This is a genomic window from Rhodococcus sp. IEGM1339 (genome assembly GCF_050321925.1).
Lineage (GTDB): Bacteria > Actinomycetota > Actinomycetes > Mycobacteriales > Mycobacteriaceae > Rhodococcus > Rhodococcus pyridinivorans.
The window spans coordinates 1-57,671 of record NZ_JBNQFT010000010.1 but is presented as its reverse complement, the minus strand read 5'-3'; the positions used below and the strand labels follow the sequence as shown (position 1 = coordinate 57,671).

Below are 57,671 nucleotides of genomic sequence, written 5' to 3'. Positions count from 1 at the left end.
TCGCGGTGAAGCCGGGAGAGCGCGTCTCCATCTCGGCGAGGATGCGGTCGGTCTCGGCGCCGGCGATGTCCGCCCAGCGACGTCCGCCGCGCAGCGCGTACGGATGCCACTGGGACCACAGTGTGATCTGGTGCTTGCCGTCGGGTGCGATCGTCGGGTCGAGGGCGGAGAAGCTCATCGCGAGGACGGTGGGTCGCGGGGGCAGGTCTCCCGCCATCGCGGCACCATGCGCGGCGCGCAGGTGGGCGCGGTCGTCGACGAGCAGTTGCAGACCGGAGGTCGTCGATTCGGGCTCGTCGCAGCCGCGGTAGCGGGGCAGCGAGTCGGTGCCGAGGCGCAGGACCATGCCGATGCCCGGACCGACCCGCATGCTGCGACGCCAGCCCTCGAGCCGGTCGCGGTCGTATCCGCCGCGGTCGAGCAGATCCAGCGTGGTCAGCACGTGGCATCCGGCGACGACCCTGTGGGCTTGCACCGAGCGTCCCGATTCGGTGCGCACGGTCCACCGATCGCCGGTCCGGCGGATCTCGGTGGCGGCGTCGCCGCAGGTCACCGTGCCGCCATCGGACCGCAGCCGCGACAGCAGGGCCTGGGTGAGCGCACCGCTTCCGCCGATCGCGCGACCCGGGGGAAGGGTGTGCATGAGGGCGGCGAAGCCCACCATCGCCGCGGTGCCGGGTTCGGACATGGGCGGGCCGGACTGCGCGCCGAACCAGGCGAGGGCCGCCTTGAGGGGTTCGTCGTCGAAGTACTCGTCGAGCAGGCTGTCGCCGGTGGTGAGGAACCGGCGGGACAGGGCGCTGCCACCCTCACCCGCGTCGAGTCCCCAGAACGAGGACAGCAGGTGCCGGCCGGTCGGGGGACGGGTGAACGACGTCATCACCGCCGCGCTGCGCGGGCCCCAGTCCTGCACGAAGCGGCGGTACGCGTCGGCCTCGCGGCGTCCGCAGGCGGCCTCGACGGAGGCGCAGGTCCGGTCGAGATCGCGGTGGAAGACGATGCCGGGACGGTCGGAGTCCGCAGGGGGCGGCGCGTACGCCCACGGGTCGCAGTCGATGTAGCGCAGGCCGTGGGCGGCGAGATCGAGTTCCTCGACGATCCCGGAGTGGCGCACCATGATGTGCGCCGAGGAGCCGCGGTCGACGGCATATCCGGGGAAACGTTCGACGGTGGAGACGGCGCCGCCCGGCACGGTGTCGCGTTCGAGAACCTCCACCGACCATCCGTCGCGGGCGAGATAACACGCGGAGACCAGGGCGTTGTGGCCCGAGCCGACGACGACGACGTCGAGTGTGGCGTTCATGGGGTACCGCTTCCGTCCGGATCGCCGATCGTGTGATGGTGGTGCGGAACGAGGTCCGGCTCGAGGGGCAGGCTCCTGCCGAGGACCGCGAACGGGCGGGCGTCGCCGGTGAAGACGAACCGGCGGACGACGTCCTGGAATCCGAACCGACGGTACAGCCGCCACGCCCGGTTGTCCTCGCCCGGCACCTCGGGTGTCGACAGCAGTACGGCCGCTTCCGTGCGTCCCCGCAGCAGCGCCGACAGGAGCAGTTCACCGATGCGGCGTCCCTGCATGTCGGGTCGGACGTGCAGTTCGGTGAGCTCGAAGTAGTCGGAGAGAACGCGATCGATCTCCTCGGGGGACCGTCCGGAATGGCGCATGCCGGCGCGCACCTGCTGGTGCCACCACTGGCGGGTGTCGCCCCGGTAGCCGTACGCGATCCCGACGACGGTGTCCGGATCCTCGGGGAGGCTCGCGGCGAACGCCTGCCAACCCGCGCGGGCCGAATGCTCGGACCACATCGGCGCGCGGTGGTACTCCGTGCCTCGGGGATATCGCATCGCCGCGACGTAGACGGTCAGCAGCGAGGGCAGGTGCGCACGGAAGTCCGCGGGGGAGAGCTCGGTGAGGATCGGGGCGTCCTGGCAGGGATCGGTGGTCATGCGTGACTCGTTCGGGTGGCTCGCGGTGCGTCGGAGGTGCTCGGGTCTCGCTGATCGTTCGGGATGACGTGGCCGCTTTCTCTTGACGGGTTGTCGGTGGGTCCAGCTATATTGAATACGTCGAACGCATGTTCGACATCGGTGATCCGGGGATGTTCGAGGGAAGCGAACATCCCCGGATCACCCTGGGGTCTCCCGCTCGGCGTCCGTGTCGGGCCTCACTCGAGGACAGTGATCTCCGTTCCTCGGCGTTTCGGCGGGAATGCCACCGGATACCGCTCGTTGTAACGAGTGGTGAGACCACGCCGAGGAGGTGCGTGAACATGGCCAACGGTCAGGTCGCGAGTCGAGGCCCGCGCCGAACGTCTCCCACGCTCGGGCCGTCCGCATGCATCGACCATGCCACCTCGGCGCGCGCGGCGACGCTGCTGCGCAAGGCCGACGATCTGCTTTCCGGTGCCGCCGGTGCCGGCGATCCGGGCGAGCGGTTCCGCCTCGCCTACCTGGCGGCGCTGCGCGGTGCCGGTGCGGTGGTCGCGGCCGCGGAGCTGCGCTCCGGGATCCGGCCCCGCCGACCCGCGACGCGCAACGCATGGGCACTCATGGCGCGCGCCGACGAGTCCTTCGCCGTCTGGGCCGACTACTTCGCCGATCGCTCCGCCACCCGCACCGCGGTCGAGGCGGGGGTCGCGCAGGCGGTGGGAGCCGACGAATCCGGTGCCTTCTACGACGAGGTGGGCCACTTCCTGCACGATGTGGAGGGCTATCTCGACGCCGAAGCAGAGCCGGAGGTCGGTGTCGGTGGGTGACTTTCGCCCCTTCACGAGGGCCTTCGCCGACGACGGGATCGAACTCACGTGTGGAGTTTGTGGTCCACAGCGACATCTGCTCGTATTATTGACTCAGGCGGCCGTACGGACGGCCCCCCACCGGATTCGCCCCACGGATCCGGTGGCCACCGTTTAGTGCCGGGGGAGGTACCGTGCCACTCTCCGAGCACGAGCAGCGCATGCTCGATCAGATCGAGAGCGCGCTCTATGCTGAGGATCCCAAGTTCGCCTCGACCGTGCGTGGCAGCCGGTTGGGGATGGCGTCGAACCGGCGGCGGTTACAGGCCGGCGCATTGTTCGTGTTGGGCCTGACGCTGCTGATCGCCGGCGTTGCCCTGCCGCTCAAGCCGGGCGGCTTCCCGATCATCAGTCTGCTCGGGTTCCTCGTGATGTTCGCCGCCGGAGTCTTGTTGCTCCTCGGCGGTCGTCGGCCGTCGACTCCAGGGGCGACGGGCGGTAGTTCCGGTTCCGGAAAGTCCGGTCGAAGTTCCCGCGGCGGCAAGAAGTCCTCGGGTGGTGGCTTCACCAACCGCATGGAAGAGCGGTTCCGGAGGCGTTTCGAGCAGGACTGACCTCCTCGACCATCAGGTGTACCGACGACGGCGCGACCCACGGGTCGTGCCGTCGTCGTTCGTCTGCAGACCTTTCACCGACCCGGCGTCGTCCGCCTCTCCGCCCCTCCACCACCGCGCCCCACTCGCGCAATCTCCGTCTCCCCACCGCCTCCCACCTCGGCTCCGGCCGCAGTGTTTTCCCTGGTCGCCGATTGCTCGGCCCTCGCTCCGCCGGTGGGGCGGATCGTCGGGGCGCCGACAGCGGTGGATCCGTCGTCGTCCCGCGAGCGCGTGTCCCCATTTTCCGCCACCTGCTCTGAGCTGGGAATGTGACGACAACACGCGCGGCCGGGCGGCAGTAATCCGTTTCCGGTGGGGCAAAGTGGGGTAATGTGGGGCGCGGCGGGACAAGGTGTCCTGTCGCGCGAAGCATCCGTCCGGCAGCGGGGAGGCGCCGAGTGTTCCTCGGTACCTACACCCCGAAGTTGGACGACAAGGGCCGGCTGACACTGCCGGCGAAGTACCGAGACGAGCTGGCGGGAGGGTTGATGATCACGAAGGGGCAGGATCACAGCCTCACCGTGTTCCCTCGCGACGAGTTCGCCGCTCTGGCCGAACGCGCTGCGAGTGCCTCACGGAGCAACCCTCAGGCACGTGCGTTCCTGCGGAGTCTCGCGTCGGGAACGGAGGAGCAGCGACCCGACTCACAAGGCCGGATCACGCTGTCGTCAGCTCACCGCAAGTACGCCGGTCTCACCAAGGACTGCGTGGTGATCGGTTCGGTCAGGTACCTCGAGATTTGGGACGCGACGGCATGGGAGACCTACCTCGCCGAGCACGAAGAAGACTTCTCGGAAGCGAGAGACGAAGCACTACGCGACATCTTGTAACCACGGCTCGGGCTGCGCGGCGAGTGCCGCGAGGCCTCTGCCCGATGTGCCGGCCCTGACGCACTTCCCCAGCGCCAGGTACGGACCGGAGGGCCCTGACGCACTTCCCCGGCGTCAGGTCTCTTCGGACTCGGACAGAGACCTCGAGGCATTCGCCGTCTTCCGTATCCACCCCCGTGGCGGCGAGCACGGTATCGAGACGAGCGACAGGCAGGCACGAGGCATACCACCGTCCACCCGACGAGTACCCGACAGACCGTAAGCGGCCCGAGCAGGATTCCGGAGGACACATGGTGGACGGCGAGCACGAATCCGTCGATGGTACGGATGAGGCCACCGGTGCCGATGTGACATCTGCGGCGGAATTCGGCCACGTGCCCGTCATGCTCCAGCGCGCCGTCAACCTTCTCGGTCCGGCCATCGAGAGCGTCGGTCCCGACGGCGAGGGCGCGGTCTACGTCGACGCGACACTCGGTCTCGGGGGGCACTCCGAACACTTCCTGACGATCTACCCGAGGCTGCGGCTCGTCGGCCTCGACCGTGATACCGACGCACTGGCGATCGCCCGCGAGCGACTCGCACGGTTCTCCGACCGCACAGACTTCGTCCACACCCGCTACGACGGGATCGCCGACGCGCTCGAGAGCGTCGGCCTCGACCGGTACGGCTCGGTCCACGCCGCCCTGTTCGATCTCGGCGTGTCCTCGATGCAGCTCGACGAGGCGGAGCGCGGTTTCGCCTATTCCAAGGACGCCCCGCTCGACATGCGGATGGATGCCACCACCGGCATCACCGCGGCCGATGTCCTCAACACCTACAGTCACGGCGACCTCGCTCGCATCCTGAGCACCTACGGCGAGGAGCGCTTCGCCGGCAGGATCGCCTCCGAGATCGTGCGGACCCGGGCCAAGACTCCCTTCCGGACGAGCGGCGAACTCGTCGAACTGCTGTACCGCACGATCCCGGCGGCGACCCGCCGTACCGGTGGTCACCCGGCCAAGCGCACCTTCCAGGCGTTGCGGGTCGAGGTCAACGCGGAGCTCGACTCGTTGCGCACCGCGATCCCCGACGCTCTCGACGCTCTCGCGGTGGGCGGCCGGATCGTCTTCATGTCCTACCAGTCGCTCGAGGACAAGGTCGTCAAGCAGGAACTGACACCGCGTGCGAAGTCCCGCAGTCCCGAAGGGCTTCCGGTCGAACTGCCCGGGACGGGACCGGAACTGCGCATCCTCACCCGCGGTGCGGAGCGGGCAACGGACGACGAGATCGAGGCCAACCCACGTTCGGCGCCCGTCCGCCTGCGTGCTGCAGAACGAATCGCCAGGAGGTAACCGATGACCGTACAGGTGGCACCCCCGCAGCGCCGGAACCCGGGGCGATCGACCGCAGCGCAGCGTGCCTATCAGCGACGGTCGCAGCGCGCAGCGCAGCTCGGGGTCGAACAGGTGCAGACCCGCGGGCGCACGACGGGTGCCGGACGTGTCCGCACCCGGATCCCGTTCGTCGCCACCATCATCGGGCTCCTGGGCGTGGGCATGGCCGTGACGCTGTTGCTGACCACCCGGGCGACCGAGGACTCCTACGAGCTCAGCGCGGCGCGGTCCCTCAACGAGGAGCTCGCCCAGAAGCGGGCGGTGCTCCAGCGCGACGTCGCCACGGCCGAGTCGGCTCCCGCGCTCGCGGTCGCCGCGGCGGAACTGGGGATGATCCCCACCGGGCAGGTCGCGCGGATCGTCGTCGCTCCGGACGGTTCGGTGCAGGTGGTGGGCGATCCGGTTCCGGCCCAGGGTGCCCCGCCGGTCCCGCTGGATCCGCCCGCCCGAGAGGACGCCCGCGTCCAGACCCCGCTGGCCGGCAGCGCCGGGGCGGAGACCCCGCGGCCGCTCGGTGACGTGAGCGAGGAACCCCGGCCGCGCACCGACACCGAGGGCACGCGTCGGGCCGCGCCATCGGCCGACGGCCGCCCGGTGGGCGAGGAACCGGCACCGGCTCCCGTGCCGGTACCCGCGGCGGAAGCTCCCGCGGCCGCCACGCCGGATGTCGAGGGTGCCGCACCTGTACCGCCCGCGGCAGGACAATCGGTACCCGTGAGCGAACTGCCGCAATCCGAAGCGCCCCGTGAGGCGGCGCCCGAAGCACCAGTCCAGGCCGTGCGGACGGAACCCGAGGGCGGGCCTCGGTGAACAACCGCTCCACCCCTCGGCGTGCACCGCAGCGACGTTCCACCCCGGCGACGCGCGGCGGCCGCGCTCGAATGCCGGCGCCGCGCGAGCGCAAGCAGCGCGACCGGACGAGTTTCGCGTTCCGCAACAAGTGGGGCCGGATCGGCATGTTCGGCATTCTGGGCGTAGCCGTCGCCCAGTTGTTGTCCGTGCAGCTCGTCCAGGCCCCCACACTGTCCGCCGAAGCCGCCAGCCAGCGCACCACCCGACTCGTCGAACCCGCGACCCGCGGCACCATCGCCGATCGCAACGGGGAACCGCTCGCGTACACCATGGAAGCGAAGGCGCTGACCTTCCAACCCGTGCGGGTGCGCAAGGAACTCGAGGAGGAACGCGCGAAGGACCCGTCCCGGCCCGAGGTCTCCGAATATCTCGAGGGCGTCGCGTCGGCGGTCCACGAGGCGCTCGGCGCCGCGGCGCCGGAGAAGGACGTGCTCGAGATGCTCGAGAGCGACGAGACCTTCGTCTACCTCGCCCGCGGCGTCGATCCGGGGGTCGCGGCGGAGATCGTCGACGAGTACGACAAGGTCGGCACCGAGCGTCAGGACATCCGTCTGTATCCGGGCGGATCGCTCGCCGCCAATCTCGTCGGCGCGACCGGCTGGGACGGACACGGCCTGATCGGGCTCGAAGCGTCGATGGACGCCGTGCTGGCGGGTACCGACGGTTCGTCCACCTACGACCGTGGATCCGACGGCGCCGTCATCCCGGGCAGCTGGCGCGACCGTCAGCCCGCCGTCGACGGTTCCTCCGTCGAGCTCACGATCGACAACGACCTGCAGTACCACGTGCAGCAGGAGGTCCAGCGCGCGAAGGACCTGTCCGGGGCGAAGAACGCCTCCGCTGTGGTGCTCGACGCGCACACCGGCGAAGTGCTCGCCATGTCGAACGACAGCACCTTCGACCCGTCGATCGGTGTCGCGAACAACCCGCCCGACGCCGAACAGGGCAACCTCGCGGTCAGTTCGCCGTTCGAACCCGGGTCCGTGAACAAGATCATCACCGCGGCCGCGGCGATCGAGGACGGTCTGACCCGCCCCGACGAGGTCCTGCAGGTCCCCGGCACGATCACCATGGCCGGCGCGACCGTCAAGGACGCCTGGGATCACGGGGTCGTGCCGTATACCACGACGGGTGTGTTCGGGAAGTCGTCGAACGTCGGCACGCTCATGCTCGCCGAGCGGATCGGTGAGGACCGCTTCGCCGAGATGCTGCGACTGTTCGGTCTCGGCCAGCGCACCGATGTCGGCCTGCCCGGCGAATCCGCGGGTCTGCTGCCCAGCCGTGAGCAGTGGTCGGGTGGCACCTTCGCGAACCTGCCCATCGGCCAGGGTCTGTCGATGACCCTGCTGCAGATGACCGCGATCTACCAGACCATCGCGAACGACGGGGAACGTGTCCCGCCGCGGGTCGTGCGCGCGACCATCGCGCCGGACGGCACGCGCACCGAGACGCCCCGTCCCGATCCGGTGCGGGTGGTGAGCCCGCAGACCGCCGCGACGGTGCGCGACATGTTCCGTTCCGTCGTCCAGTCCGATACCGGCAACCAGCAGGGCACCGGTGCGGGCGCCGCCATCGAGGGCTATCAGATCTCGGGCAAGACGGGTACCGCCCAGCAGATCGACCAGAACTGCAAGTGTTACTCGAACTCCGACTACTGGATCACCTTCGCCGGCATCGCTCCGTCCGACGATCCGCGCTATGTCGTGGGCATCATGCTCGACGCCCCGACCCGCAGCTCCGACGGCAGCGGGGGCCAATCGGCCGCGCCGCTGTTCCGCAACATCGCGTCGTGGTTGCTGCAGCGCGACGGCGTGCCGCTGTCGGCCGAACCGGAGAGCAAGTTGATCCTCCAGGTCGACTGACGAGGTGACCGTGGCGCCTCGGTAGGCTGACAGGTCGGTAACGTGACACGACGGTCGTCGCCGAGAGCGGATCGGGAACGAACCCGGAAACATCCGTCGGAGTGCCTGCAGACGAGCTGCAGCGAAGCGAGAGGAAACTGGTGCCTGTGCCATCGAGTCCGGATCCGGCTCCTCCGGAGGAGGGGCGGAGACCCGAGCACCCACCGATGACGCAGATCTCGGTTCTCGCCGACGCCATCGGGGCGCGCGTCGAGATCGTCAATGCAGCCGCCGGAGAGGATGCGGCCCGCGCGGCCGCGATCACCGGCATCGACCTGCGCGCCCAGGGCATCCGCCCCGGCGACGTCTTCGCCGCGCTGCCCGGCGCGCGCGCCCACGGCGCCTCCTACGCGGGCACCGCGCTCGAACGCGGAGCGGTCGCCGTGCTGACCGACGAGGCCGGTCGCGACCTCGTCGCCGAGGCCACCTCCGATTCGGTCGCGGTCCTCGTCCATCCCGAACCGCGTGTCGCGCTGGGGGTGGCGTCGGCCACCGTCTACGGACACCCCTCCCGGAGCATGCAGGTCATCGGCATCACGGGCACGTCCGGTAAGACCACGACGTCCTATCTCGTCGAGGCAGGCCTCGTCGCGGCCGGACGCGTCGTCGGTCTCGTCGGGACCGTGGAGACCCGGATCGAAGGCATTCGCGTGCCGAGCACCCTCACGACACCCGAGGCGCCGCAGCTGCACGCCCTGTTCGCCGTCATGCGCGAACGCGGTGTCGACACGGTCGTGATGGAGGTTTCCAGCCATGCCCTCGCACTCGGTCGCGTGGACGCCACCGAGTTCGCCGTCGGCGGGTTCACCAACCTGTCCCAGGACCATCTCGACTTCCACAAGGACCTCGACGACTACTTCGGCGCGAAGGCCCGGCTGTTCGCCGAGGACTCGCCGGTCCGGGCCCGCCGCGCGGTGGTGTGCACCGACGACGTGTGGGGACGTCGCATGGCCGAGGTCGCGCGCGCGGGCCGCGACGACGCGACCGCAGTCCGCACGGTCACCACAGGTGGCGACGGTGACGCTGCCGGCGCCGCGGCCGATTGGACGGTCACCGACGAGGTCCCCGAAGAGACGGGAGTGCAGCAGTTCACCCTGACCGGTCCGGACGGGATCGCCCGCCGCGCCACCGTCGGCCTGCCGGGCCGCTACAACGTCACCAACGCCGCTCTCGCTGTAGCGCTTTGCGCCGAGGTGGGCGCCGACATCGACGCCGCGATCCGCGGTATCGCCGATGTCGCGGTGCCCGGCCGGGTCGAACGGGTCGAGCGCGGTCAGGACTTCCTCGCCGTCGTCGACTACGCCCACAAGCCCGCGGCGCTCGAAGCGGTCATCGGAACCCTGCGCGCCGCGACCGAGGGACGCATCGCCGTCGTCGTCGGTGCGGGCGGCGACCGCGACCGGACGAAGCGGCCGATCATGGGCGAGGTCGCGGCGCGGGCCGCCGATCTGGTGGTCGTGACCGACGACAACCCACGAACCGAGAGCCCCGCCGCCATCCGCGCTGCCGTCCTCGACGGTGCACACTCCGTCCCGGCGGCCGAACGCGGCGAGATCCTCGAGATCGGCGATCGCGCCGCGGCGATCGACGCCGCGGTCGCGTGGGCCCGCCCGGGCGACGTCGTCCTCGTCGCCGGCAAGGGCCACGAGACGGGGCAGGAGATCGACGGAGTGAAGCACCCCTTCGACGACCGCGAGGTCCTCGGCGCAGCTCTCGACAAGTACCGGACCGCAGGACCCGACGATGACCATCCGCCTGCTGCGGGCGGTTCGCATCACGGAGGCAAGGCATGATCCCGATGACACTGGCTCGGATCGCGGAGGTCGTCGGGGGCACCCTGCACGACGTCGACGATCCGTCCGCCGAGGTGACCGGTTCCGTCGAGTTCGACTCGCGACGGATCGATCCCGGTGGCCTGTTCCTGGCGTTGCCCGGTGCGCGCTCGGACGGCCACGATCACGCCGCGGCCGCCGTCGCCGCCGGTGCGGTGGCGGTCCTGGCCGCACGGCCGGTGGGTGTGCCCGCGATCGTCGTGCCGCCGATTCCGCCGACCGAGACCAACGCCCTCGCGCTCGAACACGACAGCGACGGATCCGGCGCGGCCGTGCTCGCCGGCCTCGCGAAGCTCGCCCGCACCGTGGTGGACACGCTCACCGGCGTCGGCCTCACCGTCGTCGGTGTCACCGGTTCGGCGGGCAAGACGTCCACGAAGGACATGATCGCCGCCGTGCTCGCACCGCTCGGTGAGGTCGTCGCCCCGCCCGGCTCGTTCAACAACGAACTCGGCCACCCCTGGACCGCGCTGCGCGCCACCGAATCCACCCGGTTCCTCGTCCTCGAGAAGTCGGCGCGGGGCCCCGGGCACATCGCGACCCTGACCCGCATCGCCCCGCCGCGGATCGGTGTCGTGCTCAACGTCGGTACCGCACACCTCGGCGAGTTCGGCTCGCAGGAGGTCATCGCCGAGACGAAGGGCGAACTCGTCGAGGCGCTGCCCAGCGCCGCCGAGGGGGGAGTGGCGATCCTCAACGCCGACGACACCCTCGTGTCGAAGATGGCGACCCGCACCACCGGTCGTGTGGTGACCGTCGGGACCGGGTCCGGTGCCGCCTATCGCGCCGAGGACATCCACCTCGACGACCAGGCGCGTGCCTCCTTCACCGCCGTCGTCCCCGGCGCCGACGGACAGGAGCGGCGCGTGCCCGTGCGGCTCGCCGTGCACGGCGAACACCAGATCGGCAACGCTCTGTCGGCGATCGCCGTCGCCGTGGAGTGCGGTGCGACGGTCGAGCAGGCCGCCGAAGCGCTCGCGACGGCGGGTCCCGTCTCGGCGCACCGCATGGCGGTGCAGACCCGATCCGACGGGGTGACCGTCATCGACGACGCCTACAACGCCAATCCCGATTCCATGCGCGCAGCCGTGAAGGCCCTGGTCACCATGGCGCGGTCCGGTCCGGATCGCCGGCGCACCTTCGCGGTGCTGGGGGAGATGGCCGAGCTCGGGGACGACGCCGTCGTCGCCCACGACGCCATCGGGCGCCTCGCCGTGCGCCTCGACGTCACCCGCATCATCGCCGTCGGTGCCACGCGGCCGGTCCGGGGTCTGTTCCAGGGCGCCGTGATGGAAGGATCGTGGGGTGAGGAAGCGAGCCACGTACCCGATGCCGACGCCGCGATCGCGTTGTTGCGCGACGAACTGCAACCGGGCGACATCGTGCTCGTGAAGGCATCGCAGTCCGTGGGACTGTGGACCGTCGCCGAGGCCGTCCTCGCGGACGACCCCGGTGCCGGAGACAACGACGCTGCTGTGGGGACGGAGGACGCCCGGTGAGACAGATCCTGTTCGCGGCGGGCATCGCGCTCGCAGTCTCGATCCTGCTCACCCCCCTCCTGATCAAGATGTTCTCCCGGCAGGGCTTCGGGCAGGAGATCCGGGTCGAGGGCCCGCAGAGCCACCAGTCCAAGCGCGGCACCCCCACCATGGGCGGCGTCGCGATCCTCGCCGGTCTGTGGGCCGGTTACTGGGGGTCGCATCTCATCGGTACGGGATACGACGCGGAAGGTCCCACGGCCTCGGGTCTGCTCGTGCTCGGCCTGACGACGGCGCTCGGCGGCGTCGGCTTCCTCGACGACTTCATCAAGATTCGCAAGCACCGCAATCTCGGTCTGAACAAGACGGCCAAGCTGGTCGGCCAGCTGGTCGTCGCGGTGGGCTTCGGCATCCTCGCGCTGCAGTTCCGCAATGCGGACGGTCTCACCCCGGCCAGCACCGATCTGTCCTACGTGCGCGACATCGCCACGGTCTCGATGGGCTCGATCGTGTTCATCCTGTTCGTCTATCTGCTGGTCAGCGCATGGTCGAACGCGGTGAACCTCACCGACGGCCTCGACGGTCTCGCTGCGGGTTCGATGGCGCTGGTGCTCGGCGCCTACGTCATCATCACCTTCTGGCAGTACCGCAACGCGTGCGCCGTGGAGCCGACCGCCGGGTGCTACGACGTCCGTGATCCGCTCGATCTCGCGTTGCTGTGCGCCGCCGGCGCCGCCGCCTGCATCGGCTTCCTGTGGTGGAACGCCGCACCGGCCAAGATCTTCATGGGCGACACGGGCTCGCTCGCCCTCGGCGGCATGCTGGCCGGTCTGTCCATCACGACCCGCACCGAGCTGCTCATGGTGGTCATCGGCGCGCTGTTCGTCGCGGAGGCCGCCTCGGTGGTCATCCAGGTCGCGGTCTTCCGGTCCAGCCGCAGGCGGGTGTTCCGGATGGCACCCTTCCACCATCACTTCGAACTCGGCGGATGGGCCGAGACCACGGTGATCATCCGGTTCTGGTTGCTCGCCGCCATCGCCTCGGCGATCGGTCTGGCCCTCTTCTACAGCGAATACCTCGCGGCGATCGGGGACTGACCGTGAACGACGAACTCGAACGGCTCAGAGGACGGGCGGTGCTCGTCGCCGGGGCAGGGGTGTCCGGCCGCGCGACGATCGAACCCCTTACCGATCTCGGCGCCCACGTCACCGTCACCGACCGCAACGAGCGGGCACTGGCCGAGTGCGCGGCGCTCGGCGCCCGGACGGTCGACCTCGACAGTCTCGTCGACGACCCCGCTGCGCTGCGCGAGTTCGCCCTGGTGGTCACGAGTCCCGGATTCCCGCCCGACGCCCCGCTGCTCTCGCGCGCGGCCGGCGCGGCGATCCCCATCTGGGGCGACATCGAACTGTCCTGGCGCATCGACCGCGCCGAGGTCTACGGACCGGCCCGTCGGTGGCTGGCCGTCACCGGGACGAACGGCAAGACCACTACGACCATGATGCTGCACGCGATCCTCGAGGCCTCCGGCCTCGGCAGCGTCGCGTGCGGCAACATCGGTCTTCCCGTGCTCGACGCCCTGCGCCGCGACGAACCGCGGGCCGACGTACTCGCCGTCGAGTTGTCGTCCTTCCAGCTGCACTGGGCGCCCTCGGTTCGGCCCGAGGCCGGCGTCGTGCTCAACATCGCCGAGGACCATCTCGACTGGCACGGCGGCATCGAGAACTACATCGAGGCCAAACTCGGTGCGCTCACCGGCGCCGTCGGGGTCATCGGTCTCGACGACCCGATCGCCGGTGGTCTCGGCGACCGGTCCCGTGCCGTGGTCACCGTGGGCTTCACCCTGGGCTATCCCCAGGAAGGCGAACTCGGGATCAGCGGCGAACTGCTCGTCGACCGGGCATTCGCCGATTCCGCCGTGCTCGCCCGGGTGGACGACGTGACGCCGCCCGGCCCCGCCGGACTGTCCGACGCACTCGCGGCCGCAGCCCTCGCCCGGGCCATCGACGTGCCCGCCTCGGCGGTGCACGACGGCCTGCGACGGCACCGCGTCGGTCCGCACCGCGCCGCGCCGGTCGGGCAGGTCGACGGCGTCGAGTACATCGACGATTCGAAGGCGACCAATCCGCACGCGGCCCGTAGTTCGCTGCTCGCCCGCGACCGCGTGGTGTGGATCGCCGGTGGTCTGCTCAAGGGCGCCCGCGTGGACGACCTGGTCGCCGAGGTTGCGCCGCGACTGTCCGGAGCCGTGCTGCTCGGCCGCGACGCCGGCGACATCGCCGACGCGCTGGCGCGACACGCCCCGCAGGTCCCGGTCGTCGTCGTGGACACGGGCGACGATGAAGCGATGACCGATGCGACGAGCGAGACCGACACGTCTTCGGTGAGGAGGGCCGTGGCACGGGGCGCCGACGGTCCTGCCGCGATGCGCGTGGTGGTCCGGGAAGCGGCCGCACTCGCCTCGCCGGGGGAGACGGTGCTGCTCGCCCCGGCCGCGGCATCGCTCGACATGTTCGCCGATTACGCGGAGCGCGGCCGGAGTTTCGCGTCCGCGGTCGAGGAACTCCGCGGGGGCGGGACGCAACCGTGACCCCTCGGGCAGGAGCGACCCGAGCAGGGGCGAACACCGACGAGCCGGTGGTCGGAGTACGCGGCCGGTTCGGGGCCTGGATGGCGCGACCGCTCGCGTCCTTCCATCTCGTGGTGACGATCGCCGTCCTGCTCACCGTGCTCGGCCTCGTCATGGTGCTGTCGTCGTCGAGCGTCGGCGCGGTGGCCGCGGCGGGATCGGCCTACGGATTGTTCACCTCCCAGGCGATCTTCGCCGTCCTGGGCATGGTGATCTTCTACATCGCGCTGCAGATCCCGGTCCGGGTGATGCGACGCTTCGCCTTCCCGGCGTTCGCGTTCTCGGTCGTGCTGCTCGTGCTCGTGCTCATACCGGGCATCGGTACGGTCTCGCAGGGCACCCGGGGGTGGTTCGTCATCGCCGGTATTTCGTTGCAGCCGGCGGAGATCGCCAAGATCACCCTTGCCGTGTGGGGTGCGCACCTGCTCGCCTCCCGGCGTGGGGAGAACTCGACGCTGCGCGAGATGCTCGTCCCGCTCGTCCCGGCCGCCCTGCTCGTGACCGGCCTGATCGTGCTCCAGCCCGACCTCGGCACCACCGTCTCGATCGTGATCATCGTGATCGCCCTGTTGTGGTTCGCGGGACTGCCGCTCAAGGTGTTCCTCGGGATCGTCGGCACGGCCGCCACACTCGCGGTGATCCTGGCCTTGACGGCCGGCTATCGCTCGCAGCGTGTGCGGGCCTTCTTCAACCCCGGCGACGACCCGCAGGGTGCCGGTTACCAGGCGCGACAGGCGAAGTTCTCCCTCGCGGACGGCGGCCTGTGGGGTCGCGGGCTCGGTCAGAGCCGCGCGAAGTGGAGTTATCTGCCCAACGCCCACAACGACTTCATCTTCGCGATCATCGGTGAGGAACTGGGCTTCCTCGGTGGAGTGGCCGTCATCGGCCTGTTCGGTCTGTTCGCCTACGTCGGACTGCGGATCGCGATGCGCTCGGCCGACCCCTTCCTGCGCCTGTTCACTGCGACGGCGACGACGTGGATCATCGGCCAGGCCTTCATCAACATCGGCTACGTCGTGGGACTGCTGCCCGTGACCGGCCTGCAGTTGCCGCTCGTGTCGGCCGGTGGTACCTCGACGGCCACCACCCTGCTGATGTTCGGCCTGATCGCCAACGCAGCCAGACACGAACCCGAGGCCATCGCCGCGCTGCACGCGGGTCAGGACGGCCGGTTCGCGCGGCTGCTGCGCCTGCGCAAGCCGGAGGCCTACCGGGCCGGTCGCTCCTCGGCGGCGCGTACGGTCGCAGCACGACAGCCGCGAGCGCGGGCCGCGGCGCCCGAGCGCAGTGCCCGCCCCGCGTCGAAAGGTGGGGGATCGCGCAAGCGGCAGTCCCCCGCACCGAACGAGCGGCAACGGGGAGCCGCGACGGACCGCCGGACATCGGCAGGCCGGACGGAACCCCGGGAGGGGACCGGCCGGGCCCGGCGTGCACAACCTGCACGCGAACCGGCTCGCGGCCGGCAGCAGACGAACCGCACGACACGCGGATCGAGCGGACGAAGCGGAGAGAGAGGGAACCGTAGGTGAGTGGGGAGAGGCCGGCACTGTCGGTGGTGGTGGCCGGAGGCGGCACGGCCGGTCATATCGAACCGGCACTCGCGGTGGCCGACGCCGTTCGCGCACTCGTGCCTGACGCGCGGATCACCGCGATCGGCACCGAACGGGGACTCGAGACGACGCTGGTGCCGCGCCGCGGATATCCCCTCGAACTCATCCCACCGGTGCCGCTGCCCCGCAAGCCGACGGTGGACCTGCTGAGACTTCCCGGCCGGGTGGTCTCGTCGGTGCGCCGTACCAGGCAGATCCTCGACGAGGTCGGCGCCGACGTCGTCGTCGGTTTCGGCGGGTACGTCGCGTTGCCCGCCTATCTCGCGGCCGGAGCCGGTCCGCTGCGCCGACGCCGGCGCATCCCGGTCGTCGTCCACGAGGCCAATGCCAGTGCGGGCATCGCCAATCGCATCGGTGCCCTGCGGGCCGAGCGCGTGCTCGCCGCCGTCCCGCGCTCGGGAATCGTCCGGCGCGGTGACGCGCAGATCGTGGGGATCCCGGTCCGCTCGTCGATCACCGGTCTCGACCGCGCCGGGCTGCGCGCGGAGGCACGCCGGCACTTCGGTCTGCCCGACGACGTACCCGTGCTGCTCGTCTTCGGTGGGTCGCAGGGTGCACGCTCGCTGAACGAGGCCGTGTCCGGCGCGTCCTCGGCACTCGCGGAGGCCGGCATCGCGGTGCTGCACGCGCACGGACCGAAGAACACCGTGGACATCCCCGCCCATGTCGGTCACGCCCGCGCCCCGTACGTCACCGTGCCCTATCTCGAACGGATGGACCTCGCGTACTCCGCCGCCGATGCGGTGGTCTGCCGGTCCGGGGCCATGACGGTCGCGGAGGTCTCGGCGGTGGGTCTGCCCGCCGTGTACGTGCCGCTCCCGCACGGGAATGGTGAACAGGAACTCAACGCCCGCCCCGTCGTCGAGGCCGGCGGTGGCAGGATCGTCGCCGACGGCGACCTGACTTCGGACTATGTCGCCACGGAAGTGGTGTCGCTGCTCGGCGACGAGCGGAGACTCGTGGAGATGGGGCGCAGCGCCGCGGCCGCTGGTCACCGCAGCGCCGCAGACGAGATGGCGCGCATAGTGCTCGAGGTTGCCGGAGTGGAACCGAACAGGAGTGAACGATGAGTGCGCAGTTACCCGCCGAACTCGAGCGGGTGCACATGGTCGGTATCGGCGGTGCCGGGATGTCGGGCATCGCCCGGATCCTGCTCGCCCGTGGGGGACAGGTATCGGGTTCCGACGCGAAGGAGAGCCGCGGTGTGCTCGCGCTGCGGGCCCGCGGCGCGCAGGTCCGCATCGGCCACGCCGCCGAGGCTCTCGACCTGCTGGAGGGTGGTCCTACCGCCCTGGTCACAACGTTCGCGGCTATCCCGAAGGACAATCCCGAACTGGTCGCCGCCCGCGAGCGGGGCATCCCGATCCTGTTGCGACCCGCGGTCCTCGCCTCGCTGATGCGAGGGAACCGCACCTTCCTGGTCTCCGGCACCCACGGCAAGACCTCCACGACGTCGATGCTCGTCGTCGCGCTGCAGCACTGCGGCCTCGATCCGTCCTTCGCGGTGGGCGGTGAACTCAACGAATCCGGGACCAACGCCCACCACGGCAGCGGGGACGTCTTCGTCGCCGAAGCCGACGAGAGCGACGGCTCGCTGCTGCAGTACGACCCGAACACCGTGATCGTCACGAACATCGAGGCCGATCACCTCGACTACTTCGGCACTCCGGAGGCGTACACGGCGGTCTTCGACGAGTTCGTCGCCCGCATCGCCCCCGGCGGCCTGCTCGTCGTCTGCCTCGACGACCCCGGCTCGGCGGCCCTCGCCGAGCGCGTCGTCGCCCTCGGCCGCGACGACCTGCGGGTGCAGGGTTACGGCACCGCCGACGTCATGGGCACCGCGGGCGACCACCGCGGCGTTCCCGTCGGGGTGCGGCTGCTCGGCTGGGAGGCCAAGGATGTCGGCGGCGTCGCCGAGTTCCACCTCGCGGGTGAGGATTCGCCGCGCACCGTGCGACTGTCCGTCCCCGGCCGGCACATGGCGCTCAATGCTCTCGCCGCGCTGCTCGCCGCGCTCGAAGCCGGAGCGCAGGTCGACGAGGCGCTGGAGGGCCTCGCCGGTTTCGGTGGTGTGCACCGGCGGTTCCAGTACACCGGCCGCGAACACGGCGTGCGGGTGTTCGACGACTACGCCCACCATCCCACCGAGGTCCGCGCGGTCCTCGCGGCCGCGGCCGAACTCGTGGCGGGAGAGCCGCTGCGCTACACCGAGACCGGCACCGAACGGCCCCGCGTGATCGTCGTCTTCCAGCCGCATCTCTACTCGCGCACCGAGGCGTTCGCCACCGAGTTCGGACAGGCTCTCGACCTCGCCGACGAGGTCGTGGTGCTCGACGTCTACGGCGCCCGGGAGGAACCGATCCCGGGTGTGAGCGGTGCGCTGGTCGCGCGGGCGGTGAGCAAGCCTGTGCACTACCAGCCGAATCTGTCCGCGGTGCCGCGGCAGGTCGCGCGTCTGACCCGGCCGGGTGATGTCGTGATCACGATGGGTGCCGGTGACGTCACGATGCTGGGCCGGCAGATCCTCGACGCGCTCCACAGCAAACCGGGTCGTTTCCGTCCGGCTGGGGCGGCTCCCGAGCCCGGCGGATTCCGCGCACCAGGCGGTTCCGGACCGGGGCCGATCGGCTCGTGACGCCCGCCGCCGTCTCGTCACGCCGCCGTCGCGGACGACCGTCACGCGAACCGCGTGAGCCCGACGAAGCCCGCGAACGCAGCACCGCCCGCCGCCCGTCCGGGCGGTCGGTGCGCCTGCGGACGGTACTGCTCGGGGCGGCTGTCGTCGCGGTGCTCCTCGGCGCCATCGCGGTGGCCTGGCTGTCGCCGTTGTTGTCCGTGCGGGTGATCGAGGTGGACGGGATCGAGGTCGTCACCTACGACGAGGTGGTCGACGCGCTCGCGGTCGCCGAGGGCACGCCGCTGCTCCGGGTCGACACGGCCGCGGCGGCCCAGCGGGTCGCGACGATTCCGCGTGCGGCGTCGGCCCGGGTCCAGCGGGTCTATCCCTCCACCGTCCGGGTGACGGTGACCGAGCGCGAGGCGATGGTCTTCTTCGACGCCCCCGACGGCACCCACTCTGTCGACATCGAGGGAGTGGACTTCGCGGTCGAGCCGCCTCCGATGTTCACTCCCCGTCTCGTCACCCCGACGCCGGGCACCGGCGATCCCGCGACCCGCGCCGCCGTGGAGGTGCTCGACAAGTTGCCGCCCGACCTGCGCGTGCAGGTGGAGACGGTCGAAGCGCCCTCCCCGTCCGACATCTCGATCGTCCTCACCGACGGGCGTGTCGTGGTGTGGGGTGGAACCGATCGTTCCGAGCGGAAGGCGGCGGTCGTCGGCCCGCTGCTGACACAGCCGGGGGAGCGATTCGACGTGGCGAGTCCCGACCTGCCGACGGTGAGGTGAGGGATCGACGAAATTCGTCCGGCGTGTCCGGCGCGTCTACTGGCTAATCCCGGTACCCGTGCCATAGCGTTTCGGACAGTCGCGTTACTTGACATAACCTTCAAGCTGTGGTTGAGGGTTTGTCGGGGCAGCGCGCTGCGGAGCCGTCCGCCCGACCGGCGGACGTGACCGACATCGAGCCAGACCCAGACCCAGCACCACCCGGACACCATGCACCACCCGGAACTTCAGGAAGGCGAGAGCACATGACGCCCCCGCACAACTACCTCGCCGTAATCAAGGTCGTCGGTATCGGCGGTGGCGGCGTGAACGCGGTCAACCGCATGATCGAGCAGGGACTCAAGGGAGTCGAGTTCATTGCCGTCAACACCGACGCGCAAGCCCTGCTCATGTCGGATGCCGACGTCAAGCTCGACGTCGGCCGCGAACTGACCCGCGGACTCGGCGCCGGCGCAGACCCGGAGGTCGGCCGCAAGGCCGCCGAGGATCACAAGGACGAGATCGAAGAAGTACTCAAGGGCGCCGACATGGTCTTCGTGACCGCAGGCGAGGGTGGTGGAACCGGTACCGGCGGCGCTCCCGTCGTCGCGAGCATCGCCCGCAAGCTCGGCGCGCTCACCGTCGGTGTCGTCACGCGTCCGTTCTCGTTCGAGGGCAAGCGCCGCGGCAGTCAGGCCGACACCGGCATCCAGACGCTGCGCGAGTCCTGCGACACGCTCATCGTCATCCCCAACGACCGGCTCCTCCAGCTCGGCGACGCCGCCGTCAGTCTCATGGACGCCTTCCGCTCCGCCGACGAGGTGCTCCTCAACGGTGTCCAGGGCATCACCGACCTCATCACCACCCCGGGTCTGATCAACGTCGACTTCGCCGACGTCAAGGGCGTCATGTCGGGTGCCGGCTCCGCGTTGATGGGCATCGGCTCGTCGCGCGGTGAGGGTCGTGCGATCAAGGCCGCGGAGGCCGCGATCAACTCGCCGCTGCTCGAGGCGTCGATGGAAGGCGCGCGCGGCGTGCTGCTGTCGATCGCCGGCGGATCCGATCTCGGCCTGTTCGAGATCAACGAGGCTGCCTCGCTCGTGCAGGAGGCCGCGCACATCGACGCCAACATCATCTTCGGCACGGTCATCGACGACTCGCTCGGCGACGAGGTCCGCGTGACCGTCATCGCCGCCGGCTTCGAGGGCGGAACGCCTGCCCGCCGTCCCGTCGAGGTCGGCCAGCAGCAGCAGGGGCAGGCGCAACAGCAGCCCCCGCAGCAGCAGCCGGCCGGTCGGCCCGGTGCGATCGGCGTCGCGCGCGCCGGCGAACTCGGCCGTCCCGAGCGCGAGACCGTCGAAACCACCCCCGTGCGCGAGCAGCCCCCCGTCGGCAACCAGCCGCCGGCCGGAGGCGGCAACGCACCCCGCAGCGTGGACATCGACGACGACGGTGACGACGACGTCGACGTGCCGATCTTCATGCGCCGTTGACGGCTCCGCACCGCCTGCTGCGCGCCCGCCGGGTCGTGACCACACGAGCCGGCGGGGTGTCCGCAGCTCCGTACGACAGTTTCAACCTCGCCGACCACGTCGGTGACGACCCGGCCGCAGTCGCTGCCAACCGGCGGCGGCTCGCGTCCGTCATCGGGCTGCCGCCCGAGCGGTTCGTCTGGATGGAACAGATCCACAGCCGCAACGTCACCGTGGTCGACGCGCCGGTGTCCGAACCCGTTCCCGCCACCGATGCGCTCGTCACCCGCGAGACCGGGCTCGCGCTCGTGACCCTCAGCGCCGACTGCGTGTCGATCCTGCTGTCCGACGAGGTGGCCGGGGTGATCGCCGCGGTGCACGCCGGCCGGGTGGGGGCGCGCATCGGGATCCTCCCGCGCGTGCTCGACGTCATGGTCGATCTCGGCGCCCGCCCCGATCGCATCGGTGCGCTGCTCGGACCGGCCGCGAGTGGCCGGCAGTACGAGGTGCCCGCGGCGATGAGGGCCGATGTCGAGGCACACCTGCCCGGCAGCGCGACCCGCACGAACCGCGGTACTCCCGGACTCGACCTGCGTGCCGGACTGCGCCGCCAGCTCGCCGATCACGGCGTGACCGCCGTGGTGGAGGATCCGCGCTGCACGATCGAGGACACCTCGCTGTTCAGCCACCGGCGCTCGGCACCCACGGGGCGGTTCGCCTCGGTCGTCTGGCTCGAGGAGGCCGGCGAGGAGGGAACGGCGTGAGCGCCCCCACCTCCGAGGAGCGGCGCGACGAACTCGCCGGACGTCTCGCCGCCGTACGCGAGCGGCTCGACGCCGCGGCGCGCGCCGCCGGACGCGATCCGTCGGACGTCGCGTTGCTGACGGTCACCAAGTTCTTTCCCGCCTCCGACGCCGTGCTCCTCCACGAGCTGGGATGCGAACGCTTCGGCGAGTCCCGCGAGCAGGAGGCAAGCGCGAAGATCGCCGAGTTCCGGGAGAGCGTCGACGCGCCGGTCGAGTGGCACATGATCGGGCGGGTGCAGCGCAACAAGGCCCGTGCCGTCGCCCGTTGGGCGCACACGGTGCACTCGGTCGACAGTCTCCGTCTCGTGCAGGCCTTCGAGAAGGGGGCGCGGGCCGCCCTCGACACCGGCGAACGCACCGTACCGCTGCGGGCACTGCTGCAGGTCAGCCTCGACGGCGACCGGGAGCGCGGCGGCGTGGTCGCCGAGGATCTTCCCGCCCTCGCCGAGGCGGTCGCCGCGTCCGAGGTCCTCGAACTCGGAGGCCTGATGGGAGTGCCGCCGCTCGGGTGGGAGCCCGAACGGGCATTCGAGCAGCTTCACGCCATGCATGCACGGTTGCTGCAGGACCACCCGGCGGCGGTGGAGCTGTCCGCGGGCATGTCGGGTGACCTCGAGCACGCGGTTCGATGGGGTTCGACGTGCGTGCGTGTCGGAACGGCGGTCTTGGGGTATCGACCGTTAGCCTGAATGACATCCGCCGCGCGAGGGAAAGGCGATCGATGAGCACACTCCACAAGTTCAAGGCGTACTTCGGGATGGTGCCGCTCGAGGATTACGAGGACGAGTACCTCGACGATCCGGCGAGTGGCCGCCGCGACCGTGATCGCGACTACGGCGAGGCCACCTATGGCGGCTACGCGCCGTCGCATCGCGACGAGTACGCCCCGTCGCACCGCGAGGAACCGGTTCGTGAGTTCGAGCACGACGAGTTCGACCGGTACGAGCCGGCACCGCGTCCGCGGGTCGAACCCATCACCGCTCGCAGCCCCCGTCCGGCGCCCACCCCGGCCCGCGCGGTTCCCAGCCGTGCACCACTGACGGCGGAGAGCCGGCTCGAGCGCGCCGAGCCCCGGCGTGGTGCGCTCTTCGACGAGGGAGGTCCGTTGTCCAAGATCACCACGTTGCGTCCCCGCGACTACAGCGAGGCGCGCACGATCGGTGAGCGTTTCCGCGACGGAACGCCGGTCATCATGGACCTCGTCGAGATGAGCAACGCCGACGCCAAGCGACTCGTCGACTTCGCGGCCGGGCTCGCCTTCGCGCTGCGCGGTTCGTTCGACAAGGTGGCCACGAAGGTCTTCCTGCTCTCGCCCGCCGACATCGACGTCTCCGCCGAGGAACGGCGGCGTATCGCCGAGACCGGCTTCTACAACCAGCAGTAGTCGACGCGCGCTGCGCGGGCGTGCACCCGGCACGTCCGTCGCGGCATGCCCGTCGCCGTCCCTCGAGCGTTCCGACACGCCCGGCCATGATGCAGATCACTGCAGGCCGGGCGTTTCGGTTTTGATCGACCCGTCATCGTCGGGCATTGTGGGCAGGTGGCCGTTTTCGAGGTGCTGTGGTTCCTGCTGTTCATCTTCTGGCTTCTGCTGATCGGACGGATCATCGTCGAGTTCATCAGAACCTTCGCGCGGGAGTGGAAGCCGTCCGGCTTCGTGGTCGTCGTTCTCGAGGCGATCTTCACGGTCACGGATCCGCCGGTGAAGCTGCTGCGGAGACTGATTCCGCCGCTCAATCTCGGTGGTGTACGGCTCGATCTGTCCATCATGGTCTTGCTGTTCATCGTGTATTTCCTCATGGCATTCCTGCCCAGGGGCGGCGCAGCATGATGCCTGCGTCGGACGTCGGGTCGAGCCGTCCCGGAGCTGCCGTGTGCCACAATGGAGTGCCATATACAGTGGGTTTTGATACGCGTAACGCACTGTCGATTACTCAGAACGCCTGCTTGACCGCTTACTCGACGCGTGAAGGGATCCTTCCATGCCGCTGACACCAGCTGATGTGCACAATGTCGCGTTCAGCAAGCCTCCGATCGGGAAGCGTGGTTACAACGAGGACGAGGTCGACGCCTTCCTCGATCTCGTCGAGCAGGAGTTGACGAACCTCATCGAGGAGAACGCCGACCTGCGTCAGCGGGTCGCCGAACTCGACCAGGAGCTTGCCGAAGCCAAGAAGGCGCCGCGCAGCGCGTCGTCGTCCGCGCCGGCGGCCCCGTCCAAACCCGAACCCGCGCGTGTCGTCGAGACACCCAAGCCGGAACCCGCCCCGGCGCCGGCTCCGGCACCCGTCCCGGTCGCCGCTGCGCCGTCGAGCGGCGACGCGAGCATGCAGGCCGCCAAGGTCCTCGGGCTCGCGCAGGAGATGGCCGACCGCCTCACAGGCGACGCCAAGGCCGAGGCCGAGGAGCTCGTGCGCAACGCTCGGACCAACTCCGAGCAGCTCGTCTCCGACGCCCGCACCCGCAGCGAGGCGATGATCGCCGACGCGCGGCAGAAGTCCGACGCGATGCTCGCCGATGCCCGCACCCGTTCGGAGACCCAGCTGCGTCAGGCCAAGGAGAAGGCCGACGCGCTGCAGGCGGACGCGGAGAAGAAGCACACCGAGATCATGGCCACGATCAACCAGCAGCGTTCGGTGCTGGAGGAGCGCATCGAGCGGCTCAAGACGTTCGAGCGTGAATACCGGGTGCGCCTGAAGTCCTATCTGGAGTCGCAGCTCGAAGAGCTTGAGCAGCGCGGTTCCGCCGTTCCGGTGGACGGTGGACAGGAAGTGTTCAACCAGTCCAACTCGTCGTCGTCGTTCGGATCGTCGTCCTTCGCGAAGGGCAACAGCTGACCGACGGTCTCTCCGGCTGGTGCTGTACGGCCTGGTGCTGTACCTCGGTAGAGGAGGAGCGTCGTGCTCGTCGTCACGCTGGTACTCGCAGCTGTCGGATTCGGTCTTCTCGTGATCGCGTTGATGACCGGTTCGGTGCTCTGGGCATGGGGTTGTATCGCGGTGTGCGTCGTGGGAGCGGTGCTCCTGCTGGCGAGCACGCTCGGCGGACGGAGTTCGGCCGAAGGTGAGTGGGCCGATCCCCGTTCCGTCGGGCAGGCCGGAGCCTCGGGCGGACGACCCGGTCGGCGTGCATCGCGCCGGCGTCGCGGCGACCGGAATTCTTCGGATCGCTGACGCGTCCTACAATATGCATCACCGAGCGTGAAGCTCGATCCCGCGATCGCGGGCGGCGTCGATCCGGCCATCACCGGGGAGCCTCCGGAAGAACGGCGACCTTGCCGGTCGCCCAGTAGAACCGGACGGGTGGGCCCGTCACAGCCCGAACGAGTGGCCGTCCCCCGGGACGAGCAAGCGGGGTGGTACCGCGGTGGCCGTGCACGCGCACGGCGATCGTCCCCGTGCCGAGACGTATCCAGGCACGGAGGAGCCACGCTGTGACCGAGAACCACGCTGCACCGGATCCCACCGCAGCAACCGCCGGCAGTACTGCCGGATATCCGCGCGTCGACTACGACCTGCCGCGCGATTCGGGTGTCGATTTCCCGGCGCTCGAAGAATGTGTGCTCGCACAGTGGGCCTCCGACGGCACCTTCGAGGCCTCGCTGCGCAACCGCGACGGCGCCGACGAGTTCGTCTTCTACGACGGCCCGCCCTTCGCGAACGGACTCCCGCACTACGGGCACCTGCTCACCGGCTACGTCAAGGACGTCGTCCCGCGTTTCCAGACCATGCTCGGCAAGAAGGTCGACCGTCGCTTCGGCTGGGACTGCCACGGCCTGCCCGCCGAGCTCGAGGCGGAGAAGCAGCTCGGCATCAAGGACAAGTCCGAGATCGACTCGATGGGCGTGGCCGAGTTCAACGCCTACTGCAAGCAGTCGGTGCTGCGCTATACCAGTGAGTGGCGCGACTACGTCACCCGCCAGGCACGCTGGGTCGACTTCGACAACGACTACAAGACCCTCGACCTCGACTTCATGGAGTCGGTCATGTGGGCGTTCAAGTCGCTGTACGAGAAGGGCCTGATCTACCAGGGCTTCCGCGTGCTGCCCTACAGTTGGTACGAGCAGACGCCGCTGTCGAACCAGGAGACCCGTCTCGACGACGCCTACAAGATGCGTCAGGACCCGGCGGTCACCGTCGACATGGTGCTGCGCGCCCCCGGCTCCGAACTCGACGGCGCGTGCGCGCTCATCTGGACCACCACGCCGTGGACCCTGCCGTCCAACCTCGCGATCGCGGTGCACCCCGAGATCGAGTATGTCGCCGTGCGCGGGGCCGACGACAAGACCTACCTGCTCGCGCAGGATCGTCTCGGCCACTACGCCCGCGAACTCGGCGAGGAGCCCGAGGTGCTCGGCCGTTACCGCGGCACCGACCTCGTCGGTCTCGCCTACGAGCCGCCCTTCGACTTCTTCACCGGCCGCGAGAACGCCCACCGGGTGATCGCCGCCGACTACGTCACCACCGAGTCCGGCACCGGAATCGTCCACCTCGCACCGGCTTTCGGTGAAGAGGACATGGAGTACTGCCAGCGCAACGGCATCGAGCTCGTACAGCCGCTCGATCCGGGCGGCAAGTTCACCTCGATGGTGCCGCCGTACGAGGGTCTGCAGGTCTTCGACGCCAACCCGGCCATCATCAAGGACCTCAAGGCCGCCGGAAAGCTTGTGCGGCACGAGACCATCGAGCACTCCTACCCGCACTCGTGGCGGTCGGGTCAGCCGTTGATCTACATGGCGGTGCCGTCGTGGTTCGTCGCCGTCACCCGTTTCCGCGACCGCATGGTCGAGCTCAACCAGCAGATCACGTGGGTGCCCGAGCACATCCGCGACGGTCAGTTCGGCAAGTGGCTCGAAGGTGCCCGCGACTGGAACATCAGCCGTAACCGCTACTGGGGCAGCCCGATCCCGGTGTGGATCTCGGACGACCCGGAGTACCCGCGTGTCGACGTCTACGGTTCGCTCGACGAACTCGAACGCGACTTCGGCGTGCGGCCCACCGACCTGCACCGGCCGATGATCGACGAACTCACCCGGCCGAATCCCGACGACCCGACCGGGAAGTCGACCATGCGTCGCGTCCCCGAGGTCCTCGACTGCTGGTTCGAGTCCGGCTCGATGCCGTTCGCCCAGGTGCACTATCCCTTCGAGAACCGCGACTGGTTCGACACGCACTACCCGGGCGACTTCATCGTCGAGTACAACGGCCAGACCCGCGGCTGGTTCTACACGCTTCACGTCCTGGCCACCGCGTTGTTCGACCGTCCCGCCTTCAAATGCGTTGCCGCCCACGGCATCGTTCTCGGCGACGACGGCCTGAAGATGAGCAAGTCGAAGGGCAACTATCCCGACGTCAACGAGGTCTTCGCCCGCGACGGTTCCGACGCGATGCGCTGGTTCCTCATGTCCTCGCCGATCCTGCGCGGCGGCAACCTCGTCGTCACCGAACAGGGTATTCGCGAGGGCGTGCGGCAGGCGCTGCTGCCGCTGTGGAACGCGTGGAGCTTCCTCCAGCTGTACGCGTCGAAGCCGGGCACCTGGCGGACCGATTCGACGAACGTGCTCGACCGGTACATCCTCGCCAAGCTCGCGCAGACCCGCGACGTCATCACCGAGGCACTCGAGACCGTCGACATCGCCGGGGCGTGCGACGAGCTGCGCACCTTCTGCGACGCGCTGACCAACTGGTACGTGCGCCGCTCGCGGAACCGGTTCTGGGACGAGGACACCGACGCGATCGACACCCTCCACACGGTGCTCGAGGTTGTCACGCGCCTGGCCGCGCCGCTGCTGCCGATGGCGTCCGAGGTGATCTGGCGGGGTCTGACCGGTGGTCGGTCGGTGCACCTGGCGGACTGGCCGGCGGCCGGCGACCTGCCCTCGGACCCCGCGCTCGTCGCGGCGATGGACGAGGTGCGCGGGGTGTGCTCGACCGTGCTGTCGCTGCGCAAGGCCCAGAAGCTGCGCGTGCGGCTGCCGCTGCCCGAGGTGACGGTGGCGACGCCTGGTTCGTCGCATCTCGATCCGTTCGTCGATCTCATCAAGGACGAGGTCAACGTCAAGCGGGTCGTGACCACCGACGACGTCGAGGCCCACGGCCGGTTCGAGGTGGTCGTCAACGCGCGTGCCGCCGGTCCGCGTCTCGGCAAGGACGTGCAGACGGTCATCAAGGCCGTCAAGGCGGGAGACTGGACGCAGGCGGAGGACGGCACGGTCACCGCGGCCGGCATCGCCCTGCTGCCCGAGGAGTACACCAGCCGTCTGGTCGCGGCCGAGCCGGAATCCACCGCCGCGCTGCCGGGTGGCAACGGCCTGGTGGTCCTCGACACGGCCGTCACCGAGGAACTCGAGGCCGAGGGCTGGGCCAAGGACCGCATCCGCGAGTTCCAGGACGCGCGCCGCAACCTCGGCCTGGAGGTCTCCGACCGCATCTCGGTGCGGTTCGAGGTTCCCGCCGAACGCGCCGAATGGGCTGCCCGCCACCGGGATCTGATCGCCGGCGAGATCCTCGCCACGACCTTCGAACTCGGTGCCCCCGAGGGCGAGGCGATCGAACTCGGCGAGGGAACCCGCGCGTCCATCGTCAAGGCGTGACCGGGCCGGTGCTTCCGGGAGGATCGAGCGTCCTTCCGGAAGCACCGGTCTGCGGCCTCCCACCGGACGTGTGGGTGCGGCGCACTAGTCTCGACACGTGCCCGCTTCCGTGAGTCGGCGCTGGGTGTTGCACCTGGATCTCGACGCGTTCTTCGCGTCCGCCGAGCAGTTGACCCGGCCGACCCTGCGGGGCCGGCCGGTCCTCGTCGGTGGGCTCGGTGCCCGCGGGGTGGTGGCCGGCGCGAGCTACGAGGCTCGCGTCTACGGTGCGCGCTCGGCCATGCCGATGAGCCGGGCACGGCGCCTCGTCGGACCGGCGGCGGTCGTGCTGCCTCCGCGCGGAATCCTGTACCGCGAACTGAGCGGACTCGTCTTCGACACCCTGCGCGCCCGGATCCCCATTCTCGAGACCCTCTCGCTCGACGAGGCGTTCGCCGAACCTCTCGAACTGGCCGGCGCCGACGCCGACGAGGTCGAACGCTTCTGTGCGGAGCTACGCGAACACGTCAGGGAGAAAACGGGTCTCGTCGCCTCCATCGGAGCAGGATCGGGTAAGCAGATCGCGAAGATCGGGTCCGGTCTCGCGAAACCGGACGGGCTGCTCGTCGTCCGGCCCGAAGGCGAGCTTCCGTTGCTGCACAACCTGCCGGTGCGCAAGCTGTGGGGGATCGGTCCGGTGGCCGAGGACCGGTTGCGGCGACTCGGTATCGAGACCATCGGCGATCTCGCGGCGCTGCCCGTCGCCGAGGCCGCGTCGATCCTCGGCGGCACCATCGGACCGGGATTGCACCGGCTCGCCAACGGATTCGACGACCGGCCCGTCGCCGAACGCGCCGAGGCGAAACAGGTCAGCGCCGAGACCACCTTTCCCACGGACATCGTCGAGATGCCCGGACTGCGGCGGGCGATCGCCGCGTCCGCGACCGCCGCGCACACACGCCTGCGCAAGGACGGGCGTGCCGCCCGCACGGTGGTGCTCAAGCTGCGCAAGGCCGACATGTCGGTGCTCACCCGGTCGTCGACCCTGCCCTACGCCACCGAGGACGTGCAGGTGCTCACCGCCGCCGCCCAGCGCCTCGCGCTCGATCCCCTCGAGATCGGCCCCGTCCGGCTCGTCGGGGTGGGTTATGCGGGTCTGTCCGCGATCGCGCAGGACACCCTGTTCCCCGAGCTCGACCGGACGACGACCGAGGAGATCGGACCGGCCGAGGAGGGCGACGAGGAGCGCGTCGTGGCGAGCGGGCCGGCCACCCGGTGGACGCCGGGCGCCGACGTCTGCCATCCCGAATTCGGGCACGGATGGGTGCAGGGCGCGGGCCACGGCGTGGTCACCGTCCGCTTCGAGACACGCAGCACGGGTCCGGGACCAGCGCGGACGCTCGACGAGAACGATCCCGACCTCACCGTCGCCGACCCGCTCGCGAGCCTGAACTGAAACATGTTCCCGGCGCCCTCATGGTCTTCTTACTACCGCCGGGTACTCTTGCGGGCGATCCGCTGCCGGATGACCGAGCACGACGAACACATCGTGCACGACCGAACGAGAAGGACGAGAAGTTGAAGCTTCGCAAGATCACCGTCGCCACCGTGGCGCTCGCCGCCGCCCTCACGATGTCCGCCTGCAGCTCGGACGACGGCGGTAGCTCCTCCGAGACGACCGCGAAGACCAGCACGACCACGACCGCCGCGGCTCCGGCCGTCGACTACCCGCCGGTGCCCACCGTCGAGGAGCTCAACGCCGACCTCGCGCGCGCCTTCGACCTGAGCGTCCCGGCCGCCGAGAAGACCGACCTGGTTCAGGGTGCCGAGGAGGATCCGGAGCTGATCAACATGGTCGCCCAGGCGGCCAACGACGCCGGTGTGCAGGTCAACGTCGTCGACGTGACCGACAACGAGAACGGCACGATCACCGCCGGTGTCGAGATGGCGCTCGCGGGCAGCGACCAGCCGTCCTTCGGCACGGTCGACTTCGTCGCCGAGGACGACACCTGGAAGGTGTCGAAGGACTACGCGTGCTCCATCGTCATCAACATGGCGCAGCTGCAGTCCCCGGCCTGCGTGTGATGTAGTACTCGTCCCGAACGAACCGACGGCCGGCGCGGATCATCCGCGCCGGCCGTCGGTGTTCGTCCGTCTCCCGCACTACTGATCCGGGGTGTTCCAGCCCACCCGGTCGACCTGCGACTGCGACAGGCGCGTTCCGCCGTCCGGCTCGACGTAGGTCTGATCGCCGCGCACCGTCAGTTCCCCGCCGACGGGCAGGGGGAGCGACGCGTCGATCGTCATCGACCCCTCACCGGCCATCGTGTACTGCTCGATGTCGAGACGGCCCTGCCCGTTCGGCAGCACCCAGGTGGACTCGCGCGGTGTCTGTTCAACCTTCACGTCGACCGTGATGCGGTCGTCCTCCCGCTCGACGAGCGTCGCCGTCCCGACCTGGTCGAGGGTGATGCCCGCGCTCATCACCTGCTGGTGGATCTCCCACACCGCGCCCACCCCGACGGCTTCCTCCGGGAACGAGACGATGCGATAGACGGCCTGGTAGAAGGCCTGCTCGATCGCCGACCGTGCGATATTCGCCGCATCGGGAGTGGGCTCGAGGCGCAGCGCACTGATCGCGCCGGTGGGGCCGATCGTCAGTCCGGCTCCGGAACCCTCGGCATCGGACAGTGCCGATCCGAGCGTCTCGTCCGGCGACGTCGCCGATCCGACGGTGATGTCGACCACGGTGCTCGGGTCCTCGTCGGAGACCGCCCGCTCGACCGTCGCCGAGAGCGGAAGGGTCAGCTCGGGAGTGGAGAAGTCCTGCTGCGGGTCGTCGCCGACGCGCTGGAAGACCTCGGACCGGGTGGTGAGGACGACGCCCTGCTGCACCCCGGCCTCCGGTACGAGCCGCACCACCGATCGGGGTTCGGCACCGGGGTCGAGCACTGTCGTGGTCACCGCCGACACCGGCACCGTCACCTCCGTCGATGTCGCTGCCGTGACGGCGGGCGCGCCATCCGAAGGACCACCGCAACCGGCGACGAGAGCGGAGAGGGACAGCACAGCCGCGAGGGCACACGGCCCCGAGCGGGGGAATCTGGACAGCGCAGGCACGCCACCCAGGGTAGCCACGACGGGAGGGGGAACCGCCGCGGTCGTCCGGTAGGGGATGATGGAGCGGTGACGAACGAAGCTTCCCGACCCGACCGCGACGCGGAGACGCCGGTTCCCGGTCGTGCCGACGAGCCGTCCCCCTCCGTCGGCCGCCGCATGCTGCGGCCGCTGCTGCTCGTGGCGCTCGTCGTCTACGTCGCGGATCTGGTGACGAAGGTGCTCGCCGTCCACTACATCGACCCAGTCGATCCGATCTCGATCGTCGGCGACACGGTCACCCTGACACTCGTCCGCAATCCCGGTGCCGCGTTCTCCATGGCCACGGGCATGACCTGGTTGCTCACGCTGGTCGCGATCGCCGTCGTCGTCGGCGTCGTGAAGATCGGCCGGACCCTGAGATCGAGGTGGTGGGCGCTCGGCCTCGCCCTCGTCCTCGGGGGAGCGCTCGGCAATCTCACCGACCGTCTGTTCCGCTCGCCCGGACCGCTGCAGGGCCACGTCGTCGACTTCGTGTCGGTCGGATGGTGGCCGGTGTTCAACGTCGCCGACTCGGCCATCGTGTGCGGAGCGATCCTGCTCGTGGCCCTGACCGTCTTCGGCGTCGAACCCGACGGTGGTGCCTCGAAGGGCCGGGACGCAGCGCCGGGTGCGGACGAAACGAGAAAGGAATCACACCAGTGAGGGAAACCCGCGCGATGCCCGTACCCGACGGGCTCGACGGGATGCGTGTCGATGCAGGCCTCGCGCGCCTGCTCGGTCTGTCCCGGACCGTGGTCGCCATGCTCACCGAGGAGGGCGCCGTCGTGGTCGACGGCGCGGCGGTGGGCAAGTCCGACCGACTGTCCGCAGGCTCCTGGCTCGAGGTGGAACTGCCCGAGCCGCCCCGCCCCCTGACCATCGAGGCCCAGCCCGTCGAGGGCATGGAGATCCTCTACGCCGACGACGACATCGTCGCGGTCGACAAGCCCGTGGGTGTCGCCGCCCACGCGAGCGTCGGCTGGACCGGACCGACTGTGATCGGCGGCCTCGCCGCCGCCGGCTACCGGATCTCCACGTCCGGCGCCCACGAACGCCAGGGCATCGTGCACCGGCTCGACGTGGGCACCTCCGGCGTCATGGTGGTCGCGACGTCCGAACGCGCCTACACCGTCCTCAAGCGCGCCTTCAAGGAACGCACGGTCGACAAGCGGTACCACGCGCTCGTCCAGGGGCATCCCGACCCGAGCAGCGGCACCATCGACGCACCGATCGGCCGCCACCGCAGCAGCGACTGGAAGTTCACGGTCACCGCCGACGGCAAACCCAGCGTGACGCACTACGACACGATCGAGGCGTTCCAGGCCGCGAGCCTGCTCGACATCCATCTCGAGACCGGTCGGACCCATCAGATCCGGGTGCACTTCTCGGCACTGCGTCACCCCTGCTGCGGCGACCTCACCTACGGAGCCGACCCACGTCTCGCGGCGCGTCTCGGTCTCGAACGGCAGTGGCTGCACGCGTGCACCCTCGGGTTCTCGCACCCGACGCGCGGGCACTGGGTCGAGATCACCAGCAAGTACCCTCCGGATCTCGAACACGCGCTCGCCGTGTTGCGCAACGCCTGACCGATGGGACGTGTCCTGCCCTGGGCGTCGGTCGTCGTTCTCGTCGTCGCGGTGCTCGTCGCCGGGTGGACCTCACCGCCGCGGACGGCCCCCGTGGGGAGCGACACCCTCGGCCCCGACAACGGGGAAGCGGTCGCCGACTATCTGGCACGGGCCGCGGACAGCCTGAGCGAGGCGGCAACGGACGGAGACCTCGAGCACTGGGGACTGGTGTCCTTCACCGACGCCGTCGGCATCGACCGGGTAGTCGAACGCACCGACGAGGTGCGCGTGGCGCAGGTGCTGTTCCGCGTCCCGATCGACCGCGTCCAGACACCACTGGTGCCGGTCGCGGTGCCGGAGAACCCGGAGGCGGTGCGTCGTGCCCCCTCGGTCGCCGCGGGCCGGCTGAGCCTGGTGGAGTTCGGGACCGAACGCGCCGCGCGGGTCGGGGCGGTCTCCGCGCAGCGGCTCGCCGACGGCTGCGACTGCGTCGTCGCGGCGGTGCTCCGGGGTACTCCCTCACAGTTCCGGGCCGTCGCCGACGCCCCGGACGTGCGGGCCGTGGAGGTCCTGCCCGCAGACGCGATCGCGGGACGCTTCGCGGTGACCCCGCTGCTGCCCACCCACGTCGAGACGGTCGTGCCCGGCCCGGACGACGGGGAAGTGTGACGGTGCGGTGGATCCCGTCTCGGAACGACAGTGTCTCGGAAAGACAGTGTCTCGGAAAGACAGTGTCTCGGAAAGACAGTGTCTCGGAACGACAGCGCACCGGCGGAGCCGTAGGGTGAGCCGGTGAGCGACTCGGAGGATCGGAACGACTCGGGGCAGCGGAACATCGTGCGCACCGGGGTGCTGTGCGGTCTGGGTGCCTACGGTTTGTGGGGACTGTTCCCCGCCTACTTCGGTCTGCTCGAACCCGCCGGCGCCGTCGAGATCCTCGCGCACCGCGTGCTGTGGACCCTCGTGCTCATGCTGATCGTACTGGGCGTCATGGGACGCCTCCGCACCCTGCGCGGCCTGTCGGCCCGCACCTGGGGCCTGGTCGCCGCGGCGTCCACCGCGATCGCGGTCAACTGGGGCGTCTACATCTACGGCGTCGTCTCGGGCCGGGTCGTGGAGACCGCACTCGGCTACTTCATCAACCCGCTCGTCAGCGTGGTGTTCGGTGTCCTGTTCTTCCGGGAACGATTGCGGCCGGCGCAGATCGCGGCGCTGGTGCTCGCGGTGTGCGCGGTGGTGGTCATCACCGTCGACTACGGCAGACCGCCGATCATCGCCCTGACCCTGGCGCTGTCCTTCGCGTCCTACGGGGTGATCAAGAAGATCGTGCCGCTCGATCCGCGCACGTCCCTGACAGGGGAGGGGATCGTCGCGGCCCCGTTTGCGCTCGGGTACGTGATCTTCCTCGCGGTGACCGGCACCGGCACCTTCCTCGGGCACGGCGTGGATCACACGGCCCTGCTCGTATCGGCGGGGCTGGTGACCGCAGTGCCGCTGCTGCTCTTCGGCGCGGCCGCACAACGGGTCCCGCTCGCGACACTCGGCATGCTGCAGTACCTCACGCCGAGCCTGCAGATGATGTGGGGTGTGGTGGTGCTCGGGGAGGACATGCCCGCCTCGCGGTGGATCGGTTTCGTCCTGATCTGGATCGCCCTGGCGGTGTACAGCACGGACGCGCTCGTGCGGGCCCGTCGTCAGCGTGCCGTGGTCACTGCGGAGCCTCGCGCGGCTTAGACTCGTCTCTGCCCACAGACATCCCGGGAGAGGCACGCGTGGCTGACTCGTTCGTTCATCTGCACACCCACACCGAGTACTCGATGCTCGACGGTGCCGCGAAGGTCGGACCGTTGTTCAAGGAGGCCGAACGGCTGGGGATGCCGGCCGTGGGCATGACCGACCACGGAAACATGTACGGCGCCAGCGAGTTCTACAACGTCGCCAAGAAGTTCGGCATCAAGCCGATCATCGGCATCGAGGCGTACGTCGCGCCGGAGTCGCGCTTCTCCACCAAGCGTGTGCAGTGGGGTGATCCCGGCCAGAAGTCCGACGACGTCTCCGGCTCGGGTGCCTACACCCACATGACGATGGTCGCCGAGAACTCGACGGGCCTGCGGAACCTGTTCAAGCTGTCCTCCCTCGCATCGATCGAGGGTCAGCTCGGCAAGTGGGCCCGTATGGACGAAGAGCTCATCGCCCACCATCACGAGGGCATCATCGCCACGACCGGCTGCCCGTCGGGCGAGATCCAGACGCGCCTGCGCCTCGGCCACGAGCGCGAAGCGCTCGAAGCCGCCGCGAAGTGGCAGGAGATCTGGGGCAAGGACAACTTCTTCCTCGAGCTGATGGACCACGGCCTGTCCATCGAGCGTCGTGTGCGCGAGGGTCTGATCGAGATCGGCCGCAAGCTCGACATCCCGCCGCTGGTGACCAACGACTGCCACTACGTCACCAAGGATGCGGCCGCGAACCACGAGGCGCTGCTGTGCATCCAGACCGGTAAGACCCTCTCCGATCCCACCCGGTTCAAGTTCGACGGCGACGGCTATTACCTCAAGTCGGCGCAGGAGATGCGCGAGCAGTGGGACCGCGAAGTGCCGGGTGCGTGCGACAGCACGCTGCTCATCGCCGAGCGCGTGCAGTCCTACGAGGACGTGTGGACCCACCGCGACCGGATGCCGATCTTCCCGGTGCCGGAAGGGGAGACGCAGGCGAGCTGGTTGCACAAGGAGGTCATGCGCGGCCTCGACCGTCGCTTCCCCGCCGGCCCGCCCCGCGAGTACGTCGAGCGCGCCGAGTACGAGATCAGCGTCATCAATCAGATGGGCTTCCCCGCCTACTTCCTCGTCGTCGGCGACCTCATCAACCACGCCCGCGAGGTCGGCATCCGCGTCGGCCCCGGCCGTGGTTCGGCCGCCGGTTCGCTCGTCGCCTACGCGATGGGCATCACCAACATCGACCCGATCCCGCACGGTCTGCTGTTCGAGCGGTTTCTCAACCCCGAGCGCGTGTCGATGCCCGATATCGATATCGACTTCGACGATCGTCGCCGCGGTGAGATGGTGCGCTACGCCACCGAGCGGTGGGGCAACGACAAGGTCGCCCAGGTCATCACGTTCGGCACCATCAAGACGAAGGCGGCGATCAAGGACTCCGCGCGAGTGCAGTTCGGCCAGCCCGGATTCGCGATCGCCGACCAGATCACCAAGGCACTTCCGCCGCCGATCATGGCGAAGGACATCCCGGTCTCGGGTATCACCGATCCGAGTCACGAGCGGTACAAGGAAGCTGCCGAGGTTCGTCAGCTGATCGAGTCCAACCCGGACATCAAGAAGATCTACGACACTGCGCTCGGGCTCGAGGGCCTGATCCGCAACGCCGGCGTCCACGCCTGCGCGGTGATCATGTCGTCCGAGCCGCTCATGGACGCGATCCCGCTGTGGAAGCGCGCGCAGGACGGCGCGATCATCACGGGCTGGGATTATCCGTCCTGCGAGGCCATCGGCCTGCTGAAGATGGACTTCCTCGGTCTGCGCAACCTCACCGTCATCGGCGACGCGATCGAGAACATCAAGGTCAACCGCGGGATCGATCTCGACCTCGACACCCTCCCGCTGGAGGATCCGGCGACCTACGAACTGCTCGCGCGTGGCGACACGCTCGGCGTGTTCCAGCTCGACGGCAGCGCCATGCGCGACCTGCTGCGCCGCATGCAGCCCACCGGCTTCGAGGACATCGTCGCGGTGCTCGCGCTGTACCGCCCCGGCCCGATGGGCATGAACGCGCACAACGACTACGCCGACCGCAAGAACGGGCGGCAAGAGGTCAAGCCGATCCACCCCGAGCTCGAGGAACCGCTGAAGGAGATCCTCGCCGACACCTACGGCCTGATCGTCTACCAGGAGCAGATCATGCAGATCGCTCAGAAGGTGGCCGGTTACTCGCTCGGACAGGCAGACCTGCTGCGTCGCGCGATGGGTAAGAAAAAGAAGGAGATCCTCGACGAGGCCTACGACGGCTTCGCGCAGGGCATGAAGGACAACGGCTTCTCGCAGGCGGCGATCACCGCGCTGTGGGACACCGTTCTGCCCTTCGCCGGTTACGCGTTCAACAAGTCGCACGCCGCCGGCTACGGCCTGGTCTCGTTCTGGACCGCCTACCTCAAGGCGAACTACCCGGCCGAGTACATGGCCGGTCTGCTCACCTCCGTCGGCGACGACAAGGACAAGGCCGCGGTCTATCTGTCCGACTGCCGCAAGATGGGCATCACGGTGCTGCCGCCGGACGTCAACGAGTCGCACACCAACTTCATGTCGGTGGGTGAGGACATCCGGTTCGGCCTCGGCGCCGTCCGCAACGTCGGCACGAACGTGGTCGCCTCGATCATCAAGGGGCGGGAGGAGAAGGGCCGCTACACCGACTTCTCCGACTATCTCAACAAGATCGACACCGTCGCGTGTTCGAAGAAGGTCACCGAATCCCTCATCAAGGCAGGTGCATTCGACTCGCTCGGACACCCGCGCAAGGGATTGATGCTCGTCCACGCCGACGCGATCGACGCGGTGATGAGCACGAAGAAGGCCGAGGCCATCGGCCAGTTCGACCTGTTCGGCGGCGACGACGCCGACGAGTCCGTCGCCGCGGTGTTCAACGTCCGCATCCCCGAGGAGGAATGGGACACCAAGCACCGCCTCGCCCTCGAACGGGAGATGCTCGGCCTGTACGTCTCCGGGCACCCGCTCAACGGCGTCGAGCACGTCCTCGCGTCCCAGGCCGACACCCAGATCCCCGCGATCCTCGAAGGCGCGCTCAAGGACGGCAGCCAGGTCACCGTCGGCGGCATCCTCGCCTCGGTGAACCGGCGCATCAACAAGAACGGTCTCGCCTGGGCGTCCGCGCAGCTCGAGGACCTCACCGGTGGCATCGAGGTGCTGTTCTTCCCGCAGTCCTACGCCGTCTACGGCATGGACGTCGTGGAGGACTCGGTGGTGCTGGTCAAGGCCCGGGTGTCGATCCGTGACGACCGGATCTCCCTGATCGCCAACGATCTCGCCGTCCCCGACCTGTCGCAGATCGGGGTCGCGAAGCCGGTCTCGGTGTCGATGCCCACCCGGTTGTGCACCCCCGACAAGGTCGGTGCCCTCAAGAATGTGCTCACGCGCCATCCCGGTTCGTCCGACGTGCACGTGCGGCTCATCACCGGCAGCAAGGTCACCGTCCTCAAGCTCGACGACAGCCTGCGGGTCGAAGCGTCGTCGGCGCTCATGGGCGACCTCAAGGCCCTGCTCGGGCCGGGCTGCCTGGCCACCTAGCGGTCCGCCGCGCGGCGCGAGCCCTTCGGTGAGCGCCGCGCGGGACGCCGGGGTCGGCCGGTGCGTCTAGGAACGGAGTGCGTGCTGCTGGATCCTGCGGACCCACCACACGACGACGGTGACCGCAGCGGCACCGATGACGGCGCTCTGGGCGCTGGTGGTGACGACGAGGACCACGAGCAGGGTCAGGAGACCGGCCGCGAGTGCTTCGAGCTTGTACAGGGGCCAGATCGTGCCGGCGATGTCCACACCGTCGGTGCGCTCACGGTGTATCCGGGGGTCGAGCACGGACATCGCGGTGCACCTCCTGTAGGCCGAGCGACTGTAGGCCGGGCGGAATTCTTTCTTCAGGATAGGCGCAGGGAAGAGTTCGGGCCACCGAACTCGACGATCGGGCGGCGACTGCTACAACGATCGTGTTGACTGGTCGGTATGCCACTGCACGGAGAATACGAACCGAGTCCCGTCGAATGGAGCGCCAAGCAGGTCGAGGAGTACGAGTCGTCGGGCGGAACCCGCGGCACCACCCTCCAGGGTCGACCGGTCATCATCCTGACCACGGTCGGCGCCAAGTCCGGCAAGCTCCGCAAGATCCCTCTCATGCGGGTCGAGCACGAGGGTAGGTACGCCGCTGTCGCCTCGCTCGGCGGTGCACCGAAGCATCCCGTTTGGTACCACAACATCGTCGCGAACCCGCACGTCGAGGTCAGGGACCGCACCGAGGTGTGGGACATGACCGCCCGCGAGGTCCACGGCGAGGAGAAGGCGCAGTGGTGGGAACGTGCCGTCGAGGCGTTCCCGCCCTACGCGGAGTACCAGGAGAAGACCGACCGCGAGATCCCCGTCTTCGTTCTCGAACCGGTCGAAGGCTCGTAGACCGAGCACGCTCGGACGGACTGTGCTGCCACCCCCTCGATGCGGATCCCGCCGTGGTGGTCGAATCGGGGGAGTGGCAGCATTGACGGGTGACCTCCACTTCGCGAACAGCAGAACCGATGACTCTGACCGCCGTGCCCTGCGCGGCCGACATCGATGCGGCTGCCGAGCGAATTTCGGAGGCGGTCGACCCAACGCCGCTCGAGCGCAGCCCTCGACTCTCGGCGCTCGTAGGCGCCGACGTCTACCTCAAGCGGGAGGACCTCACCCGGGTGCGGTCCTTCAAGCTCCGTGGGGCGTACAACGCCATGGCGCAGCTCGACGCGGCCGAGCGCGCCGCGGGCGTCGTCACGGCCAGCGCCGGTAATCACGCGCAGGGTGTCGCCTACGCGTGCCGGGTGATGGGAATCCAGGGCCGGATCTACGTGCCCACCCGCACTCCCAAGCAGAAGCGCGATCGGATCCGTGTCCACGGCGGCGACAGCGTCGAACTCATCGGTGTCGGCGACACCTTCGACGCCGCGGCCGCAGCGGCAGCCGACGATGCGATCCGCACCGGTGCGACGATGATCCCGCCCTTCGACGACGCCCGCACCGCTGCCGGGCAGGGCACCATCGCGCGCGAGGTCCTCGAACAGCTCGACGGCGATCTCGACGTCGTGCTCGTCCCCGTGGGCGGGGGCGGCCTCATCGCCGGTGTCGCCGCCTATCTGCGCGAGCGGTCCCCACGCACGTCGATCGTCGGCGTCGAGCCGGCGGGTGCAGCGTCGATGGCCGCCGCGCTGGTCGCGGGCGGTCCCGTCACGCTGCCGGAGGTCGAGCCGTTCGTCGACGGCGCTGCGGTCAAGCGGATCGGCGACGTTCCCTACGCCGTGGTCTCCGAACTCGGTGCCGAGGTCGTGTCCCATTCGAGCCTGCCGCTCGTGGCTACGCTGCGCCGGGAGGGGCTCGGCCGGGCCCCGTTCGGGATGACCCAGATCGACGAGGGTGCGCTGTGCACCACGATGCTCGATCTGTACCAGAACGAGGGCATCATCGCCGAGCCCGCCGGCGCCCTGTCGGTCGCTGCCCTCGAGTCGATCTCGGTGCAGCCCGGAGCGAACGTGGTGTGCCTGGTGTCGGGCGGCAACAATGACGTCTCACGCTACGGCGAGATCATCGAGCGGTCGCTCGTCCACCGCGGGCTCAAACACTATTTCCTCGTGGACTTCCCCCAGGAGCCCGGCGCACTGCGGCGGTTCCTGGACGAAGTCCTCGGACCGGACGACGACATCACCCTGTTCGAGTACGTCAAGCGCAACAACCGGGAGACCGGCGCTGCCCTCGTCGGTATCGAACTGGGTGCCGCGGAAGACCTTTCGGCTCTGCTCAATCGCATGGACGCGTCGCCGATCGACGCGCAGCGACTCGAGCCGGGGTCGCCGGCCTACCGTTATCTGACGTAACCGGGTGGCCCGGTCACGTCACGGTTGGTGTGCGGTCACCAGCGATTGCACACCAGCCATGGGCCCCACCAATAGCAGTCGGGCCGCCAGTAGTGGTTCCGGTGATGGTCGCGGTCGTACTTCTTGTCGTGATGGTTGTAGTTCTTGTCGTGATCGTGGTGGTCGTACTTTCCGTGGTCGTCGTGTCCTCCGCTGACATTCACGATCCCGGGTGCTGTGTCGACGGTGGGGGTCGCCGATGCGACTCCGGCGGGAGCGAGGACGAGGGCGGTGCTGAGGAATACACTCGCCAGAATCTTCTTGGGTTGCATGGTGATTCACCTCGAGAATTCGACGGTACTTGAGACGGTACTCGCCCACTCGTGGCATAATCAACGACTTTTTTCGCCTGACGAACGTTATCGGCGGGGCATCTCGGGAGCCTCCAGGATCGCGAAGGACCAGCCCGGGATCAACACTGCGGACTCGGTACGGTTGACCACCGGTTCGTCCCACCAGAGCAGTGGTTTCCCGCCGACCGGCACGGTGACGGGGTCGGGTCCGAGATTGCACGCCACGCGCAGCGCCCCGCGGTGCACGACGAGCCATTTCTCGTCCTCGTCGTACGTCACGTGCACGTGCTCGAGCCAGGGATCGGTGAGCTCGGCACGGTCCCGCCGGAGCGCGATGAGCGCGCGGTAGCACTCCAGCAACCGGGCGTGCCCGCCCTCGTCGCGTTCGTCCCAGCGCAGCTTCGAGCCGATGAAGGTCTCCGGAGCCTGCGGGCCGGGTACGTCGGCGGCGTCCCAGCCGTGTTCGGCGAACTCGCGCCGGCGACCCTCGACCACGGCCGCGGCGAGTTCCGGTTCGGGATGCGACGTGAAGTACCGGAAGGGTGTGCTCGCACCCCACTCCTCGCCCATGAACAACATCGGCGTGAACGGGGACGTGAGCACGAGCGCCGCCTTGAGGGCGAGCTGACCGGGCTCGAGATAGGCACCCGGCCGGTCGCCGAGCGCCCGGTTGCCGACCTGATCGTGCGTGCAGGTGTAGGCGACCAGACCGCTCGCCGGCGTGCGCCGGGTGTCGAGCGGGCGCCCGTGGACCCGGCCGCGGAAGCTCGAATACGTCCCGGCGTGGAAGAAGCCGTGCCCGAGCGTGTACGCGAGGCAGTCCAGCGAACCGAAGTCGCCGTAGTAGCCCTGCCGTTCACCGGACACCGCCGCGTGGATCGCGTGGTGGACGTCGTCGGCCCACTGCGCGTGCAGTCCGTATCCACCGCCGGGCCGGGGAGTGATCAGCTTCGGATCGTTGAGGTCCGATTCGGCGATCAACGACAGGGGGCGGCCGAGATGGGCGGACAGGCGGAACGTCTCGACCGACAGTTCCTCGAGGAGGTGTGTGGCGGTGTGGTCGATCAGCGCGTGCACGGCGTCGAGCCGGAGGGCGTCGATGTGGAAGTCGCGGAACCAGCGCAGCGCATTGTCGAGGATGTACCGGCGCACCTCCCCGGATCCGGGACCGTCGAGGTTGATGTTGTCGCCCCAGATTCCCGGGGCCGCGGAGAGATAGGGACCGAAGCGGCCCAGATAGTTCCCCGACGGACCGAGATGGTTGTAGACGACGTCGAGTGCCACCGCCAGTCCGCGCGCGTGGGCGGCGTCGACGAAACGCTGCAGGGCATCGGGGCCACCGTAGGGTTCGTGCACCGCGTACCAGAGCACGCCGTCGTAGCCCCATCCGTGGGTGCCGTTGAACGCGTTGAGCGGCATGAGTTCGACGAACTCGACACCGAGGTCCACGAGTTCGTCGAGACGGTCGATCGCCGAGTCGAGTGTGCCCTCGGGGGTGAAGGTCCCCACGTGCATCTCGTAGACGATGCTTCCTGTCAGTTGCCGGCCGGTCCAGCCGTGGTCGGTCCACTTCGTCTCGTCGAGCACGTGGAGCTGCGACGGCTCGTGCACGCCCTCCGGCTGCCGCGGAGATCGCGGGTCGGGAAGGACCGTCCCGGTGTCGTCGTCGAGCACGAAACCGTATCGGGTGTCGGGAGCGACGCCGACGGTGGTGCGCCACCAACCGTCGTCGCTGCGTTGCATGTCGTGGAACCGTCCGTCGGCGAACAGTCGGACGGACGACGGGATCGGAGCCCAGACCTCGAAGGTGTGCACTCGACCAGCATGCCGTGTCGGAGGCGTCGGTGCAGGGGATGGCGCCACCGGCGTACCACCCTGCCGCGCGTCAATTTTGTTGCAGCTGCAATGCACTCGATACTGGGGGAGTGAACCCGAATTTCGAGCGAGCCCGCCGACGGTACACCTCGCCGTTGCGGGAGGAAGCGGCCCGCCGAACCCGCGAGACGATCCGCGACGCCGCGGCGCGGCTGTTCGTTCGCGACGGCTACGTCAGCACCACCGTCAAGAACATCGCGGACGAAGCGGGTGTGGCGGTGCGGACGGTGTTCACCGCCTTCCCCGGCGGCAAGGCGGAGATCTTCCGCGAGGCGCTCGATCACGCGGTGGCCGGCGACGGCGATCCGCGCGCGAGCGAGGCGACAGATCCGGAACCGTCCCATGCCGGCGGCGTGGTCTCGCACGTCGACCTCGTGGTCGAGCAGGTGGTCCGCTACGGCACCGCGATGCTCGAACGCGCGGGCGGGCTGCTCATGACCTCCGTGGAATCATCGGGGGCGGACCCCGACATGCGTCGTTTCGCCGCGGACGACGCGAAGGCGACGGCCGAGAACGCCCGCACCCTCGCGGAAGGACTCGAACATGCCGGCTGGCTGCGCGAGGACGTCACCGTCGAGCACGCGGCCGATGTCCTGTTCACCCTGAGTTCCCCACAGGTGCACGCGCTGCTGAGGCGAGACCGCGGATGGGACGTCGACCAGTACCGTCAGTGGCTCTCGGGAACGCTGCGCGCGACGCTGTTGCGACGAACGGCGCCGTGACGGAGTCGGTTCAGTCGTCGCCGCAGTCGTCGAGGTAGAGCCACTCGCCGTCCTCCCGCACGAACCGGCTGTGCTCGCGCATCGAGTCGGGCACCCCGTCCGCCGTCCAGTGCGCGCGGAAGTCCACCGTGCCGGTCGTATGCAGGAATCCGCCTCCGGTGATGTGCAGGACCTCGAGCCCGGTCCAGCGCTGACCGGGGTCGAACTGGATCGAGCGCGGACGTGTGGACGGGTGCCAGGTGCGCAGCAGGTGCGCCGCATCGCGCGTCGCGAATGCCGTGTACCGCGAACGCATCAGCCGTTCGGCGGTGGGCGCGCTCGCACCGGCCAGCAGCGGCCCGCAGCATTCGGACAGGGGAACGCCGCGACCGCACGGGCACGGGGAATCCGGGCGGGTGTCGGTGCTGCGGTCGGCTCTGCTCATGGCCACAGTCTCCCCCGATGGGCTCGATCGCCCGGCCTCGGGGCGGTCAGAGCGGGAGCGGACGATGCCGGGCGTGAATGATGTTCTCGGACCGCGCGCTCCGGAGCGCTCCGTGATGCAGAATGCCGGACATGAATGCGCAGCGCTATGTCGGGGTCGTGGGGCCGGGTGAAGCCACGCCCGAACAGCGACGCCTCGCCCGCCAGGTCGGGGGACTCCTCGCCGGACGCCGGGCCGTCGTGGTCACCGGCGGTCTCGGTGGGGTGATGGCGGCAGCCTGCCGTGGCGCTGTGGAAGCCGGTGGGACGACCCTCGGCCTGCTGCCCGGAGACGACCGTGCCGAGGGCAATCCCTATCTGACGGTGGCCGTTCCCACGGGCCTCGGAGAGATGCGCAACGCGCTGCTCGTGCGCAGCAGCGACGCGTTGATCGCGGTGGGTGGAAGCTGGGGCACCATGAGCGAGATCGCGCTCGCGGTCCGCATCGGTGTTCCGGTCATCGCGATCGGCGGTTGGCGGATGCCCGCCGCCGGAGTGCTCGACGTCGAATCGCCCGCCGAGGCCGTCGAGTGCCTGCACGCACTGTTGTGGCGCAAGGACCCGATGTGAGCCGACCGTGACGACGCAGTAGGCACGACACCGTAGACGCGACGCAGTAGGCACGACACCGTAGACGCGACGATGCCCGCCGATCCGGATCGGCGGGCATCGTCTGTTGTGGACTCCTGTGGAGCAGGAATCTACGAGCCGGAGTTGGTGAGCTCGTAACGGCGGCGGTACTCCTCCTGGGACGTCTCGCTGATGTCGACGTCGGTGGCGCGGGCGCGCAGGGCGTCGACGGTGGCCTCCTCACGCGGGATGTGCTCGAAGGGATCCCAGTCGAAGAACTTCGCGGTGTTGGCGAAGGTGATCTTGTCGATCTCCTCGTCGGTGCATTCGCATGCGTCGAGTTCCTCCTCGAGCATCTCGGGGGAGTTCGGCCACGTCGAGTCGGAGTGCGGGTAGTCGCATTCCCACGCGATGGTGTCGACGCCGAGCCGGTGACGGTTGTTCAGTCCGCTCGGTTCGGTGATGTAGCAGGCGAGGAAGTTCTTGCGCCACACGTCCGTCGGGCTCATGCCGTCCGGCAGGAAGCTGGTGCCGGTACGGGACTGGTTGACGACGTGGTCGTAGATGCTGATCATCACCATGTATTCGGCCTTCATCGAATCCTCTCCCTGACTGCCCAAAGTCCTGCCGGCGACGGCGCTCGCGATGAGGACTAGATTTTCCGTGCTCGAGAACGTAAACCAAGGACCTTCCACCGAGAGAATGTAATTCTCTATTTCGTGATCGACTACGCCGAGGGGTGATTGCATGTCCGGCCCGACGGGTGTGCCGGGGTGGTTCGGCAATCGAAAATGACAAGAATGCTTGACATGAAATGACAAGCAGAGTTTACTTTTGGTGTGACCGACACACCGAGGAGCAACCGGGTCCGCGAATTCCGCAAGAAAGCGGGACTCACCCAGGCCGCGCTCGGCGACGCGGTCGGCGTCAGCAGACAGAGCATCGTCTCGACGGAGAAGGGTGACTACGCGCCCAGCGTGTACCTCGCCCTGCGTCTCGCCCTCAGACTCGACAGCACGGTCGAGGAACTGTTCCCGCTCACCACCTAGGAGCCCTCATGACGGTCTTCGTGAAAACCGCGCGCTTCATCGGCGATCTGGACGACGAATTCTACCGCGACGAACGTCAGCGAGACGTCTGGAACGAAGCATCGGCGGTGGGATTCCAGTTGTCTCTGTGGATCGCGCTGGTGGCGGCGGCGCTGCTCCCGTGGCTCGCCGGCCGGCCCGGGGCGTGGACGGCACTGGGCATCCTCGTGGCCTGGTTCGTCGTGTCGATCGTGACCCAGTTGTACGCGCGGCAACGCGACGTCGACCTGTACGCCACCGCGAAACTGTGGCGACCCCGCAGTGCCGCCGCCGCCGCGCTCTATCTCGTCGGCGTCGCCGGCATCTTCCTCCGCCTGCGTTACGAGAGCCATCCTTTCGAGAACGACGCCGCGACCTGGGCGGGGCGGGTCGTCGGCGCGGCGGTCGCCATCGTCCTCGCAGGACTGGTTCTCGCCTGGAGTCGGCGACGCACCCAGCGCCGGCTCGACGCGGAGGAAGCGCTCGACGCGCTCGAGGACTAACGCGCGCGGACGAGTGCTGCGACCGGCTGGGAGTCGAGCAGATCGGCGACCCGCACCCGACCGGTGAAGGAGCGTCCGGTCAAGGCATCCGACCAGTCGCCGTCCGGCAGGTCGACGGTCGTGTCCTTCCACCCCGAACGCGACAGCGCCACGGTGCGGCGGGAAGCCACCGCGAGGACATCGAGGTCGTCCGGCGCCGGACCGCGGCCGAACGCGAGCAGGTGCCCGGCGGCCGGGCCGGTGGCGAGGACCGGAACGTACGCGCCACCGACGAAGCTCGCCGGTCGTTCGCGGCGCAACCGGAGCGCGGTGCGCACGATCGTGAACTTCGCCGGCGCCGAATCAGGGGCGTCGAGCAGCCGCCGTCGGACGTCGAACTCCACCGGCCGCCGGTTGTCCGGATCGACGAGCGAGTCGTCCCACAGTTCGGTGCCCTGATAGACGTCGGGGACGCCGGGGCCGAGCAGTTGCAACAGTTTCTGGCCGCACGAGACGGCCGCGACGTGCGGTTCGACCTCGGTCACGAAAGCGGTGAGCTCACCCGCGACCGGTCCGTCGATCACCGCGTCCAGCCAGCTGCCCACCGAGGTCTCGAATTCCTCGTCGACCTCGGTCCACGTGGTGCGGGTTCCGTTCTCGCGCAGCGCCTTCTGCGCGTAGGCATGTACCCGTTCGCGCAGTTCGTCGGTCACCACTCCGTCGAGCGGCCAGACTCCGAACAGGGTCTGCCACAGGAACAGTCCGATCGCCGGATCCGGTGCGGGCGCCGACTCGTTCCACTGCCCGAGCCGACGGGACCACACGTCGGCGACCTGCGAGAGCACACCGATCCGCGCCCGGACGTCCTCGCTGCGTTTGGTGTCGTGGGTCGACAGGGTGGTCATCGCCCGCGGCCAGTGCCGTGCCCGCTGGGTCCACGCGAGGTGGAACTCGGCCGGGGTGGCCGAGAAACGGCCGGGTTGCCCGCCCACCTCCTGCAGCGAGATCAGCCGCGCCGCCCGATAGAACAGGCAGTCCTCGACCGCCTTGGCCGTCGCGGCACCGCACACCTGGCCGAAGCGGGACGCGGCCTCACCGCCGAGGGCCATCGCCCGGGCGAACACCGCGAGCGCAGGATCGAGCGCGGGTTGCGTCCGCGCGAGGTCGCCGACGATGCGCGGCACCAGGGTCGCGAGCGGCGCGTAGTCGGCGCGGTAGACGGGAAGCTGTGCGGCGACTGCCATCACGGCCTCGCGCAGCGCCGCGTCGTCGCAGCCGGTGTCGCCGGTCTCGCGTCGGATCGCCCGCACGAGGCGGCGCACCTCCGGCGCGAGCCCGCTGCCGAGCACCGATCGTTTGAGGTCGTGTTCGCGGGCGTGCAGCCACGGCGCGTCGCCTTCGGCGCCGGTGAACCTGCGCGACAGGGCGTTCAGCTCCGACTCGCCGGCCGGATCGACGAACACCGTCGACAGTTCGCCGAGTGCGTCGTAGCCGGTGGTGCCGTCCACCGGCAGCGTCGCATCCAGCGGTTCGGCATCGCCGAGGATCTTCTCGATCACGAGCCACCGCTCGGGGCCGATCACCTCGCGCAGGCGCGCGAGATAACCGGCCGGATCGGCGAGACCGTCCGGATGGTCGACGCGGATCCCGTCGACCAGATCGTCGGCGATCCACGACGCGACCTGCTCGTGCGTCGCGTCGAACACCGCGGGATCCTCCACCCGCACCGCGGCGAGATCGTCGACGGTGAAGAAGCGGCGGTATCCGATCAACCCCGAGTTCCACGCCACGAGCCGGTAGGCCTGCCGCGCGTGGACCTCCTCACCGGTGCCCTCGTCGGTCCCGGGAGCGATCGGGAATCGCTTGCCGTAGTAGGCGAGCATCGGCTCGTCGCCGGAGCGGTCGACGGTCAGCTCCTGCACCGCGTCGTCCGATCCGAGCACCGGCAGAGCGATCCGACCGTCCACACCGTTGTCACCAGCGAGGTCGAGATCGAAGAACGACGCGTAGCGCGATCCGGAGCCGTGCTTCAGGACGTCCCACCACCACGCGTTCTGACGTGGGTCGGCCACCCCGACATGGTTGGGGACGATGTCGACGACCAGCCCCATGCCCCGTGCGCGTGCCTCCCGCGACAACCGTTCCAGACCCTCGCGTCCCCCGAGCGACTCGGAGACCGTGCCGGGTTCGACCACGTCGTATCCGTGGGTGGATCCGATCGTCGCGCTGAGGACGGGGGAGAGGTAGACGTGCGAGACACCCAGGGCGTCGAGGTAGTCGACCAGGGCGACGGCGTCGGCGAAGGTGCACTCGTCGCCGCGCATCTGGAGTCGGTAGGTGGACAACACCGGCGCAGTATTCCCCGCGCCGGCGCCGTTCACACCTGCCGACTCCGTACCGCCGGTGGTCACCGGGTCTTCCGGAGCACCAGAACCGAGCGTGCCTGCACCCGGACCGGCTTACCGGCGACGACCGTCTCCTCGCGCAGACCGTCGGGAACGTCGGTGTCGAGCGCGACCGTCCATTCCTCGGCGTGCGGGCCGTCGGGGGTGACGAACTCGATCGGTTCGTGATGGGCGTTGAAGCACATCAGGAACGAGTCGTCGACGACGCGCTGCCCCCGCTGATCGGGTTCGGGGATGCCCTCGCCGTTGAGGAAGACCGCGAGCGACTTGCCGAAACCGCTGTCCCAGTCCTCGGGCATCATCTCGTCGCCGGCCGGCGTGAGCCACGCGATGTCGCGGGACTGATCACCGCTGCGGATGGGTCGGCCCTCGAAGAACCTGCGACGCCGGAAGACAGGGTGGTCGGTGCGCAGCGCGATCACGTTGCGGGTGAACGCGACCAGGTCGGCGTTGGACTCGGCGAGCGACCAGTCCACCCATGAGAGTTCGTTGTCCTGGCAGTACACGTTGTTGTTGCCCTGCTGGGTGCGACCGAACTCGTCGCCGTGGGCGAGCATCGGCGTGCCCTGCGACAGGATCAGCGTCGCGAGCATGTTGCGCTGCTGGCGCCCGCGCAGCGCGAGGACCTCGGGATCGTCCGTGGGGCCTTCCACACCGCAGTTCCACGACCGGTTGTGCGACTCACCGTCGCGATTGTCCTCGCCGTTGGCATCATTGTGTTTCTCGTTGTACGACACCAGATCCGCAAGGGTGAACCCGTCGTGGGCGGTGACGAAGTTGACCGACGCGCCGGGACGGCGGCCGGTGTCCTCGTACAGATCCGACGAGCCGGTCAGGCGCGACGCGAACTCGCCGAGGGTGGCCGGTTCGCCGCGCCAGTAGTCGCGGACCGTGTCGCGGTACTTGCCGTTCCACTCCGTCCACTGACCGGGGAAGTTGCCCACCTGGTAACCGCCCTCACCGATATCCCACGGCTCGGCGATGAGCTTGACCTGCGAGACCACCGGATCCTGCTGGACGAGATCGAAGAAGGCCGACAGCCGGTCGACGTCGTGCAGCTCGCGCGCCAGGGTCGACGCGAGATCGAACCGGAAGCCGTCGACGTGCATCTCGGTCACCCAGTAGCGCAGCGAGTCCATGATCAGCTGCAGGGTGTGCGGGTGACGGGCGTTGAGGCTGTTGCCCGTTCCCGTGTAGTCCATGTAGTAGGCCTTGTCGTCGTCGACGAGGCGGTAGTAGGCGGCGTTGTCGATGCCGCGGAAGCAGATGGTGGGACCGAGATGGTTCCCCTCGGCGGTGTGGTTGTAGACCACGTCGAGGATCACCTCGATGCCCGCCTCGTGGAAGGCCCGCACCATCGCCTTGAACTCGGCGACCACGGCGCTCGGCTTGGTCGACGACGAGTACTCGGCGTGCGGCGCGAAGAACCCGAAGGTGTTGTACCCCCAATAGTTCCGCAGCCCCTGGTCGAGCAGCACCTGGTCGTGCATGAACTGGTGCACGGGCATCAGTTCGATCGCGGTGACGCCGAGATCGAGGAGATGGTCGATGATCGCCGGGTGCGCGAGACCGGCGTAGGTGCCCCGCATGTGTTCGGGGACGTCCGGATGCGTGGCCGTCATGCCTTTGACGTGGGCCTCGTAGATGACCGTCTCGTTGTAGGGGCGGCGGGGATGACGATCCGTCGCCCAATCGAAGAACGGGTTGATCACCACGGTCGTCATGGTGTGGCCCAGCGAATCCAGGCCGGGAAGCTCTGCGGCGGCGTCGGAGGTCTGCCCCGTCGCGATCGCCTCGGGCTCGGCGTCGTCGGTGGACACGGCGTCGCCGGTGTCGGTGTCCTCGGTGTCGGTGTCCTCGGTGTCGTCCGTGCTCTCGTCCGAGGCGCTGTCGGCCACGGGCTCGGCACCGGGCAGCGGGTACGAGAACAGCGACGGGTCGCCGTCGAACGACCCGTCGAACGCCTTCCCGTACGGGTCGAGGAGCAGCTTGCTCGGATCGCACCGGTGACCGTTCTCCGGATCGAACGGACCGTGCACGCGGTAGCCGTAACGCTGGCCGGGGGAGACCGTCGGAAGGTAGGCGTGCCAGACGTAACCGTCCACCTCCTCGAGCGGGATGCGGGTCTCGGTCCCGTCACGGGAGATCAGGCACAGCTCGACCTTCTCGGCGATCTCGGAGAACAGTGCAAAGTTCGTGCCCGCCCCGTCGTAGGTCGCGCCGAGGGGATAGGGGGATCCCGGCCACACTTCCAGGGGCTCGGGCATCTCGTCGCTGGCGCTCGCTTCGGTGGTCTCCATGCCCGCCAACAGTAGTCTTCCGGCGGTCCCGGCACCGGGTGAGCGCGTCACCACCAGCCGGTGGCGGGACCGAGTTGTCGGCCGAGCTCGGGCGTCAGCGTCCGGACGTAGGTCGTGGTGAGGTGGTTCTCGTCACGATAGATGAGGATGTTTCCCTCCACCGCCCGGCACAGATCCTGCCGGCAGAACTTGTCGGACAGGTCGAGCAGCGACACGGTGGGCAGGTGCGCGGATGCGGCGACGGCCGGGTCGATCGGGTCCAGCGCCTCCTCGCGCGGCACCCCGCACGTCTCCGCGGTGCCGCCCCCCGCAAGGCAGTCGGCGGCCCGATAGGCGAGATCGCCGCGGAACAGCCACGGGTTGTCGCGGATCGCCACCACCGGGATGCCGTAGTCGGCGAGCGTCTCCCACAGATCGACGTACCAGAACGGAACGAAGTCGCCCGGCCCTTCGCCCTGGTCCTTGGTGCGCGTCGACGTGGTGAACACGTAGTCGGGCGGATCCGCGCGCAGTTCGGCGAGCACGGCGGTCGACCATGTGTCGCACTCGACCGTCGGGGACTCCTCGACGAGCGGGGCGAGGGGATCGGAGAGCGGGCACCCGACCTTGAGATAGGTGTCGAGGCGGAAACCGTGTTCGATGCCGAGCGCGTCGAGCGCAGCGAGCCAGTGCTCCGAGTGCGACCCCCCGACGATCACCATGCGGCGGGTCGCGAGCGGGTCGCCGTAGGTACAGGTCAACGGTGCGCGATTGGTGTGCTGGGCGATGCAGTTGTCGAGCGTCGCGGGAGGCAGGTCGCGATGGGCGACGAGCAGCGGCGGTTGCACCGGTTGCGGCTCGGTGGAGACGGCGGGATCGAACACCGCAGCGCCGGGGTACAGCTCCGTCGGCAGGGCGGCGACGCCCTCGAGGGCCTCCGTCGAACGGTCGACGTGGGTGTGCCAGAGGTTCGCGGCCCCGACGAGGGTGACGGCCAGGACCGTCACGAGACCCACGAGCGCGGTGCGGGACGGCCGAGGGGGTTCGACGCGGCGGATGGGGTCCTCGAACCACCGGGTCGACGCCTCGGCGAGCAGCAGCGACAGGGCGATCACGATGAGCCCGCCCACCAGGCCGACCGACGGGTGCCCGAGCACGATCAGGTAACCGATGAGGATCGGCCAGTGCCACAGGTACAGCGCGTAGGCGATCGCCCCGAGGCGCACCATGGGCGCGGATGCCAGCAGTCGCGCCGACGGCGTGTCGTGCTCGGAGTCGGAGCCGGAGCCGGAGCGGATACCCGCGACGACGAGCGCCATGGCCGCACCGACGGGGACGAGCGCCCACGGCCCGGGGAAGAGGGAGTTGCCGTCGAGGACGAAGCCGCACGCGAGCAGCACCGCGAGTCCGAGCGCACCGAGCACGATCCGCAGCGCGCGCGGAACCCGCAGCCACGGCGACAGGCACATCAGCAGTCCGCCGAGAGTCAGCTCCCAGGCACGGGCGGCGCTGTCGTAGTACATCCACGACTGCGGCCGGTCGGCGAGCACCGCGTACGCCAGCGACGCCGCGGTGAGGGCGGCCAGCAGCACCGTCAGGGGCAGGCGGACAGGCACCGACATCCGCCGCAACAGCCACGCGAAGCCGAACACCACCACGAGCGCCGCGATGTAGAACTGGCCCTGCACGGCGATCGACCACAGGTGCTGGAGCGGGCTGACCATCGGATCCGCGGCCAGATAGTCGCTCGCCGTGCGGGCGAGATACCAGTTCTGGAAGAACAGCAGCGACGCCCCGGTCTGGTCGGCCACCTCGAGCCACTGCGTGAACGGCCGCAGCACCACCGTGGCGGCCGCGACAGCGGTGAGCACAACGACGAGCGGAGGCAGCAGACGCCGGCCGATCCGCCGCAGGACGGGACGCGGATCGAGCGGGGCCGAGGAGTCGGCGGTCCTCAGGAGCGTGCCCACGAAGAAGAAGCCGGAGAGCGCCAGGAAGACGTCGACACCACCGGAGACGCGACCGAACCAGACGTGGAAGATCACCACGAGCGCGATCGCGAGACCGCGCAATCCGTCGATGTCGGCACGACGCGCGGGGCGCCTGCCTGCTGTCCGCGCGCCACTCTCGAGTTCCGGTCCCGAGGTGTGGACGGACATGTGACGGATACCCCCGGTGTCTTACGTGTTCGGCTGTGCTGCGAACCGGGCGACGAACGCACCGGCCGATTGCCGTGAGCGTCGTTCACGGCAACTCGGGCAGACTACGCGGCTGCGGGCGGCGACCTCCAACCGCCTACAGTTTGGGCGTGGGCAACTCTCCTCTCCCGGTCGAGCGGATCCGCACCCTCGACGCTCGGCACCTCTGGCACCCCTACGGCGCGTTTCCGGCGACCACCGAATCGTTGGTGGTCGACCGTGCCCACGGTACCCGGATCGTCCTCGCCGACGGTCGTGAGCTGGTCGACGGCATGAGTTCGTGGTGGGCCGCGGTGCACGGATACGGGCATCCCGTGCTCGACGCGGCCGTCCGCGATCAGCTCGACCGGATGAGCCACGTGATGTTCGGCGGCCTCACCCACGAGCCCGCCGCGCGGCTCGCGGAACTGCTCGTCGACATCACCCCCGCCGGTCTCGACACCGTCTTCCTCGCCGACTCGGGCTCGGTGTCGGTGGAGGTGGCCGTGAAGATGGCGGTGCAGTACCAGCGTGCCGTCGGCAGGCCGGGACGGCGTCGCCTGCTCACCTGGCGCGGCGGCTACCACGGCGACACCTTCGCCCCGATGAGCGTGTGCGATCCGGAGGGCGGCATGCACGCACTGTGGACCGACATGCTCGCGCGGCAGGTCTTCACCCCCGCCCCACCGGCCCGTTTCGATCCCGACTACGTCGCGCACTTCGAGGCGATCCTGCTCGAGCACGTCGACGAGCTCGCCGCGATCGTGGTCGAGCCGGTCGTCCAGGGCGCCGGCGGCATGCGCTTCCACGACCCGCGGTATCTGCGCGAGCTGCGCAGGATGTGCGACGAGCACGGACTGGTACTGATCTTCGACGAGATCGCGACCGGTTTCGGGCGCACAGGCGAACTCTTCGCCGCCGACCACGCGCAAGTGAGCCCGGACGTGATGTGCGTGGGCAAGGCACTCACCGGCGGATACATGACCCTCGCGGCGACATTGTGCACGCGGGCCGTCGCCGAAGCGATCAGCGCGGGGGAGGGTGGCGGTGTGATGCACGGCCCGACCTTCATGGGCAACCCGCTCGCGTGCGCCGTCGCCGTCGCGGCGGTCGAACTGCTGCTCTCCCGCGACTGGCGGGCCGAGGTGGCGGCGGTGAACGCGGGACTGACGGAGGGACTCGCGCCGGCACGCGAGTTGCCGGGGGTCGCGGACGTCCGCGTCCTCGGAGGCATCGGCGTGATCGAACTCACCGATCCGGTGGACATGCGCGCGACGACCGACGCCGCCGTGGCGGCCGGGGTCTGGCTGCGGCCGTTCCGCAATCTCGTCTACGCGATGCCGCCCTACATCTGCTCGGCCGACGATCTCGCGGCGATCACCTCGGGGATGATCGCCGCCGTCGGCGCGAATGCTCGGTGACCGAAGGGGTCAGCGGACGGCGGTGAGGAACCCCGCGATCGCGCCGGTCCACGAGATGGACGGTGAAGCGGTCCGCCAGGGCGGATGCCATACGCGACCATTCGTCCCCGGTCGCGATGCTGCTGTGCACGACGACGAGACCCGGACCCTGCCCGAGCTTGCGGAATCCGATCGTCGTTCCGTCCCGGGATTCGATGTGGACGACCACCTCCCATGCCGTTCGTCGGGGTCTGCCGAACCGTCCGAGCCTACGACCCGAGCCGACCGAAGTGACGACTTGAACGGTGTTCAAGTATGGTCACCGCTCATGACCGCACATCCCGCCCTGGCGTGGCTCGACGACACCGCAGCGGCGCGACGCGCGGCGGGCCTGCACCGCGACCCCGTCGTCCGAACCCCCGGCTCGACCGTCGTCGACCTCGCCTCCAACGACTATCTCGGCCTGACCCGCCATCCCGAGGTCCTCGCGGGAGCGACCGCTGCCCTGCGGCGATGGGGAGCCGGCGCCACCGGATCGCGGCTGGTCACCGGCACCACCGCCGAACACGAACTCCTCGAACGCGAACTCGCCGACTTCGTCGGGGCCGACAGCGGCCTGGTGTTCTCGAGCGGATACGCAGCGAACCTCGGTGCCGTCGCCGCCCTCGGTGGCAAGGACGCACTGATCGTCTCCGACGCCGGTGGTCACGCCTCGCTCGTCGATGCGTGCCGGCTGTCCCGCTCGAGGATCGTCGTCACCCCGCACAACGACGTCGACGCGGTCGCGCACGCCCTCGCGACACGCACCGAGGCCCGCGCGCTCGTCCTGACCGACTCGGTGTTCAGCACCGACGGCGACCTCGCGCCGCTGCGGGAACTGCATCGCGTCTGCCGAGCGCACGGCGCGTTGCTCCTCGTCGACGAGGCCCACGGGGTAGGAGTCCGCGGCGCGGGGGGCCGCGGACTCGTCCACGAAGTGGGCCTCGCCGGCGAGCCCGATGTGGTCGTCACCGCGACGCTGTCGAAATCCCTTGCCTCCCAGGGCGGAGCCGTCCTCGCCGACGGGCGTGTGCGGGAACATCTCGTGGACACCGCGCGCACCTTCATCTTCGACACCGGACTCGCCCCGGCCGCCGTCGGTGCCGCCCGGGGTGCGCTGAAGGTGCTGCGCGCCGAGCCCGCACGTGCCGCTGCCGTGCTCGAGCAGGCCGCGTGCTTGGCTCGTCTCACGGGCGTCGAGGCGCCGCCGTCCGCCGTGGTGTCGGTGATCCTCGGCGACCCGCGCGTCGCCGCCGACGCCGCGGCGCGGTGCCGCGACCGCGGCGTGCACGTCGGCTGCTTCCGGCCGCCCTCGGTTCCGGCCGGTACCTCGCGGCTGCGCCTGACGGCACGCGCGAACCTCACCGACGACGAACGCGCCCTCGTCGACGAGGTGCTCACCGACGTCCTCGCGGGAGCCCGGGCGTGAGCATCCTCGTCGTCACCGGCACGTCGACCGATGTGGGCAAGACCGTCGCGACCGCGGCACTCGCCGCGAACGCCGTGACCGCGGGACTACGGGTCGCGGTGTGCAAACCCGCCCAGACGGGCGTGACGGACGACGGGCCGGGCGACCTGCAGGAGATCCGGCGACTGGCCGGGGACCGTGTCCGGCTCGTCGAACTCGCGCGGTATCCCGATCCGCTCGCACCGGATACCGCCGCGCGGCGCAGCGGACGCCCGATGCTCACCCTCGAGGAGATCGTCGACACCGTCCGAATTCTCGACACCGAGTACGACCTCACCCTGGTCGAGGGGGCGGGAGGTCTGCTCGTCCGGCTCGGCGCGGGCGGTTTCACCCTCGCCGACGTCGCGGCCGCGCTCGGAGCGCCGGCGGTGATCGTCGCCGCCGCGGGACTGGGCACGCTCAACCACACCGCGCTCACCGTGGCCGCGCTCCGCTCGGCGGGGATCGAATGTCCGGGGGTCATCGTCGGATCCTGGCCTGCTGCACCGGATCTGGCGGAGCAGTGCAATCTCGACGACCTCCCCGACGTCACCGGCGTCCCCATCGTGGGCAGGATCCCGGCCGGCAGCGGCGCTCTCGACGCCCGCGTCTTCACCACCCTTGCCTCTCGGTGGTCGGATCTGCCGCTCCCGACGAAACGGCGTGCGGGCGGATCTTCCGCTGTACTGTGATGGATCCTGCTGATCAACGTCGTGCTGCTCTGGGGCTACACGTTGTCATGCCACTCTTGCCGGCACGTCACCGGAGGCCGGCTGCGGCACTTCTCGAAACACCCCGTGCGCTACCGGATCTGGACGTTCGTCTCCAAACTCAACACCAGGCACATGCAGTTCGTGTGGATCACGCTGGGAACCCTGATCCTCACGGACTTCTACATCATGCTCGTGGCGAGCGACACCATCGCCGATCTGCGGTTCATCGGCTGACGCGCACGGCACGACACCGGCCGCACCGGAGGAGGGGGAACACGGATGGTGGATGTCGAACGGCACCAGGTCGACGTCGTCGTGATCGGAGCAGGCGGCTCCGGGCTACGCGCGGTGATCGAGGCGCGGCAACGCGGCTTCTCCGTCGCCGTGGTGTGCAAGTCGCTGTTCGGCAAGGCCCACACCGTGATGGCCGAGGGCGGATGTGCCGCCGCGATGGGCAATGCCAACCCCCGCGACTCCCGGCAGGTGCACTTCCAGGACACGATGCGCGGCGGCAAGTTCCTCAACAACTGGCGGATGGCCGAACTGCACGCCCGCGAGGCCCCCGACCGCGTGTGGGAGCTGGAGACCTACGGAGCGCTGTTCGACCGCACCCCCGACGGACGGATCAGCCAGCGCAACTTCGGCGGCCACACCTATCCGCGACTCGCCCACGTCGGCGACCGCACCGGACTCGAACTCATCCGCACGATGCAGCAAAAGATCGTGTCGCTGCAGCAGGAGGACCACGCCGAGCACGGCGACTACGAGGCCCGGGTGCGGGTCCTCGCCGAATGCACCATCACCGAACTGCTGAAGGACGACGAGGGACGCATCGCCGGTGCGTTCGGATACTGGCGCGAGACCGGGCGTTTCGTGTTGTTCGAGGCGCCCGCGGTCGTCATCGCCACCGGTGGTATCGGCAAGTCGTGGAAGGTCGCGTCGAACTCGTGGGAGTACACGGGCGACGGTCACGCCCTCGCCCTGCGTGCCGGCGCCACCCTGATCAACATGGAGTTCGTCCAGTTCCACCCGACAGGGATGATCTTTCCGCCGAGCGTGAAGGGCATCCTCGTCACCTAGGTGTAGTTCCCAGGCAGGTTGTGAACGGCGTGCCGCCACGAGATAGGTGAGGACCTTCGGTATCGGTGTGGTTACCACACACACCCCGACTACCGGAGGGCCCTCATGACACACGCTAACGCCTATCTGACCCCACGTGGCCGATTGGCCCTGGCC

General features: G+C 69.3%; 49 protein-coding genes and 2 pseudogenes (1 of these 51 running past the window's edge). 40 read left to right on the top strand and 11 right to left on the bottom strand.

Features of this window, described 5'->3' with window-relative positions:
• A protein-coding gene (locus tag ACQR3U_RS12170) for a phytoene desaturase family protein (RefSeq protein ID WP_230810267.1) crosses the window boundary here: on the bottom strand, positions 1-1,303 show its 5' portion. Its footprint begins 293 nt before the window's first position; the window shows 1,303 of its 1,596 coding nt (coding positions 1-1,303); it begins with the start codon at positions 1,301-1,303; its stop codon lies beyond the left edge, outside the window.
• Positions 1,300-1,947: a GNAT family N-acetyltransferase gene (locus ACQR3U_RS12165; protein ID WP_006554151.1), complete on the bottom strand. Its 648-nt coding sequence runs from the start codon at positions 1,945-1,947 to the stop codon at positions 1,300-1,302. Before ACQR3U_RS12165 ends, ACQR3U_RS12170 begins: the two co-directional genes overlap by 4 nt.
• A gap of 323 nt (positions 1,948-2,270) precedes the next feature.
• Here ACQR3U_RS12165 and ACQR3U_RS12160 point away from each other — a divergent pair, with 323 nt between their 5' ends.
• The 24 genes from ACQR3U_RS12160 (at position 2,271) to ACQR3U_RS12045 (ending at position 30,214) form a co-directional block, all read left to right on the top strand.
• Positions 2,271-2,756, top strand: coding sequence for an SAV_6107 family HEPN domain-containing protein (locus ACQR3U_RS12160; protein ID WP_006554150.1), 486 nt, complete (start codon positions 2,271-2,273; stop codon positions 2,754-2,756).
• 173 nt (positions 2,757-2,929) lie between these two features.
• Positions 2,930-3,349, top strand: a complete 420-nt coding sequence (locus ACQR3U_RS12155; protein WP_024101274.1) for a DUF3040 domain-containing protein — start codon at positions 2,930-2,932, stop codon at positions 3,347-3,349.
• Positions 3,350-3,789: 440 nt separating this feature from the next.
• Complete coding sequence (mraZ, locus tag ACQR3U_RS12150) at positions 3,790-4,221, top strand: division/cell wall cluster transcriptional repressor MraZ (RefSeq protein WP_006554148.1); 432 nt, start codon at positions 3,790-3,792, stop codon at positions 4,219-4,221.
• Between the two features lie 290 nt (positions 4,222-4,511).
• Positions 4,512-5,552: a 16S rRNA (cytosine(1402)-N(4))-methyltransferase RsmH gene (gene rsmH, locus ACQR3U_RS12145; protein ID WP_269065482.1), complete on the top strand. Its 1,041-nt coding sequence runs from the start codon at positions 4,512-4,514 to the stop codon at positions 5,550-5,552.
• A 3-nt stretch (positions 5,553-5,555) separates the two neighbouring features.
• Positions 5,556-6,404 (top strand): hypothetical protein, encoded by an 849-nt coding sequence (locus ACQR3U_RS12140; protein WP_230810268.1) that lies wholly within the window; start codon positions 5,556-5,558, stop codon positions 6,402-6,404.
• Between the two features lie 71 nt (positions 6,405-6,475).
• The gene (locus ACQR3U_RS12135; RefSeq protein ID WP_230810289.1) at positions 6,476-8,308 is read left to right on the top strand and encodes a peptidoglycan D,D-transpeptidase FtsI family protein; all 1,833 of its coding nucleotides are present in this window, start codon (positions 6,476-6,478) and stop codon (positions 8,306-8,308) included.
• A 206-nt stretch (positions 8,309-8,514) separates the two neighbouring features.
• A complete protein-coding gene (locus ACQR3U_RS12130; RefSeq protein WP_230810269.1) occupies positions 8,515-10,140 on the top strand; it encodes a UDP-N-acetylmuramoyl-L-alanyl-D-glutamate--2,6-diaminopimelate ligase in 1,626 nt (541 codons plus the stop codon).
• Positions 10,137-11,678, top strand: a complete 1,542-nt coding sequence (locus tag ACQR3U_RS12125; protein WP_230810270.1) for a UDP-N-acetylmuramoyl-tripeptide--D-alanyl-D-alanine ligase — start codon at positions 10,137-10,139, stop codon at positions 11,676-11,678. The genes ACQR3U_RS12130 and ACQR3U_RS12125 overlap by 4 nt, the downstream gene beginning before the upstream one ends.
• On the top strand, positions 11,675-12,754 hold the full coding sequence (gene mraY, locus ACQR3U_RS12120) for a phospho-N-acetylmuramoyl-pentapeptide-transferase (RefSeq protein ID WP_230810271.1): 1,080 nt from the start codon (positions 11,675-11,677) through the stop codon (positions 12,752-12,754). The genes ACQR3U_RS12125 and mraY overlap by 4 nt, the downstream gene beginning before the upstream one ends.
• A 2-nt stretch (positions 12,755-12,756) precedes the next feature.
• Positions 12,757-14,247 carry a UDP-N-acetylmuramoyl-L-alanine--D-glutamate ligase gene (murD, locus tag ACQR3U_RS12115; protein ID WP_019289756.1) on the top strand — a complete coding sequence of 497 codons (1,491 nt, stop codon included), beginning with the start codon at positions 12,757-12,759 and terminating at the stop codon, positions 14,245-14,247.
• Between the two features lie 80 nt (positions 14,248-14,327).
• Entirely contained in the window at positions 14,328-15,815 is a 1,488-nt protein-coding gene (gene ftsW / locus ACQR3U_RS12110; protein WP_230810290.1) for a putative lipid II flippase FtsW, read from the top strand.
• Entirely contained in the window at positions 15,812-16,966 is a 1,155-nt protein-coding gene (murG, locus tag ACQR3U_RS12105) for an undecaprenyldiphospho-muramoylpentapeptide beta-N-acetylglucosaminyltransferase (protein WP_033097602.1), read from the top strand. The genes ftsW and murG overlap by 4 nt, the downstream gene beginning before the upstream one ends.
• Positions 16,963-18,531, top strand: coding sequence for a UDP-N-acetylmuramate--L-alanine ligase (gene murC / locus ACQR3U_RS12100; protein ID WP_230810272.1), 1,569 nt, complete (start codon positions 16,963-16,965; stop codon positions 18,529-18,531). Before murG ends, murC begins: the two co-directional genes overlap by 4 nt.
• The gene (locus tag ACQR3U_RS12095) at positions 18,528-19,301 is read left to right on the top strand and encodes a cell division protein FtsQ/DivIB (RefSeq protein ID WP_372477557.1); all 774 of its coding nucleotides are present in this window, start codon (positions 18,528-18,530) and stop codon (positions 19,299-19,301) included. The genes murC and ACQR3U_RS12095 overlap by 4 nt, the downstream gene beginning before the upstream one ends.
• A 245-nt stretch (positions 19,302-19,546) precedes the next feature.
• Positions 19,547-20,773 carry a cell division protein FtsZ gene (ftsZ, locus tag ACQR3U_RS12090; protein WP_230810273.1) on the top strand — a complete coding sequence of 409 codons (1,227 nt, stop codon included), beginning with the start codon at positions 19,547-19,549 and terminating at the stop codon, positions 20,771-20,773.
• Positions 20,770-21,516: a peptidoglycan editing factor PgeF gene (gene pgeF / locus ACQR3U_RS12085; RefSeq protein ID WP_200358170.1), complete on the top strand. Its 747-nt coding sequence runs from the start codon at positions 20,770-20,772 to the stop codon at positions 21,514-21,516. Before ftsZ ends, pgeF begins: the two co-directional genes overlap by 4 nt.
• Positions 21,513-22,247 (top strand): YggS family pyridoxal phosphate-dependent enzyme, encoded by a 735-nt coding sequence (locus ACQR3U_RS12080; RefSeq protein ID WP_230810274.1) that lies wholly within the window; start codon positions 21,513-21,515, stop codon positions 22,245-22,247. The genes pgeF and ACQR3U_RS12080 overlap by 4 nt, the downstream gene beginning before the upstream one ends.
• A 32-nt stretch (positions 22,248-22,279) precedes the next feature.
• Complete coding sequence (locus ACQR3U_RS12075; protein ID WP_006554133.1) at positions 22,280-22,942, top strand: cell division protein SepF; 663 nt, start codon at positions 22,280-22,282, stop codon at positions 22,940-22,942.
• Positions 22,943-23,098: 156 nt separating this feature from the next.
• Entirely contained in the window at positions 23,099-23,389 is a 291-nt protein-coding gene (locus tag ACQR3U_RS12070) for a YggT family protein (protein ID WP_006554132.1), read from the top strand.
• Between the two features lie 151 nt (positions 23,390-23,540).
• Complete coding sequence (gene wag31, locus ACQR3U_RS12065) at positions 23,541-24,395, top strand: DivIVA-like cell division protein Wag31 (protein ID WP_006554131.1); 855 nt, start codon at positions 23,541-23,543, stop codon at positions 24,393-24,395.
• A gap of 63 nt (positions 24,396-24,458) precedes the next feature.
• Entirely contained in the window at positions 24,459-24,731 is a 273-nt protein-coding gene (locus ACQR3U_RS12060; protein WP_006554130.1) for a hypothetical protein, read from the top strand.
• Between the two features lie 260 nt (positions 24,732-24,991).
• The gene (gene ileS / locus ACQR3U_RS12055) at positions 24,992-28,150 is read left to right on the top strand and encodes an isoleucine--tRNA ligase (RefSeq protein ID WP_230810275.1); all 3,159 of its coding nucleotides are present in this window, start codon (positions 24,992-24,994) and stop codon (positions 28,148-28,150) included.
• A 124-nt stretch (positions 28,151-28,274) separates the two neighbouring features.
• Positions 28,275-29,585 carry a DNA polymerase IV gene (locus ACQR3U_RS12050; protein WP_006554128.1) on the top strand — a complete coding sequence of 437 codons (1,311 nt, stop codon included), beginning with the start codon at positions 28,275-28,277 and terminating at the stop codon, positions 29,583-29,585.
• Between the two features lie 122 nt (positions 29,586-29,707).
• Complete coding sequence (locus ACQR3U_RS12045; RefSeq protein ID WP_033097609.1) at positions 29,708-30,214, top strand: hypothetical protein; 507 nt, start codon at positions 29,708-29,710, stop codon at positions 30,212-30,214.
• 78 nt (positions 30,215-30,292) lie between these two features.
• Here ACQR3U_RS12045 and ACQR3U_RS12040 read toward each other — a convergent pair whose 3' ends face one another.
• On the bottom strand, positions 30,293-31,249 hold the full coding sequence (locus tag ACQR3U_RS12040) for a hypothetical protein (protein WP_037216823.1): 957 nt from the start codon (positions 31,247-31,249) through the stop codon (positions 30,293-30,295).
• Positions 31,250-31,315: 66 nt separating this feature from the next.
• Here ACQR3U_RS12040 and lspA point away from each other — a divergent pair, with 66 nt between their 5' ends.
• The 5 genes from lspA (at position 31,316) to dnaE (ending at position 38,144) form a co-directional block, all read left to right on the top strand.
• On the top strand, positions 31,316-31,930 hold the full coding sequence (gene lspA, locus ACQR3U_RS12035) for a signal peptidase II (RefSeq protein WP_064852386.1): 615 nt from the start codon (positions 31,316-31,318) through the stop codon (positions 31,928-31,930).
• 14 nt (positions 31,931-31,944) lie between these two features.
• Positions 31,945-32,853, top strand: coding sequence for an RluA family pseudouridine synthase (locus ACQR3U_RS12030; RefSeq protein WP_170318568.1), 909 nt, complete (start codon positions 31,945-31,947; stop codon positions 32,851-32,853).
• Between the two features lie 3 nt (positions 32,854-32,856).
• Positions 32,857-33,504: a hypothetical protein gene (locus tag ACQR3U_RS12025; protein ID WP_006554123.1), complete on the top strand. Its 648-nt coding sequence runs from the start codon at positions 32,857-32,859 to the stop codon at positions 33,502-33,504.
• A 123-nt stretch (positions 33,505-33,627) separates the two neighbouring features.
• Positions 33,628-34,569 carry an EamA family transporter RarD gene (gene rarD, locus ACQR3U_RS12020; protein WP_006554122.1) on the top strand — a complete coding sequence of 314 codons (942 nt, stop codon included), beginning with the start codon at positions 33,628-33,630 and terminating at the stop codon, positions 34,567-34,569.
• A gap of 38 nt (positions 34,570-34,607) precedes the next feature.
• Positions 34,608-38,144 carry a DNA polymerase III subunit alpha gene (gene dnaE / locus ACQR3U_RS12015; RefSeq protein WP_230810276.1) on the top strand — a complete coding sequence of 1,179 codons (3,537 nt, stop codon included), beginning with the start codon at positions 34,608-34,610 and terminating at the stop codon, positions 38,142-38,144.
• A 66-nt stretch (positions 38,145-38,210) separates the two neighbouring features.
• Here the strand turns inward: dnaE and ACQR3U_RS12010 are convergent, their stop codons facing one another.
• Complete coding sequence (locus ACQR3U_RS12010; RefSeq protein ID WP_006554120.1) at positions 38,211-38,438, bottom strand: hypothetical protein; 228 nt, start codon at positions 38,436-38,438, stop codon at positions 38,211-38,213.
• A 138-nt stretch (positions 38,439-38,576) separates the two neighbouring features.
• Here ACQR3U_RS12010 and ACQR3U_RS12005 point away from each other — a divergent pair, with 138 nt between their 5' ends.
• Positions 38,577-39,020 (top strand): nitroreductase family deazaflavin-dependent oxidoreductase, encoded by a 444-nt coding sequence (locus ACQR3U_RS12005; protein WP_024101255.1) that lies wholly within the window; start codon positions 38,577-38,579, stop codon positions 39,018-39,020.
• 119 nt (positions 39,021-39,139) lie between these two features.
• Positions 39,140-40,465, top strand: a complete 1,326-nt coding sequence (ilvA, locus tag ACQR3U_RS12000) for a threonine ammonia-lyase IlvA (protein ID WP_230810277.1) — start codon at positions 39,140-39,142, stop codon at positions 40,463-40,465.
• Between the two features lie 35 nt (positions 40,466-40,500).
• On the opposite strand, the gene ACQR3U_RS11995 is transcribed toward ilvA, so the two are convergent.
• Complete coding sequence (locus tag ACQR3U_RS11995) at positions 40,501-40,776, bottom strand: hypothetical protein (protein WP_019289739.1); 276 nt, start codon at positions 40,774-40,776, stop codon at positions 40,501-40,503.
• A gap of 87 nt (positions 40,777-40,863) precedes the next feature.
• Entirely contained in the window at positions 40,864-42,612 is a 1,749-nt protein-coding gene (treZ, locus tag ACQR3U_RS11990) for a malto-oligosyltrehalose trehalohydrolase (RefSeq protein ID WP_230810278.1), read from the bottom strand.
• Positions 42,613-42,722: 110 nt separating this feature from the next.
• Between treZ and ACQR3U_RS11985 the strand changes: the two genes are divergently transcribed.
• The gene (locus ACQR3U_RS11985) at positions 42,723-43,394 is read left to right on the top strand and encodes a TetR/AcrR family transcriptional regulator (RefSeq protein ID WP_230810279.1); all 672 of its coding nucleotides are present in this window, start codon (positions 42,723-42,725) and stop codon (positions 43,392-43,394) included.
• 10 nt (positions 43,395-43,404) lie between these two features.
• Here the strand turns inward: ACQR3U_RS11985 and ACQR3U_RS11980 are convergent, their stop codons facing one another.
• Positions 43,405-43,818 (bottom strand): YchJ family protein, encoded by a 414-nt coding sequence (locus tag ACQR3U_RS11980; RefSeq protein WP_019289737.1) that lies wholly within the window; start codon positions 43,816-43,818, stop codon positions 43,405-43,407.
• Positions 43,819-43,940: 122 nt separating this feature from the next.
• Here ACQR3U_RS11980 and ACQR3U_RS11975 point away from each other — a divergent pair, with 122 nt between their 5' ends.
• Positions 43,941-44,426: a TIGR00725 family protein gene (locus ACQR3U_RS11975; RefSeq protein WP_006554113.1), complete on the top strand. Its 486-nt coding sequence runs from the start codon at positions 43,941-43,943 to the stop codon at positions 44,424-44,426.
• 131 nt (positions 44,427-44,557) lie between these two features.
• Here ACQR3U_RS11975 and ACQR3U_RS11970 read toward each other — a convergent pair whose 3' ends face one another.
• The gene (locus ACQR3U_RS11970) at positions 44,558-45,022 is read right to left on the bottom strand and encodes a hypothetical protein (protein WP_230810280.1); all 465 of its coding nucleotides are present in this window, start codon (positions 45,020-45,022) and stop codon (positions 44,558-44,560) included.
• 243 nt (positions 45,023-45,265) lie between these two features.
• On the opposite strand from ACQR3U_RS11970, the gene ACQR3U_RS11965 reads away from it, so the two are divergent.
• Together ACQR3U_RS11965 and ACQR3U_RS11960 are read left to right on the top strand one after the other, a co-directional pair.
• A complete protein-coding gene (locus ACQR3U_RS11965; RefSeq protein ID WP_019289735.1) occupies positions 45,266-45,475 on the top strand; it encodes a helix-turn-helix transcriptional regulator in 210 nt (69 codons plus the stop codon).
• 8 nt (positions 45,476-45,483) lie between these two features.
• The gene (locus ACQR3U_RS11960) at positions 45,484-45,996 is read left to right on the top strand and encodes a DUF2029 domain-containing protein (protein ID WP_120283188.1); all 513 of its coding nucleotides are present in this window, start codon (positions 45,484-45,486) and stop codon (positions 45,994-45,996) included.
• Here the strand turns inward: ACQR3U_RS11960 and treY are convergent.
• The 3 genes from treY to ACQR3U_RS11945 are packed head-to-tail and all read right to left on the bottom strand — an operon-like array spanning position 45,993 to position 52,818.
• Positions 45,993-48,386, bottom strand: a complete 2,394-nt coding sequence (gene treY, locus ACQR3U_RS11955; protein ID WP_269601334.1) for a malto-oligosyltrehalose synthase — start codon at positions 48,384-48,386, stop codon at positions 45,993-45,995. The genes ACQR3U_RS11960 and treY overlap by 4 nt on opposite strands.
• Entirely contained in the window at positions 48,383-50,680 is a 2,298-nt protein-coding gene (gene glgX, locus ACQR3U_RS11950) for a glycogen debranching protein GlgX (RefSeq protein ID WP_230810281.1), read from the bottom strand. Before glgX ends, treY begins: the two co-directional genes overlap by 4 nt.
• A 47-nt stretch (positions 50,681-50,727) precedes the next feature.
• Positions 50,728-52,818 carry an acyltransferase family protein gene (locus ACQR3U_RS11945; protein WP_033097619.1) on the bottom strand — a complete coding sequence of 697 codons (2,091 nt, stop codon included), beginning with the start codon at positions 52,816-52,818 and terminating at the stop codon, positions 50,728-50,730.
• Positions 52,819-52,967: 149 nt separating this feature from the next.
• Here ACQR3U_RS11945 and ACQR3U_RS11940 point away from each other — a divergent pair, with 149 nt between their 5' ends.
• The 5 genes and pseudogenes from ACQR3U_RS11940 to ACQR3U_RS11920 all read left to right on the top strand — a co-directional run.
• Positions 52,968-54,257 carry an adenosylmethionine--8-amino-7-oxononanoate transaminase gene (locus ACQR3U_RS11940; protein ID WP_024101244.1) on the top strand — a complete coding sequence of 430 codons (1,290 nt, stop codon included), beginning with the start codon at positions 52,968-52,970 and terminating at the stop codon, positions 54,255-54,257.
• A 307-nt stretch (positions 54,258-54,564) separates the two neighbouring features.
• Positions 54,565-55,704, top strand: coding sequence for an 8-amino-7-oxononanoate synthase (locus ACQR3U_RS11935; RefSeq protein ID WP_230810282.1), 1,140 nt, complete (start codon positions 54,565-54,567; stop codon positions 55,702-55,704).
• Positions 55,701-56,414 (top strand): dethiobiotin synthase, encoded by a 714-nt coding sequence (gene bioD, locus ACQR3U_RS11930; protein WP_230810283.1) that lies wholly within the window; start codon positions 55,701-55,703, stop codon positions 56,412-56,414. The genes ACQR3U_RS11935 and bioD overlap by 4 nt, the downstream gene beginning before the upstream one ends.
• Before the next feature lie 3 nt (positions 56,415-56,417).
• A pseudogene (locus ACQR3U_RS11925) lies at positions 56,418-56,669 on the top strand (hypothetical protein); the annotation flags it as partial.
• A 45-nt stretch (positions 56,670-56,714) separates the two neighbouring features.
• A pseudogene (locus ACQR3U_RS11920) lies at positions 56,715-57,512 on the top strand (FAD-binding protein); the annotation flags it as partial.
• Positions 57,513-57,671 lie beyond the last annotated feature (159 nt).

Coding starts and splice junctions, on each gene's coding strand:
- ACQR3U_RS11970 (WP_230810280.1), bottom strand. CDS start 45,022: ATGAAGGCCGAATACATGGTGATGATCAGCATCTACGACCACGTCGTC.
- ACQR3U_RS11960 (WP_120283188.1), top strand. CDS start 45,484: ATGACGGTCTTCGTGAAAACCGCGCGCTTCATCGGCGATCTGGACGAC.
- murC (WP_230810272.1), top strand. CDS start 16,963: ATGAGTGCGCAGTTACCCGCCGAACTCGAGCGGGTGCACATGGTCGGT.
- ACQR3U_RS12140 (WP_230810268.1), top strand. CDS start 5,556: ATGACCGTACAGGTGGCACCCCCGCAGCGCCGGAACCCGGGGCGATCG.
- ACQR3U_RS12075 (WP_006554133.1), top strand. CDS start 22,280: ATGAGCACACTCCACAAGTTCAAGGCGTACTTCGGGATGGTGCCGCTC.
- ilvA (WP_230810277.1), top strand. CDS start 39,140: ATGACTCTGACCGCCGTGCCCTGCGCGGCCGACATCGATGCGGCTGCC.
- ACQR3U_RS12160 (WP_006554150.1), top strand. CDS start 2,271: ATGGCCAACGGTCAGGTCGCGAGTCGAGGCCCGCGCCGAACGTCTCCC.
- ACQR3U_RS12165 (WP_006554151.1), bottom strand. CDS start 1,947: ATGACCACCGATCCCTGCCAGGACGCCCCGATCCTCACCGAGCTCTCC.
- ACQR3U_RS11980 (WP_019289737.1), bottom strand. CDS start 43,818: ATGAGCAGAGCCGACCGCAGCACCGACACCCGCCCGGATTCCCCGTGC.
- rsmH (WP_269065482.1), top strand. CDS start 4,512: ATGGTGGACGGCGAGCACGAATCCGTCGATGGTACGGATGAGGCCACC.
- ACQR3U_RS11995 (WP_019289739.1), bottom strand. CDS start 40,776: ATGCAACCCAAGAAGATTCTGGCGAGTGTATTCCTCAGCACCGCCCTC.
- ftsW (WP_230810290.1), top strand. CDS start 14,328: ATGGCGCGACCGCTCGCGTCCTTCCATCTCGTGGTGACGATCGCCGTC.
- ACQR3U_RS12130 (WP_230810269.1), top strand. CDS start 8,515: ATGACGCAGATCTCGGTTCTCGCCGACGCCATCGGGGCGCGCGTCGAG.
- glgX (WP_230810281.1), bottom strand. CDS start 50,680: ATGGAGACCACCGAAGCGAGCGCCAGCGACGAGATGCCCGAGCCCCTG.
- ACQR3U_RS12025 (WP_006554123.1), top strand. CDS start 32,857: ATGGGACGTGTCCTGCCCTGGGCGTCGGTCGTCGTTCTCGTCGTCGCG.
- wag31 (WP_006554131.1), top strand. CDS start 23,541: ATGCCGCTGACACCAGCTGATGTGCACAATGTCGCGTTCAGCAAGCCT.
- ACQR3U_RS12010 (WP_006554120.1), bottom strand. CDS start 38,438: ATGTCCGTGCTCGACCCCCGGATACACCGTGAGCGCACCGACGGTGTG.
- ACQR3U_RS11935 (WP_230810282.1), top strand. CDS start 54,565: ATGACCGCACATCCCGCCCTGGCGTGGCTCGACGACACCGCAGCGGCG.
- ACQR3U_RS12125 (WP_230810270.1), top strand. CDS start 10,137: ATGATCCCGATGACACTGGCTCGGATCGCGGAGGTCGTCGGGGGCACC.
- ACQR3U_RS11975 (WP_006554113.1), top strand. CDS start 43,941: ATGCCGGACATGAATGCGCAGCGCTATGTCGGGGTCGTGGGGCCGGGT.
- ACQR3U_RS12030 (WP_170318568.1), top strand. CDS start 31,945: ATGCCCGTACCCGACGGGCTCGACGGGATGCGTGTCGATGCAGGCCTC.
- ftsZ (WP_230810273.1), top strand. CDS start 19,547: ATGACGCCCCCGCACAACTACCTCGCCGTAATCAAGGTCGTCGGTATC.
- ACQR3U_RS12135 (WP_230810289.1), top strand. CDS start 6,476: ATGCCGGCGCCGCGCGAGCGCAAGCAGCGCGACCGGACGAGTTTCGCG.
- ACQR3U_RS12005 (WP_024101255.1), top strand. CDS start 38,577: ATGCCACTGCACGGAGAATACGAACCGAGTCCCGTCGAATGGAGCGCC.
- ACQR3U_RS11945 (WP_033097619.1), bottom strand. CDS start 52,818: ATGTCCGTCCACACCTCGGGACCGGAACTCGAGAGTGGCGCGCGGACA.